The sequence below is a fragment of the Nonomuraea sp. NPDC049750 genome, assembly GCF_040659625.1.
GTDB lineage: Bacteria > Actinomycetota > Actinomycetes > Streptosporangiales > Streptosporangiaceae > Nonomuraea.
The window spans coordinates 1-57,671 of sequence record NZ_JBFANB010000052.1 but is presented as its reverse complement, the minus strand read 5'-3'; the positions used below and the strand labels follow the sequence as shown (position 1 = coordinate 57,671).

The following is a 57,671-nucleotide window of genomic DNA, read 5'->3' as shown; positions in this document are numbered from 1 at the left end:
GGGATGGCACGTCGGTGCTCCAGCATTGCCCGGCCCCGGATCGGCTCGGCGAGCGGGGCTGGAGGTGGGCCTACTGCCCGGCCTGCGGCCTGTCCTGTGATCGGGACTGGGCAGCGGCCGAGCGGATCGTCTCCCGCGGCCTGCTCGGCCAACACACCACCCGCACCCACCGTTCCGCCGGGGCGCGCACCATCCACGCCATCGTGGAAGGCAACGTCGCCCGCGCCCGATCAACACGCAGGCCCACCCGGGCGGCCCGCCGCGCCCGCCGCACCCGAACAGACCTGCACCCCCGCCCGGCAGCACGCGACAGAGCCAAAAACCGTCCCACCCCGAAACGGCCCACCCGCACCCAGGCCAGCCCACGCAACAACCCGATGACCTCCAGCCGTGTGCCCGACCGGCGCACGGTGCCCGCCCCACCGCCCACCGGCGGTGGACAGCGTCCGGCGGGCCATGCACCCCAGCCGGGACGGCACCAGCCGTACCGGACAGGGCATGCCAGGAATTCTCACCATCGGACCGGCTTCCACCACGCCAAAGCCACCCCCGTGCTCACGCTCATCGAGCACGGGAACAGCCCAGGCCAGGCCACGCCCGTCCGAGTTGCCTGATTCCTTCAGGGAACCACAGAGAATTCAAGACGCTCGATTAGTGCTGTACGAGGCGGGATCGGAGATATCGACCTTTGACCGATCGGGCAGCGCGTACGTCGCGATCAAGCCGATCACCGCACCGATGATCATGAACACGGAGATGGCCTGCCAGCCGTAGTCGTGCAGCAGCCAGGTGGCGATCAGCGGTGCCGGTCCACCCGCGATGACGGAGGCCAGCTGGTATCCCAGCCCGGCGCCCCCGTACCGCAGACTGGTCGGGAAGCTCTCCGCGATGAGCGCCGCCTGCGGACCGTACTCCATCGAGTGCTGGAGCTGCGTGACCATCATCGTGACCAGGATGACGACGGCGATGCCGGTGTTGAGCAGCGCGTAGTAGGGGAAGGCGATCACCGCCAGCAGCGCGGCCCCGATGAGGTAGAGCCTGCGGCGGCCTATTCGATCGCTGAGATGTCCGAAGTACGGGATCGCGAAGAGCTCGACGGCCGCCGCGGCGCTGACGGCGGCGAAGGCGAACGTTCGCGACATCCCGATGGTCGGGGACGTGATGTAGGTGATCACGAATGTCGTATAGAGGTAGAACGGCATCTGCTCCGGGATGCGCAGGAGCGCGCTGAGCACGACCTCCTTCGGGTGCCTCTTGAGCACCTCGACCACCGGCAGCTTGGCCACCTGCCTGGTCTCGAGGAGCTTGGCGAACAGCGGCGTCTCCATGACCCGCAACCGCACCCAGAGGCCGATGGCGACCAGCACCAGGCTCGCCAGGAACGGAATCCGCCAGCCCCAGTCCTTGAACGAGTCGCCGGCCGCGAGAGCCACCAGCGACATCGCGCCGGTGCCGAGTATGAGGCCGATGGGCACGCCGACCTGCGGCCAGCTGGCCATCAGGCCGCGCCTGCGCTGATTGCCCCACTCCATCGACAGCAGCACCGAGCCACTCCACTCGCCGCCGACCGCGATCCCTTGCAGGATGCGCAGGGTGACGAGCAGGATCGGCGCGATCACGCCGATCGTGGCGGTGCCGGGCAGCACGCCGATGAGCGCGCTGGAGACGCCCATCATGACAAGGGTGATGATGAGCGTGGCCTTACGCCCGATGCGGTCGCCCCAGTGCCCGAAGATCGCCGCGCCGACCGGCCGGGCGGCGAACCCGACCGCGTACGTGGCGAAGGACGCCAGAACACCCGCATAGGGGGTGGACTTGGGGAAGAAGACGTCGGCGAACACGGTCGCCGCGGCCGTGCCATAGAGAAAGAAGTCATACCACTCGATGGCCGTACCGACGACGCTCGCCGTCGCCGCTCTTCTCACCTGGGATTGGTGCTCCGCCGCTGGTAACCCGTGATCGTGCGTCACCCGCGCCTCCTCAGCCCGGACCGGGACTCCCAGTGTGATCCGGCTCACACGTCACCCGGTTTGCGCCATGCGTACCCGGCTTGCGGGGGGCGAACACTGGATTTGTCAGATCGTTAGCGACAAATGGTGTCTTTCTGAAGTCGGACGCCGTCTGTTACGGTCTCGTCGCCGCCGCTCCAGACCCTCATGGCGGCGACGACCGAGTGCCACGCGTACCTGGAATGGACTGGTCCCGCTCGATCCCCGGCATGGGGTGGACCGTGGCGCACATGGCCGACACGCTCCTGTGGTACGCCACGGACCTGGCCGCCGGAGCGCGGGAACTGAGCACCATGGACCTCGCGGTACGCCCGTGGGCTCCGGGAGCGAGCCGGGGCCTGGGAGACCCTGCTGTGGGCCAACGGCCGAGCCTCAGGCGATCCCCGAGTTCCAAGCCCAGGCCGCGATCCCGACCCGGTTGGCCGCTCCCACCTTGCGCTGGATGTTGGCCACATGCGTCTTCGCCGTGCCGGCGCTGATGGACAACTCGGCGGCGATCTCACCATTCGTACGCCCATGCGCGACCAGGCGCGCGACCTCCACCTCGCGCTCCGTGAGCGGCTCCCCCGGCGGCTCCGGCCGGGCGGCGCGGAGGTGGCGCAACAGCCGCACGGTGACCTGGGGGCTGATGAGCGTGTCCCCGGCCATGGCGGCACGTATCGCCTCGACGAGCAGCGTCGGTCCCGACCGTTTCAGCAGAAACCCGCAAGCGCCGTTGCGTAGTGCGGTGTGCACGTAGTCATCGAGGTCGAACGTGGTCGCCACGATCACCCGCGTCTCCCGCGCGAGCACCCTGGTGACCTCAAGCCCGTCGAGCTTGGGCATGCGGATGTCGGCCAGCACGACGTCGGGCTTGAGATGCCGGGCGAGCCCCACCGCCGCCTGCCCGTCAGCCGCCTCCCCCACGACCGTCATATCGGGCTGGGAGTCGAGAATGAGCCGGAACCCGATCCGTACGTCATCTTGATCGTCCGCGACGAGAACCCGAGTCGTCACGCCACCGCCCCCACCAGCCGAGCGCCCTCAGACCGCCCACCCATCACGCGCATGTCCCCCCACCTTCCAGCCGGACGCACGTCACCCCAGCTACCGGCTGGCCGTACGTCATCCCAAGCTTCCACCCTCGTCATGTGTCATCTCACCCTTCCACCCGTGGCACGCTCACGTGTACCGCACCTCTGCGCGGGATCGGGTCGTCCACCAGCGCGTTCTCGGCGATCTCGACTGACCCGGTGCCGGTGTGCCCTGGGAAGTGTCGCCTCAGGGAGTGATCCGGCACATGACCGGCGTCAGGTTTCTAACACGTCAGGGCCTGCTGGCCGCCCTCCTCGATGCGCCGCAGGGCGTCCTCGATCCGCGGCGGCAGCTCTGGAGCGAGCCGGGCGGCCTGGGCCTGTACGAGCATGCCGCTGACATCGTGCGCCACGAAATCGTGCAGGTCACGCGCCAGAGCGAGCCGCTGATCCCGTACGGCCTGCGCCACCGCCCGACGCCGGTTGCCGTCGAGCGAACGCAGGTAGAGCCCGGCCGTGGCGACCCCGACCGCCCCCAGCGACCAGCCCGCGCAACCGGCCAGGATCAGCGAGGGCGGGCCGGGCCAGACCATTCTCAGCAAGATGGTCGAAACCGCGAGACCGGGTACGAGGGCTGCGAGAGGCGCGCGGCGGGCCGCGAGCATCGTCAGCACGAGCAGTGCCGGCACCTCGATCAGCAGCCAGAACGTGCCGTCTCCACGGGTACCGGTCAGCGGATGGTAGGCGGTGATCGCCAGGGAGACCGCTCCCCCGCCCACGGCCGAGTACGCGGGAGGGACGCGCGGCCTGAACGCCACCACCAGCGCACACAACTGGACCACCGCACCGATGAGGTTCACGTTCTCGACCCTAGAGCGCCTCGGCCGTACGGACAGCAGGAGCTACCTCACGGCCTGATGCTTTCGGGGAACCCGGTCCAGCGCAGGCCGGTCGGGAGGTGACTCATGTCGTTGAACATCACGAGCGTGGGCGGCAGGCGGTCGCGGTACTCGATGACCGTCAGCGCGGTGTTGGCGCTGTTCAGTCCGAGCCACCGGGATGGCGGCGCGTCCAGCGCGTGTCGCACCAGCCACGCGATCGGATAGGCGTGCGTCACCAGGACCTCGTGTGTGTCGCGCTGGGTCCCTTCGGGGGTCGTCTCAGTGCCTTTGGCGGTCGTCTCAGTGGCTTTGGCGGTCGTCTCAGTGGCCCTCTCGGGGACCTTCGCGAACCGGGCGACCAGGGCCTCGGCCAGCCTCTGGCCCGAGGCTGCCTCTGCTTCGTCGTAGCCGTCGAAGAAGCCGACCCAGGACGGAGGCGTTTCGGCCGGACTGGGGACGTAGGGCACGTGGTCGATGAGTTCGGCGGCCTCGGCCACGGGCACGTTCGGTAGATGCCGGGCGAGTTCGTGGGCGCTCGCCACGGCGCGTGGCAGCGGAGAGTGCCACACGGCGTCGACCGGTACGCCGGCGAGCCGCTCGCCCAGCAGGCCCGCCTGCTGGTTCCCGATGCCGGTGAGCTCCCCGAACGCGTTGGCCGCGCCGTGGCGCGCCAGGTAGAGGTGTCGCGTTGCCATCAGTAGTCAGGGGCGCGGTGCCCGTGCGGGCCCGCTTCCCATCTCCTTCGATTTCGATCCGTAGGTGTGGGTTCGGTGACGGGATGCCTGGGTGGGGTCGGCTCTTGGTCTGACAGAGACCGGCGTGATCAGTCACGCGGGTGCCGCCGTGACGGTGCCGTTGGTGCCATCGAGGGTGATGACGGTGTCGTCGTGGAGCGTGCTCGTCGCGTTCGGGATGCCGAGGACGGCGGGGATGGCGTGCTCACGAGCGACGATCGCGGCGTGGGAGAGCACGCCTCCGGTCTCGGTGATGACACCGGCGGCGACGCGCAGCAGCGGTGTCCAAGCGGGGTCGGTGAAGGGGCAGACGAGGATGTCGCCCGGGCGCACGCGGGCGAAGTCGCCGGGGCCGCGAACGATTCTCGCGGCGCCGGTTACGATCCCGTGGCTGCCCGGTGTTCCGGTGAGCGTGCCAGATACGGTCCCGTGGCCGCCGGGGGCTCCGGGGGGCGTGGCGGCTGGGGCTCCGGTGAGTGCGGTCGTTGGGGTTCCGGTGAGTGCGGTGGCTGGGGTGTGCGAGGCGCTGGAAGGCGAGGTCGGCGGTGGGGGTGCGGCCGTGACCGGGCGTGCTTGCAGGATCCAGACGCGGCCGTCGACGATCGCCCACTCGATGTCCTGTGGCCCACCCCGTACGGCGGCGATGTCTTCGCCCAGCTTGGCCAGTTGCGTGGCGGTCGCGTCGTCGATCGTCGGCTGGTTCCGGGTACCAGCAGGCACGTCGCTCATGACGAGCCGTGTGCCGTACCGGTCAAGGCGGGTCCGTTTGTCCGCGACGGTACGGGTGACCGACGCGTCCTCGGCGACGCGGTAGGCGTCAGGGGTGACCGTGCCTCCGACGACGCTGGGGCCGAGCCCCCAGGACGCCTCGATCTGGGTCGCGTCGTCCGGGCCCGCGGGCGTGAACATGACCCCGGAGACCTCGGCATCCACATGGCGTTGGACGAGGACGGCCATCACAAGATCGTCGGACGGCTGGTCGTCGCGCCGGTAGTCGATGGCCCGGGGAGAGAACAACGAGGCCCAGCAGGCGCGTACGGCATCGGCGACCTCACCGGCTCCACGCACGGCGAGAAAGCTCTCGTACTGACCGGCCGCCGATGCCTGGCCGGTGTCCTCATTCGCCGCCGACGATCTGACCGCCACGGGCGGGTCGCCGAGCTCGTCGAGCGCGCGGCGCAGCGCATCGACCACGGTGGCGTGGACCGGGCGGGACTCAAGCATCTGCCGCGCCACGTCCGGCTCGCCGGCGAGCCGCCCGAGGTCCAGGTCGCGGATGGCGGCGTGGTACGCGGCGTAGGAGACGACGAAGCCGTCAGGAACCGGCAGACCCGCGCGGAGCAACGTGCCGAGTGCGCCGGCCTTACCTCCGCAGGTATCGGCGGCAGCCTCCATGAGGGGTACGATCATCCATCCTTACCCTTCAACAAATGATTGACAACGTTTTGTTGATTGTGCAGGATAAGTGCATGCCACGCAAGCAGGACATCGCTCACAACACGCAGACCGATCACGTACAGGCCCGCCGCGAGGCGGACGCGCGTGAGCGTCTCCTGGACCTGGGCGCGGATGAGCTCGACGCCCGTCCATGGCGACCCTCGCCCGCCCCGCTGTCGGCGGTCGACCTCGTGCAGTTCGCCGTCTGGCGCAACGCCGATTTGGGCCCGGAGGACATCCTGAGCGCGCTCGCCCTCCTGCCCGCCGCACGCGCCGAGGTGGAAGGACTCGAAGCCGGGCTGCTGTTCACGGCCCGGAGCGCGGGACTGACCTGGGCACAGATGGCGCAGGCGATGGGGTTCAACTCGCCGCAGGCGTGCCAGCAGCATTACACCCGCCTGGCAGGACGATCGGACGCCGACTCATGACACGGGACTCCGCGACCGACCTCCTGGTCCTGCACTCCGTACGCATCACCGGGTTCGCGGACACCCCGGTGATCGCTTATCGGTACGGGCTCGACGCGGCCGAGACGAAAGAGGTGCTGCACGACGCCGAGGCACGTGGGTGGGTCGAGCACACCGCCTTCGCCGGAAGCGGGGGTTGGTCGTTGACCGAAACGGGCCGAGCCGAGAACGAGCGCCTGCTCGCGGCCGAGCTCGCCCGCGTCGGCGGTGCCGACGAGGTCCGTGGCGCCTACCGCGAGTTCCTCCCACTGAACGCCCTCCTGCTACGAGCCTGTACCGACTGGCAGCTCCGGCCCACCGCCGGCGATCGGCTCGCCGTCAACGACCACTCCGATCCCGTCTGGGACGCCCGGATCCTCGACGAGCTCACCGGCATCGACCGCGCGCTCCTGCCACTCGCGGACCGGCTCCGGGGCGTACTCACCCGGTTCCGCGGATACGACACGCGATTCGGCGCGGCCCTGGCGCGCGCCCGAGCCGGGCAGGGCGCCTGGGTCGACCGCACCGATGTCGACTCCTGCCATCGTGTCTGGTTCGAGCTCCATGAAGACCTCATCGCCACGCTCGGCATCGACCGCCACGCGGAAGCCTGAAGCGCCCCGAGTTGGAGAAGGAGACCGCGGCGTGCGGGTGTACCACTGCGACGGTAGTGTGAGCGCCGCTCCTTTTGGCCCGTGCCCACGGAGATCACCCAGGACGGACGCGCACAGGAGGCATGGTGGGTCTGCGACTGGCAGCTGTCACCCTGGCGATGGTGGCATTGGCCGGATGTTCGGTCGTTTCGGCTAACGGCCGCGACCCCGGCCCGACGGATCGCGTTGCCTCCAAACCCAGCCCGAGTGATCGCGTCACATCCAGCCCCGGCTCCAGCGGCAGTACCCCGGTTGCGACGCGCCCCGAGGGTCGCTGGCGGGTGGTCTACCGGCAGAAGGGGCTGGACTACGGTGCCGACTTCCTGGACATCGCGGCCACGGGCGCGGCCGACGCGTGGGCGGTCGGTGAGCGGACGTTCGGCACCGACGGCCACGAGGCGTTGCTGGTCCGCTGGGATGGCGAGCGCTGGCGACGGCTGACGAAGGAACTGCCGAAGGCAGCCCGATACGTCACGCTCACCAAGGTAGACGCCTCAGACCCCGGCAACGTGTGGGTGATCGCCGAGGACAAGGAGGGCGGTGAGTCCGGGCTGCTGCACTTCGACGGGCGGCGCTGGTCGTTCATCCCCGATCCGGTGATCACCTCTGAGGGGGATACCGCGAGCCCGTCCGAGGTGGTCGCGCTGGGTGGGGGGCAGGTGTGGGCGCTCGGTGACGGGTGGGCGCGGCACTTCGACGGGCAGCGCTGGACCAGCCAGGCGATCCCCATCACGACGTACGCGGCCGTCGCCGTGTCGCCGCAGGACATCTGGGCGGTCGGCGAGGTGGACCCGCTGCCGGACGACGGCTACGTGCAGTCGGAGCCGGCCGTCGCGCGCTTCGACGGGCGCGCCTGGCGACGCGTACCACTGCCCTCACCGTCGGAGCCCTCGCCGTCGCCGTCCGGCTCGGTCGACTCGCGGGTCTCGGCGGTGCTGGCCGTGGCCGCCGATGACGTGTGGGCCGTGGGCGGCTACGAGACGTCGGACGGCGCGTTCCGGCCTCTGTCCTACCGGTGGAACGGCACGGCCTGGCGGGCGGTCGCCATCGACGGCGGGCAGTTGACCGGGATCGCCCGCGACAGCGGTGGCGTGGTGTGGGTCGCCTCCCGGAGGTCCGTCGCCGAGGATGCGAAGGACGCGTACCGACTGCTGGCCGAAGCGGGCGGACGGTGGTCGCGGGTCACGCCTCCCGCCCCGGTGACCGCGATGACCGCGCTCCCCGGCGGGAAGCCGCTGTGGGCGATCGGCCAGGACGCGATCACGGAGTATCGCTAGGGCTCGGCTCCTTCGCGCGGCTCGGTGGAGTGGGCTCGGTGACCCCGTCCTGGCTGATCACCCGGCTCAGCAGGGTGGGCTCGGTGATCGGGGACTCGTGGGTGCCGAGGACGGTGCAGGCGTGGGCTCCGGCGGTGGCGCCGAGCCGTACGCGCTGCTCCAGGGGTAGTCCGCGCAGAGTGCCGTACAGGAAGCCAGAGACGAACGCGTCGCCCGCGCCGTTGCTGTCGGCGACCGGACCGGGCAGAGGCGCGGCCGGGAAGGCGCGCAGCGGCGCGTCGCGGGTGAGGACCAGGCAGCCGTCGGCGCCGCGCGTGCAGACGACCGTGTGGGCACGGCCGCGTTCGATGATGGCGGCCATGGTGGCGGCCGGGTCGGCGAGCGCGGCCGCCGAGAGGAAGACGAGGTCGGAGCGGTAGGCGAAGTCCTCGTGGTAGTCGTCGACGCCGTTCCAGTCGTGCAGGTCCGTGGAGACGGGCATGTCCAGGTCCGGGAACACATGGCGGCAGAAGTCGGTGATCGACACGTGCGCGTGCCGCGCGCGGACGCCCTTGTAGAGGTGGCTCGGGAGCCGCTCGCCGGGCGTGGCCCTGGGGTCGAACAGCGAGGTGCGGCGGCCGTCCGGATCGACCAGCAGGACGCTGCGCCGGGTGCCCGCCCGCGCCGGCGCCCAGATGAAGTCGAGGCCGCGCAGCGCGTGGCGGATCAGCGCGCCCTGCGGGTCGTCGCCGATCAGGTCGGCGAACGTGACGTCGAGCCCGAGCGCCGCGCAGCCGAGCGCGACACCGGCGCCGGTGTTGCCGATCCGGTCGAGGACGGGCGGTACGGAGTAGGTGTCCTCGTACGGGAGGGGCAGCGCGGGCACGTACACGGTGGTGTCGACCCCGGCGCCGCCGAAAACCAGGACATCGCGTATGGGCACGGACGGTGTCATCGGTTCACCAGCGGGCCGGAGCCCGTGGAGCCGCGGACCACCAGCTCGGGCTGGAAGACGAGCTCCACGTGCTTGGCGGGCGCCCCGTTGACCTCTTCGAGCAAAGTCTGTACCGCGGCCGTGGCCATCGCGCCGATCGGCTTGCGTACGGTGGTCAGTGGCGGATCCGTGAACGCGATCAGCGGCGAGTCGTCGAAGCCGACCACCGACACCTCGCCCGGCACGGCCAGCCCCTTCTCGCGGCAGGCGCGGATCGCGCCCAGCGCCATCAGGTCGCTGGCGCACACGATGCCGGTGCAGCCGCGCGACAGGAGCTGCATGGCCGCCGCCTGCCCGCCCTCGACGGAGAACAGCGAGTGCGCGATCAGCTCGTCGACGGCGCTGGTGCCGAGGAGCTGGGCCATGGCCTGCCGGTAGCCCTCGATCTTCCTGATCACGGGTACGAACCTGCGCGGCCCCAGCGCCAGCCCGATCCGCTCGTGTCCGAGGTCCACGAGATGCTGTACGGCCAGCCGCGCGGCGAGCCGGTCGTCGGGCGAGATGAACGGCGCGTCGATGTGCTCGCTGTAGCCGTCGACCAGCACGATCGGCAGCCCGCGGTCGGTGAGCCTGGTGTAACGGTCCATCCGCGCGGTGGTGTCGGCGTGCAGACCCGACACGAACACGATGCCGCTCACCCCACGGTCGACCAGCAGTTCGGTGAACTCGTCCTCGGGCGCGCCGCCCGGCAGTTGCGTGCAGAGCACGGGCGTGTAGCCGTGCTGGGTCAGCGCCTTCTCGATGGACTGGGCGAACGCCGGGAAGATCGGATTGTCCAGCTCGGGGGTGACCAGGCCGACGAGCCCGTTGCTGCGCTGCCGCAGCCGGGGCGGCCGTTCGTAGCCCATGAGGTCGAGCGCGGTCATCACGGCCTGGCGGGTGGCGGCGGAGACGCCGGGCTTGCCGTTGAGCACCCGGCTGACCGTGGCCTCGCTCACCCCGGCCTGGGCGGCGATGTCGGCGAGGCGCGCGTGACCGGTCATGCGCGCCACTGTACTTTCCCCCGGGCCGCCGGATGTGACGCGCGCGGGGCGTAGGAGGCGGCGAAGCCGCGCCTGTACACGGAGTACGTCACAGCCTCGCGCCACCCCTGATCATGCTCCGCAGCCCCTAAGACGGTCCCGACAATGAAAGCTCTTGCCGCAATTTCCCGCAAGCCCTTCCAAGTCACGATTTTTCCGGATGATTCCGCCATCGGATGCCCAAAACCCCTAGCCGAAACCCGATTGGGCAGAGATCTTTTATGACAAGGGTGGACATGTAGCGTTAAGGCGCGATGTACTACCCCTTCAATCAGCCCCGTCACAGGTGACACGTGCGCAAGGTGTTGGGCCCATGAGCTCGGTCGTTCTCGACAAAGTGACCAAGGTGTACCCGGGTGGCTACCTGGCGGTAGACCGACTGAGCCTGAAGGCCGAAAATGGCGAGTTCCTCGTTCTGCTCGGCCCCTCCGGCTGTGGCAAGTCCACGCTGCTGCGGATGATCGCGGGCCTCGAGGAGATCACCGAGGGGGACCTCTGGCTGGACGGCCAGCTGGCCAACCACCTGGCGCCACGTGATCGCGATGTCGCCATGGTGTTCCAGAACGGCGCCCTCTACCCGCACAGGACCGTACGCGGCAACATCGCCTTCCCCCTGGAGATCGCCAAGTCGGACCCGGCACAGGTACGCGAGCGCGTCACCGAGCTGAGCAAGGCGCTGCACATCGACGACACGCTGGAGCGCCGCCCTGGCACCCTATCCGGCGGCCAGCGCCAGCGCGTCGCGATGGGACGGGCGATCGTCCGCCAGCCCAAGCTGTTCCTCATGGACGAGCCGCTGTCCAACCTCGACGCCGGCATGCGCACCGAGCTGCGCATGGAGATCTCCGCCCTGGTCAGATCGCTGAACGTCACCACCATCTACGTGACGCACGACCAGGTCGAGGCGCTCACGCTGGCCGACCGGATCGCCATACTCAACCGTGGCGTCCTGCAGGATGTCGGCACTCCGGCGCAGATCTACAACGACCCGGCGACGGCGTTCGTGGCGGCCTTCCTCAACTCCCAGCAGCTGAACCTCCTGGCCGCGACCGTGCGCACGCCGCAGAACCAGTACGTCATGCTCGACTTCGGCCCGCACCGGCTGACGCTCCCGTGGAGCGATCCCCGCGCCTACGCCATCTCCCAGCACACCGGCGGCCAGGTGCTGGTCGGCCTGCGCCCCGACGGGCTGGCGCCGGTGCCCGAGTCGTACGAGGGGCCGTCGTTCTTCGGCCGGGTGCGGGCGCTGGAGTACCACGGCCACGAGTGGCTGGCCTACATCGAGTGCGGCGTCCCTGCCGTACCGGTGCCCGAGCCGCCGGACCGGCGTGTCCAGGTCAACGGTCGCAAGGACCGCTCCGCCGGACTCGGCGGGCTGGTCCGCCGGATGTTCTCCCAACCCGAGGAGCGGGAGGAACAGGAAAAAGTCGGACAGAACGCCGGCAGCGGCATCCACCGCCGCTCCGACATCATCGTCCGGCTGGGCGGCCGCCCGGTCTGGCGCGCCGGCGAGCCCGCCAAGGTGGCCATCGACCAGAACCGCCTCATGATCTTCACCCCGGACGGCGCCCGCATCGACCCACCCCGCCGTTGACCGCGGCGGCGCGATCTTCGGCGGCTACTGCGCCATCTGGGCCGCCTTCATCGTGATCACCGCTTTCGGGTTCCAGCACCGCACCAGACCGTCGGGGGATCGAACACGACGCCCAAGCCTGGCTTACCCAACTTGGTGACCCCGAGGAGGGGCGGCGCCCTCCTCCGTGCGGTGGAGATCGTCCACGGTCGGCAGGATCCCGGCCACCAGCACGCGGAGCGCGGCCGGCGCCTGCTCGGGCGCCGGCAGCCCCTGCTATCGAATCTCGTCTCCCCCTCCCCTGACACCTCGGCGAGGCTGTCGCGGACCATCGCCACCGAACGTTCGAGCACGGCCGGCGGCAGGCGACGCGGTGATCTCGATCGTGCAGTGGGAGTCGGACGAGGCGTTCGCCGCGTCGCTGGCCGCGATACAGGAGGTGGCACTCGATCTGGCCTATGACCAGCGTGAGACACGGCCTCGCGAGATCGTCCAGGTCGTGGCCGCCTGATCGGGAGGAGCAAACAGCGGAGGGCCGACCCATGGGCCGGCCCTCCGTGTTCGAGCCCTTGGCTTCCTAGCAGGCGCCCTTCACGTCAGGCAACAGGCACCCGGTGTCGAACGTGCCCGGGATCGACGCCGTGACGCCATTCGTGTCATCGGTGATCTTAACGCTCGTGTAGGTCACCTGCGCGATCTCCAGGCTCTGTCCAGGCGGACAGGAGAAGGTCCCCGCCGACGGCGGGAGGATCGCGAGCGAGGCCGTCACCTGACCGTTCCTGCCAGAGCTGAACGTGCCGGTCGCGGTCACCTCGCCGGAATTGACTTGCTTGTTCTGGGCGCTGGGATTCTTCCCGCCCCGGTTGACGCAGACGTACGTGGCCGTCGAGGTCGCACTCGCGACGTAGTCGATGCTCTGGTTGGTGCCGAGTCCGGCTTCCTTGAACGAGACGATCAAGTTCGTACCGCCCAGCTGGGCGCTGGCTGAAACGAAGTGCGGGCTTACAGCCTGCGCGGGCAGTGCCGCCGCGACAAGCAGGGCCAGCGGCGTAGAAACGAGGATCGAGAGTCGCTTCATGAGAACTCCTCAGGCGTTGCTCTACACTGAATTCGGGATTTTGGCATTTGCTGACATGAGGTGCAGGGAAGAGTCGCTGTTCGGCAGAAGCGCGAATTGCGTGCCGATCAGACCGAAACGCCAACAATGTCGTTCGACCTGAGCAAGTTCAGTTTCCTTTCGGGGGTATCAATTCCGACGTGTTGGAAATTGTCCACTTCGATCAGAAACGCTCGTTCCGGTCACCCATTGCGGACGTTCGACATCGCCTTGATTTCCTCGCCACCAGGACTGCAAACGGAGATGATGCACACTTGCCACTCCGCTTGTCATTTAATTGAAATGCTCACCCAGCCGCCCTACTTCGGCCACTAATATACTCTCTGCGCCGCTAAATATAATAATGTAAGCCATATTGTCCTATATAACCGGCGCGTCCACTGCGCCGCCCTCTATCCCGGCTGGTACGCCTAGGCCTGAACCCGCTCGACGTGAGCGACTACGCAAGGGTCGCGGGGCTCGACACCTATCTCGGATAGTTGTCCGCTATCAAGCAGCGGAGGACCGGCCCACAGGCCGGTCCTCCGCGTTCGAACCCTTGGCTCCCTAGCAGGCACCCTTCACTTCAGGCAACAGGCACCCAGCGCCGAACGTGCCTGGGATCGACGCCGTGACACCATTCGTGTCATCGGCGATCTCCACCTCCTTATAGGTCACCCGCGCGATCTCCAGGCTCTGTCCAGGCGGACAGGAGAAGCCCTCCGGCGACGGCGGGAGGATCGCGAGCGAGGCCGTCACCTGGCCGTTCCTGCCAGAGCTGAATGTGCCGGTCGCGGTCACCTCGCCGGAATTGACTTGCTTGTTCTGGGCGCTGGGATTCCTCGCGCCCCGGTTGACGCAGACGTACGTGGCCGCCGCGCTCGCCCTCGCGGCATAGTCGATGCTCTCGTTGGTGCCGAGTCCGGCTTCCTTGAACGAGACGATCAAGTTCGTACCGCCCAGCTGGGCGACGGCTGAAACGAAGTGCGGGCTTACAGCCTGCGCGGGCAGTGCCGCCGCGACAAGCAGGGCCAGCGGCGTAGAAACGAGGATCGAGAGTCGCTTCATGAGAACTCCTCAGGCGGGCCGGTAGGGCTATGGACGCTGCAGAGGGCGCGCTGCGTACGCGCCGATCAGGAAATGCCACGAAGGGGCGGCAAGAGAGGAGTGCGGGTTCCGAAAGTGCGGCGGATCAGGCGCGAATGAGCACCGCTGTGTACGCGCTCGGGACATGTGCAACCCCCGCCGTTGTCGCGTTCATTGGTACTCAGCATCGCGCTGGTTTCCGGATTGTCCACTTCGATCGGAAACGCCCACTCCGGCCACCCATTGCCAATGCGCGGCATCGCCTTGATTTCCTCGCCATCAGAACTGCAAACGGAGATGATCCACTCTTGCCATTCCACTTATCACTTAATTGAAATGCCCAGCGCGCCGGGCTCATTCCGCCACGCGATGGCCGGGAAAGCCGACGGTGGTTGCCGAATCGTTTCCGAGCCGACCCCATGGGGGCCCCTCCAAGATCTACGGTTCCAGGGAGGCCGCCCTAGCCCACACGGACCGAGCGCCCGCAGTTGACCAACCGGACCGTGGTCCGTATTGTCTTCCCATAAGCGGACCACAGTCCGGAAGGGGACAACCATGAGCCGTTTGCTGCACATTTCCGCCTCCCCCAGAGGAGCGGAGTCGATCTCGCTCGCCATCGCCTCGACCTTCGCCGAGGAGTACCTCGCCACACATCCCGGAGGGCGGGTCGACCACTTCGATCTGTGGGACGGGAGTTTGCCGGAGTTCGGGCCCCCTGCGGCGAAGGCCAAGATGACCGTGTTCGGAGGGGGTGTGCCGGTAGGAGAGGAGGCGGTGGCCTGGGAGGCGGCTGTGCGGACGTTCGAGCGGTTCGATGCCTATGATCGGTATCTGTTCAGCGTGCCCATGTGGAACATGGGCGTGCCGTACAAGCTCAAACAGTTCATCGACGTGGTCAGCCAGCCGGGCATGGTGTTCGGGGTGGATCCGGAGACCGGCTACCAGCACCTGCTGAGCAGGAAGCGGGCCGCTGTCGTCTACACCAGCTCGGTCTGGGGACCGGGGATCGGGGCCGAGTTCGGGAGTGACTTCCAGTCGACGTTCTTCGACGGGTGGTTGCGCTGGGCCGGGATCGACGACGTCCAGGAGATCCGCCACCATCCGACGTTGACCGGGTCTTATGAGGATGAGCGGAAGCAGGCCGACGAGCGGGCCCGCGAGGTCGCCAGGCGCTTCTAGCGAATCCGCTGTTGTTACGGCCTAAGGGCGGCAGGAACCCGTGGAGTAGGCCGCGTCGGCGAAGACCTCCACGGGGTTGTCATCACCTGCCAGCAGGGCACTGGCAACGACACCCTCATGATGGACGGCAGCGGAGCTGGGCCGCAGGCTCACCGTGGCTAACAGCGTGGCGGGCCTTCCCCGACTCCAGCTGCCGCGCGCCTTCCGCCGCGAAACCGGCGTCACTCCGCGCGGCATCTGGCCAGGAGCCTTGAAGCCGTCTGGCGATAAGTGCGGGTCTCGTGCACATGCTGCGACTCGGGCGGCCACAGCCGTATCTCGCCAGTACAGTTGACCAACAATGTCCGCATTTTCTCGATATTGGCGCCGGCCAAGGATCACCATCGCTCTAGCCCTGGCTACCGTCCTCGGTCTAGGCGCCGCCGTCTACCTGTCGATGCGCACCGAAGGCTCGCCCCAGCAGACGGTGACCGCGTTCCTGACGGCCTGGCAACGCGGCGACCTGCGCGCCATGAAAGCCCAGGTACTGGAACCGCCTCGCGACTTCGACGGCATCTATGACGCCTTCACCAGGGGCTCCCAGGCCAAGAAGATCACCATCCGGCAGACCCGCGTCCGTCCCGAGTCCAACCGGAATTTCGGACAGGCCGCCGCCTATGACGCCACGTTCTCCGTCACTCTCGACGGGCCGGTCCCCTACTCCTACGACGGGCACCTCGAAGTCATCGATTTCGACCGCGCGTGGAAAATTCACTGGACCCCAACGGCGATCCACCCCGACCTGCAGGAGGTCGGTTCCAGCGAGATACGGCAGGTCCGCGTCGTCCCCCAGCCCGATGGTTCCTCCCACCTGGTCCTGCTAGAGACGCGAGCCGAGGGAGCACAGGGAGGATCCCTCTTCGCCGACGAAGGCCTCATACTGGTCGCAACCCTGGCCGACTCGGCCCAACCAGGGGTCACCGGCTAGAAGACCACTGAGATCAGGCGGTTCGGCTCCGCTGCTTGCGCGGTGGGGGTCGGTGGCGCGCTTGGGTCTGGGACTAGCGGTTGGAGTCGGTGCTGGTCTCGATGGTGTTGCCACTACGGGCAAGCCCACTCCAATCAGCCGACCCGGCGAAGCGTGTTCGGGAAGTCAGCCCGAGCGCAGCGAGGCCCTAGAGGGGGCGGGCGTCAGCCCGCCTGGGAGGACGTCCGGAGCGACGCGGAGGTCCTTGGGGCCGATCGCGGGCTTCCCGCCTGGCCGGGCGCCGGTAGGTTGACCGCCGGCCGGCGGGGGTCGCGGTTCGGGGGCAGGACGTCCGTGGTGGCGGCGAGCCAGGACAGGATGGCGGTGCGCATCCTGTCCTCCACGGCCGCGTGGCGCGGGGAGCCGCTGAGGTTCCGGGTCTCGTCCGGGTCGGCGCGGCGGTCGTACAGTTCAGGTCCTTCGTAGAGCCGCCACACGTAGGTCCAGTCGCGGTCACGGGCGGCGAACGCCTTGCCGGCCAGGCGCGGGTTCTCGTGCTGGAGCTCGCCCTTGAGGTCGTACGGGAAGGCCCCGCGCTCCATCCGCGGCTCCTCCTCGGCCAGGAACCCGCCCTCGGTGAAGGCGTACGCCCGGTGCTCGGCGTCCGGATCGTCGAACAGCGGCCGCAGGCTGCGCCCGTAGTGGCTGTGGGTGGCGCGGATCCCGGCGAGGTCGAGCAGGGTGGGGAAGACGTCGACGAGTTCGACGAGGGCGTCGCTGGTGCGGCCCGCGGGCACCGGGCCGCCGCTGAGGATCAGGGGGTCGCGGGTGACGCAGGCGTGCATGGCCGACGGCCACTTCTCGATGACGCCGAAGTCGCCCAGGTACTCCCCGTGGTCGGAGAAGAAGGCGAACACGGTGTCCTCGGCCGCGCCCGTCGCGGCGACGGCGGCGCGCACGCGCCCGACGTGATCGTCCAGCCGGGAGACCATGCCGTGGTAGACGGCGGCGACCTCCTGCCAGATCTCGGGAGTGGCGCGGGCGAGTCCGTGCTTGTCCCGGATCGCCGAGAGGTAAGCCGGCGCGTTCCCGGACGGAGGCGGGACCGGCGCGGGCTGTGCGGCGCGGTCGTACAGGGAGAACCACGGCTGCGGCACCTCGAAGGGGCAGTGCGGTGCCAGCAGGGGCACGAACAGCAGCCACGGTTGTTCGTGGGCGTCGCTCAGCCACGACTCCGCGGTCCGCACGGCCGCCTCGTCGAAGCCGACCGCGTCGTCCAGGACCTCGCCGCCGTAGAAGAGCCGGTCCCAGAGCGGGTCGTCGGCCCCGACCCCGGTGATCTCGGGGCGGCGGCGCCCGCGCTCGTACGGCTCGCCTCCCCAATGTGACCCGGCGGGCGGCCGCGTGAAGCCGTGCTCGTCCGCGCTGAGCTCGGTCGCGCCCGGCGCGAACGTGTCGCCCCGGTCGCCCGCCCAGACCACCCGGTAGCCCTGGTCGCGAAACGTGCGCAGGAAGTTCGGTTCCTCCGGCCGCAGGAGCGCGTCGAGGGTCCGGTGACCGGCCGTGTGCGGGTACCAGCTGGTGAGGAACGACGCCCGGCTCGGCGAGCACACCGGGTGCTGGACGAACGCGTTCGTGAACGTCATCCCGTCGGCGGCGAGCGCGTCGAGGTGCGGGGTACGGGCGCGCTCGGCGCCGAACGCGCCCACCGCGTCGGCCCTGAGCTGGTCGGCGACGATCACGACGACGTTGGGTGAGCGGGCCACGAGTCCTCCGGAGGGGTTGCCATGACGCCGGTGCGGCTGTTGTATGTCCGTGACGTTACCTACCTAATACTCGGTAGGTAAAGGACCTCGCCGGAAAGTGAGACCCCGTGAAGGCCATCGTCGTCATGTTCGACAGCCTCAACCGCCGTCATCTGCCGGCCTATGGGGCGCGGGATACGCACGCGCCGAACTTCGCCCGGCTCGCCGAGCGCACGGCCGTCTTCGACAACTGTTACGCGGGGAGCATGCCGTGCATGCCGGCGCGCCGGGAGATGCACACCGGGCGCCACAACTTCCTGCACCGGGGATGGGGGCCGCTGGAGCCGTTCGACGACTCGGTGCCGCAGTTGCTCACCGACGCGGGCGTGCACACGCACCTGGCCACCGACCACGCCCACTACTGGGAGGACGGAGGAGCGACCTACCACAACCGGTTCCGCACCTACGAGTTCTTCCGCGGCCAGGAGGGCGACTTCTGGAAGGGCCAGGTCGCCGACCCGGAGATGCCGCAGGATCTCAAGCGCGTCCGGCGGCCCGCCTACCGCCAGGACTGGGTGAACCGGCAATACCTCGCCGACGAGGCCGACCACCCGCAGACGCTGACCTTCGACGCGGGCCTGCACTTCCTGGACGTCAACCACGCCGAGGACGGCTGGTTCCTGCAGATCGAGACGTTCGACCCGCACGAGCCGTTCTTCAGCTACCAGCGCTATCACGACCTCTACCCCGAGGACTACGACGGTCCGCACCTGGACTGGCCCGACTACGCGCAGGTGCTGGAGACCCCCGAGCAGGTGGCGCACGTACGCAACCGCTACTCGGCGCTGCTGTCGATGTGCGACCGCTCGCTGGGCCGGGTGCTCGATCGCATGGACGAGCTGGACCTGTGGCGCGACACCCTGCTCATGGTCGTCACCGACCACGGCTTCCTGCTGGGCGAGCACGGCTGGTGGGGCAAGAACGTGCCGCCGTGGTACGACGAGACGATCCACACCCCGCTGTTCGTCTGGGATCCCCGCGCCGCGCAGGCGGCGGGCGAACGCCGCTCCGCCCTGGTGCAGACGATCGACTTCGGGCCGACGCTGCTCGACTGGTTCGGTCTCCCGCGTCCCCCCGACATGCAGGGCAGGCCGCTGGCGGAGACGGTCGCCGCGGATCGCCAGGTGCGCGAGGCCGCGCTCTTCGGTGCCTTCGGCGGGCACGTGAGCGTGACCGACGGACGCCACGTCTACATGCGCGCCCCGGCGACCGCCGCGAACGCGCCGCTGGCCGAGTACACGCTGATGCCCACGCACATGATGGCCCGCTTCCGTCCCGAGGAACTGCGCGACGCCGAACTGGCCGCGCCGTTCGCCTTCTCCAAGGGCGTGCCGGTGCTGCGGACCACGGGCCAGGCGATGTCCAACCCGTACGCCTTCGGCACCCTGCTGTTCGACCTCCAGGAGGACCCGGAGCAGCGCCACCCGCTCGTCGACGACGCGCTGGAGGCCCGGATGATCCGGCTCCTGGTCGGCCTGCTGCGGGACACCGACGCGCCGCCCGAGCAGTACGAGCGCCTCGGCCTGCCCCAGGACGGCGAGCCCGGCGAGCGGCATCTGCAGGTGCGCCGCCAGTGGGCCCAGGTCGTGGCGGCACGCGAGCCGGTGCGGCGCGAGGACTACCCGGACGGGCCGCTGAGCGCGCACACCCCCTTGCGGGAATTGCTGGCCGATCCGGCCGCGCGGGTGCTTCTGGACGAGCATGTCCCGGGTCTGCTTTCGGGCCCGCTCGCGGCCATGGCCGGCGGGCTCAGCCTCGTGGAGATCGCGGCCACCGCCCTCGGGCTGCTGCCCCGGGCCAGGCTGGCGCTGATCGCCGACGCATTGGCGCGGACCTGCGAAGATCGTGAGAATCCAGCGAAAGTTACCAGCGGGTAGGGTCTTCCTTACCTACCGAGTACTCGGTAGGTTACGGGTAATTAACACAGTAGTAACCCGGCCTTGAGCCGGGCCACACCGGCCGGGCGACGAGGGACGGGAGACCTTCCGCCGTCGTACGGTGGCCGGAGCGGAAAGGAGTCACGCATGGCGCAGGCAGAGGCAGGCCGGGTTCGCCGCCCGGCGGCCGCGCGGCGGGAGCAGATCCTCGCCGTCGCCGCGGACGCGTTCGCCATCGCGGGCTTCCGGGGCACGAGCCTGGCCGAGGTGGCCGCTAAGGTCGGGGTCTCTCAGCCCGGCCTGCTGCACCACTTCTCCGGCAAGGAGGCCCTCATCCTCGCGGTGCTCCAGCAGCGCGACCTTCAGGACGAGCAGTTCGTCGAGGCGCAGTTCCAGGGCGGCCGGCCCTCCACCAGGGAATGGCTCATGGCCTTCTGCCGCCGCAACGAGACACAACCCGGTCTCGTCCGGCTGTTCACCGTCCAGGCGGCCGAGAGCCTCGACCCGGCGCACCCGGCCCACGACTTCTTCTTCCAGCGCAACCAGCGCGTACGAAACCGGATCACCCAGCTCATCACCTCCGACCAGGAGAAGGGCGAACTGTCCGCCGCCCTCGACCCGGCCGCCACCGCCACCGAGTTGGTCGCGCTGATGAACGGCCTGCAACTGCAGTGGCTCCGCGACCCGGCGATCGACATGTGCGGGCTCTTCGAGACCGCTCTGCTGCGCCTCGGAACACCCCCGAGCGCCGCCCCACCATCGGCACCGCCTTCTTAGGCGAAGGCCCGACCTCCCTTTTCGCAGGCTTCACAGAGTTCACAGGCGAAGCCTGACCTCTCAGTAACACCCCCCTTGTACCGGTCCCGCGCGGACCGGCGCACCAGCCGGCGTGACGACGTGGGCCGCAGCATGCGCGCGGGCGGCGCCGTCCCCGGCTTAACGAGGAGCACCAAATGCGCAGAGGCCTACAAAACCCTCGAAACTCCCGTTCACCTCTTCGAATCGCCCTGGCGCTGACCCTGTCGTCCGCGCTGGCGACGGCCTGCCAGTCGGCGGTCAAGCTGGAGCAGCAGCAGGCCGCCGGCGTGTCCGCCGCGAGTTGCCGGCAGGGCGGCGCGCTGGTCGTCGCGAGCGCGCAACCGCCGCTTCCCGGCCGCGTCCTGGCCCAGAGCGCCGCGAACATGCTCTGGGCGCGCGGGGTCTTCGAACCGCTGATCAGCGTCAAGGGCGGTGACGTCGCCAAGCCCGTGCCGTTGCTGGCGACCGCGTGGAAGATCGGCGCCGACGACCGCAGCGCCGTGCTCACCCTGCGCCAGGGTGTCACGTTCCATTCCGGCCGCCCGTTCACCTCGGCCGACGTGCTGTTCTCTTTCAAGCAGGCGCTCGATCCGGCGAGCCCGTCGAACGACAAGCAGATCATCGGCGGCTGGCAGATCAAGGCGACGGGCGAGCACGAGGTAACGATCGAGTCCAAGACGCCTCTGACGCCCGTGCTCGCCAGCGTCCTCGACGACACACCCATCGTGGACTCGCAGACCTATCGCGACCTCACCGACGGCTCCAAGATCATCGGAACCGGGCCGTTCCGCGTGGAGCGCTACCAGCCGGGCGCCCAGATCGTGCTGGTCCGCAACGACCGCTACTGGGAGAAGGGGCTGCCCCACCTCGACCGGGTCGAGAACGTGGTCATCTCCGACTCGACCGCGCAGCTGGCCGCGCTGCGGTCCGGGCGCACCCACCTCGCCTCCGGCCTGACGACTCAGGACGCCGCCACGGTAGCCCAGAAGGGCGGCCAGTTCCAGCTCAGCCGGAACCTGCCGGCGGTGTACTCCCTCGTCCTGGACACCGCGAACGGGGTGTTCGCCGACAAGACGGCCCGCCAGGCCATCGGGTACGCCATCGACCGCGACCGGATCAAGCAGCAGGTCTTCGGCGGCCTCGGCGACACCGGCGGCCTGGTGTGGCCGGCCGGCGCCGAATACCCCAAGGACCTGGCGAACACCTACCGCTACGACCCCGCCAAGGCCAAGCAGCTGGTCAAGGAGGCCGGCGCGACCGGGGTGGAGGTGCCGATCACCATCATCAACAACCCCCAGTTGCAGGCCGAGTACCAGATCATCGCCAACAACCTCACCGACGCCGGGCTCCGGCCGAAACTCGTCGCCCTCGCCGCGCCCGACTACCAGGCCCGGCTGGCCGCCGGTAAGGCCGGCAGCTATCTGTCCTTCCGCGGGCAGGCCGGCACTCCGTCGCTGCTCGCGCAGACGAACCCGGACGTACGGCTGCAGGGTGCCCACCGCCAGTTCACCAGCAAGGAGTACACCACCCTTGTCGGCGCGGTGATCAAGGCGGGCAGCGCCCCGGCCGCGGCCGGGGCGGTGCGCGAGCTCACCACGTACATGCTCGACCAGGCCGTCCAGCACGTCCTGGTGACGACGCCGTCCATCATGGTCAAGTCCACGGCCGTGCAGGGGGTCGCCATGACCTCCGGCGGGCTCCTGTCGCGCGAAACGTGCCTGGTCCGATGATCCGCTACCTGGTCGGGCGCATCCCCTCGATCATGCTGGTACTGCTGGCCACCAGTGTGATCGCCTTCCTCCTCCCCCGGCTGACGCCGGGCGACCCGGCCGCCGTGATCGCCGGCCCCGACGCCACACCGGAGACCATCGCCGCGATCCGCACCCAGCTCGGCCTCGACCGGCCGCTGCTGTCGCAGTACGCGAGCTGGATGGGCGGCCTGTTCACCGGCGACCTCGGGCGCTCCTTCCAGTACGGCCGCCCGGTGGCCGAGCTGATCGCCAACCGGCTGGGCAGCACCGTGCAGCTGGCGGTGCTGGCCGGGCTGTTCCTGGCGCTGGCCGGGATCGGACTGGGCGTACTCGCCGGCTCCGCCCGCTCCCGGTGGGCGCGGGTACTGGTCGACACGGCGAACACCGGCCTGCTGGCCGCGCCCCCGTTCCTGGTCGGGCTGCTGCTGATCCTGGTGTTCGGGGTCGCGATCCGCGTCCTGCCCATCAGCGGCGAGATGTCGATCATGGAGAACCCGGAGATCGGGATCCAGTATCTGCTGCTGCCCGCCCTGGCGCTGGCCCTGCCGATGTCGGCCGGTGTGGCACGGCTGGTGCAGACCTCGATGGTGGCGGTGCGCGAGGAGGACTTCGTCGACCTGGCGGTGGCCAAGGGCGTGCCGTCCCGGCGGATCAGCGTACGGCACGTGCTGCGCAACAGCCTCGGCCCGGGGGTGGTGGCGATCGGGATCCGCTTCGGCGACCTGCTGGCCGGCGCCGTGGTCATCGAGGCCATCTTCGCCAGGAACGGGCTGGGACAGCTCGCCGTGACGGCCGCGCAGACCGCCGACTACGCGGTCGTGCAGGTCCTCATCGTCGGCACGGTGTTCGTCGCGGTCATCGCGCAACTGCTGACCGAGATCAGCCTGGCCGCCCTCGACCCCCGCATCCGATTGGGGAAGTGAAGATGACCATCCCGAAGACGATCGCGGCTCCGGCACTCGCCGGGCCGGTCCGGCGACGGCCCGACCGCGCAGGTGCGTGGGCCCGGTACGCGCGGGCCTTCCGTACCCCGAAGGGCATCGCGGCCGCCGTCCTGCTGACGCTGCTGGTCGCGCTGGCCCTGCTGGCACCGGTCCTCGCGCCCGGCGGCTACGACCAGCAGACCAGGGACGCGCTCACCGGGCCGTCGGCGGCGCACGTGCTGGGCACCGACGAGTTCGGCCGCGACATCCTGGTGCGCACGCTGTACGCGCTGCGTACCGACCTAAGCCTGATCCTCACCGCGGTCCCGGTGAGCATGGTGATCGGCACGCTGCTCGGCCTGTCCGGCTACCTGTCGCGGATGCTCGGCTCGCTGGCCCAGCGCGTGCTGGACATCATCCTCGGCTTCCCGGGCCTGATCCTCGGCATCATGATCGTCATGATGATCGGCGCGGGCTGGAAGGCCCTGTTCGCGGCGATCGTCATCGCCGGCCTGCCCGGCTTCGGGCGGCTGGCCCGCGCGGGCCTGCTCGCCCAGCAGCAGCGGGAGTACGTGCTGGCCGCCCGGGTGCTCGGCGTGCCGCGCTCGACCGTCATGGTCCGCCACATCCTGCCCAACGTGATCGACCCGATCCTCGTGCAGACCACGGTGTTCATGGTGGTGGCGATCTTCATCGAGGCCGGGCTGAGCATCGTCGGGCTCGGCATCGACCCGCCGAACCCCTCGCTGGGCGCGATGCTCAACATCGGCGCCCGCTACATCGACGGCCTGCCCTCCTACGTGATCGGCCCCGGCCTCGTGCTGCTGCTGCTCGCGCTGGCCTTCACCTTCCTGTCCGACGCTCTCAACCAGGCGGCGACCCGACGATGAACCAAGCACTTGAGGACATGGCGCTGCTGGAGGTGCGGGGCCTGCGCACCCGGTTCGACACGGCGGACGGCGTGGTGCACGCGGTCAACGACGTGACCTTCTCGATCCGGCCCGGCCAGATCGTCGGCATCGTCGGCGAGTCGGGATCCGGCAAGTCCGTGGCCGCCCGCTCGATCCTGCGCATGGTACGCCCGCCCGGCCGGATCACCGCCGGTGAGGTGCGCTACCGGGGCACCGACCTGCTGACCCTGCCGGACAAGCGGATGCGGGAGCTGCGCGGCCGTGAGATCGCGATGGTGTTCCAGGACCCGCAGTCCGCGCTCAACCCCGCGATGACCGTCGGCGACCAGATCGCCGAAGCGCTGATCGTGCACGGAACCACCAAGCGCGAAGCGCGTAAGCGGGCCGGGGAGCTGCTCAACCAGGTCGGCATCCCCGACGCCGGCCGCCGGATCGACGACTATCCGCACCAGTTCTCCGGCGGCATGCGGCAGCGGGTGGTGATCGCGGTGGCGCTGGCCGGCTCGCCGTCCCTGCTGATCGCCGACGAGCCGACCACCGCGCTGGACGTGACCGTGCAGGCGCAGATCCTGCGGCTGCTCGGCAGGCTCCGCGACGAGCTGGGCATCGCCGTACTGATGATCACCCATGACATGGGGGTGGTCGCCGAGATGTGCGACGAGGTCGTCGTGATGTACGGCGGCCGCGTCATGGAGCGCGGGCCCGTGGACGTCATCTTCGCCCGCCCCGAACTCCCCTACACCGCCGACCTGCTCGCCGCCATGCCCCGCATCGACGAGCACTCCGCCGGGCGGCGCCTGCCCTCCATCCCCGGCGCCCCGCCCGACCCCGCGAACCTGCCGCCGGGCTGCCCCTTCCACCCGCGCTGCCGGCTGAGCGAGGACGTCTGCGCCCAGGAGGTGCCCGCGCTGTCACCACGGGCGGGCGACGGGCATCTGGCCGCCTGCCACGTCACGCAGGGCGGCGCGGCGATCCCGCCGATGCGCACCGCCGCCGCCACGTCCGCGCGCCGCGAGCAGGACCCGGCGCCGCTGCTGGAGATCGACGGCCTCAGGGTGGACGTCAACGCCGGCCGAGCCGGCCTGATCCGCAGGCACCGCCCGGTGTACGCCGTCGACGGGGTCGGCCTCACCGTCTCCGGCGGCGAGACCCTCGGGCTGGTGGGCGAGTCGGGCTGCGGCAAGTCCACCCTGGCCAGGGCCATCGTCGGCATCAACGTGGCCGCCGCGGGATCGATCCGCGTCGGCGCGCACACCGTCGGCGGCAAGGACCCGGCCGGCGCCCGGGAGCTGCGCGAGACGGTCCAGTACGTGTTCCAGGACCCCTACGCGTCGTTGAACCCGCGCCGCACCGTCCGCCAGTCCCTCGACGAGGCGCTCGCCGTGCGCGGCCTGCCGGTGGCCGAGCGGGCCGCCGAGGTGACGACGCTGGCCGAGCGCGTCGGGCTCAACGAGGGCCAGATCGACCGCTACCCGCACGCCTTCTCCGGAGGGCAGCGCCAGCGCATCGGGATCGCCCGCGCCCTCGCGGCCCGGCCGAAGCTGCTGGTGCTCGACGAGCCGGTCTCCGCGCTGGACGTGTCGATCCAGGCGCAGATCATCAACCTGCTGGAGTCGCTGCGCGACGAACTCGGCCTCGGTTACCTGTTCATCGCCCACGACCTGGCGGTGGTGCGGCATCTCAGCGATCGGGTCGCCGTGATGTACCTGGGCCAGTTCGTCGAGATCGGTGACGCCGAGTCTGTCTACACCGCGCCGCAGCACCCATACACGGCGGCGTTGCTCGCCTCGTCCCCGATCCCGGACACCACCGGGCGCGATCGCGAGCGGATCGTGCTTGGCGGCGACCTGCCCAGCCCCATGAACCCGCCGACCGGATGCCGCTTCCGCACCCGCTGCCCGATCGGGCCGCTGCACCGCCCGGACCGTACGGTCTGCGCCGAACAGGCGCCCACGCTCACCCCCACCGGTGCGGGCCAGCTCGCCGCGTGCCATTTCGCCGGCGAACTGACCGGGACCGGGGTGCCCGCATGAGCGGCTGCTGCGCCCCCGGCCGCCCCTCCCCCGGCAGCCTGTCCCCCGACGGCCCGTCCACCGGCGGCCCGTCCACCGGCGGCCTGTCCCTCGACCGCCCGTCCTCCCGTACGCCGGTAGCCGCTCGGCGCGGGCGAGAGGGGCACGGATCCGACGAAGGGATGGTACGGCTCGCGGGCGGACCCTTCCGGATGGGCACCGACGACGCCGAAGGTTTCCCTTCCGACGGCGAGGGCCCCGTCCGCACGGTGGAGCTGTCGCCGTTCCTCATCGACCGCTACGCGGTGACGAACGAGGAATTCGCGGCGTTCGTCGCGGATACGGGGTACGTCACGGAAGCGGAGCGGATCGGCTGGTCCTATGTCTTCGTCCGGTTCCTGAACCGAGAGTTGCGCCGGATCTCGCCGCGCCCCGAGATCACCCCGTGGTGGGCGGCCGTCCGCGGGTCGGACTGGCGCCATCCCGAAGGCCCTGGCAGCCTCCTGGAGGACCGCGGCGACCACCCGGTCGTCCATGTGTCCTGGCACGACGCCGACGCCTACGCCCGCTGGGCCGGCGGACGCCTGCCGACCGAGGCGGAATGGGAGTACGCCGCACGCGGCGGCCACGACCAGCGCCGCTACCCCTGGGGCGACGAGCTCACCCCCGGCGGCCGGCACCTGGCCAACATCTGGCAGGGCCGCTTCCCGGTCACGAACACCGCCGAGGACGGGTACGCGGGGACCGCGCCGGTGCACGCGTTCCCGCCCAACGACTACGGCCTGCACAACATGGCCGGCAACGTCTGGGAGTGGTGCGCCGACTGGTGGGCCACCGACCACGCCCCGAACACCAAGGACCCGTCGGGCCCGCGCTCGGGCACCGACCGGGTGATGCGCGGCGGCTCGTACCTCTGCCACGCCTCCTACTGCAACCGCTACCGGGCCGCCGCCCGCTCGCACAACACGCCGGACAGCTCCGGCGGCAACACGGGCTTCCGCTGCGTCCGCGACTCCAACTGATCGACCACGTCCGGGAGTCCAGCTGACCGAGCGCGTCCGCGACTTCAACTGATCGACAACATGAAGGGTTTCCATGCGCGTCATCTACATTGATGTCGACACACTCCGGGCCGACCACACGCAGCCCTACGGCTACCAGCGCCCCACCACCCCCAACCTGCAGGCGCTCGCCGACAAGGGCGTCACCTTCGAGCGCTACTACTGCTCCGACTCCCCCTGCCTGCCCTCGCGCACCGCGCTGACCAGCGGCCAGTTCGGCATCACGAACGGGGTCGTCGGGCACTTCGGCGAGGCCGCCCGCTACCGGCTCGACTCCGGCCACAGCCCGCATCCGGAGCGCCCGCTGCTCGGCCAGCGGCTGGGCCAGCACGGCTACTACACGGCCGCCGTGTCGATGTTCGCCGAGCGGCACCGGGCCTACTTCTTCCTCGGCAACTTCCGCGAGTCCATCCGGGCCAGCAACGAGATCAACGACGAGGACGGGCGCGACATCAACCGGGTCGGCCTCGACTGGATCCGCCGCCACGCCCACGAGGACGACTGGTATCTGCACCTGACCTACTGGGAGCCGCACACCCCGTACCTGACCGAGCCGGGCTGGACCGAGAAGGCGGCCGAATCCGGCCCGCCACCGGCCTGGCCGGACCAGGAGGCCATCGACGGGCACGCCGAGGTCTACGGGCCCCGCAGCGCGCTGGACCTGCACTACTCGGTCGTGCCGCGCCCCTCGCCGGTCCCGCACAACATGCCGGACGCCATCCGCACCCGCGCCGACTACGAGCACCTCATCAACGGCTTCGACGGCACGATCATGTACTGGGACAGCCTGTTCGGCGAGCTGCTCGCCACGCTGGACGAGCTCGGCATCGCCGAAGAGACCGCGATCATCGTGAGCGCCGACCACGGCGAGTCCTTCGGCGAGAACGGCTCCTACGCCGAGCACGGCCACGCCAACGAGCCGGTCCACCGCGTGCCGATGATCGTCTACTGGCCCGGGGTGACCGACGACCTGCCCGAGGACGCGCGCCGCTGCGACGCCCTGCTGTACAACATCGACCTCGCCCCCACGCTGTGCGACCTGCTCGACATCCCGATCCCGGGCGGCTGGCAGGGCGCCTCGTTCGCCGAGGCGGTACGCGGCTCCGCCATCGCGTCGCGGCCGTACCTGGTGCTCGGCCACGGCGCCCACACCTACCAGCGGGCGGTGCGCACCCGCGAGCACCTCTACATGCGCACCTATCACCCGGGCAGCTGCCGCGCCGAGTGGGAGCAGCTCTTCCACGTCGAGTCCGACCCGCACCTCACCACCGACCTCATCGACAAGGAGCCGGAGCTCGCGGCGCAAATGCGGACGCACCTGTCGGAGTGGTGGCACACCTACGCCGGCCGGCCCGGCGCGCTGCCCGACCCCATGCAGACGACGCTGCAGGTCGGGCCCACCTACTACAACGACCCGGCCCGCTACATGGAGCACCTGCGCGCCACCGGCCGCGCCCACCTCGCCGACGACCTGGCGGAGCGGCTGTCCACCGCGACCGGCGCCACGCCGGTCTCGTGGCACGCCCCGGAGATCCCGTGGACGCCCGAGCGGCACGCCGAGCTGGAACGCCGGATGGCCGCGGCCAAGCCCGCCTGACCGGAAAGTGACCGCGATGACCACCTCACACCCCGCTTCCCTGGACCTTCCCGGGAAGGTGGCCCTGCTCACCGGCGCGAGCATGTTCACGCTTCGGCCCGAGCCGTCCATCGGGCTCGGTGAGCTGCGCATGTCCGACGGGCCGACCGGCGTGCGCGGCATGACGTTCACCGGCGGCCGCACGGTCGCCCTGTTCCCCAACGCGACCCTGCTGGCCTCGTCCTGGAACACCGGCAGCGCCTACGAGGTGGGCAGGATGCTCGCCGAAGAGGCCGCGGCGCAGGGCGTGCACGTCGTGCTCGGGCCGACGATCAACCTGCACCGCAGCCCCCTCGGCGGACGGCTGTTCGAGGCCTACTCCGAGGACCCGCTGCTGTCGGGCGTGCTCGCCGCCGCGTACGTGCGCGGGCTGCAGGACCACGGCGTCGGCGCCTGTCTGAAGCACCTGGTGGCCAACGAGTCGGAGACCGCCCGGCACACCGTGGACAGCGTGGTGGACGAGGCCACGCTGCGTGAGGTGTACCTGCTGCCGTTCGAGATCGCCGTCGCCGACGCGGACGTCTGGTCGATCATGGCCGCGTACAACCGGGTCAACGGCGTCCCCGCCACCGAGCAGCACCACGTGATCAACGAGATCGTCAAAGGCGAGTGGGGCTACCGCGGGCTGATCGTCTCCGACTGGTGGGCCACGACGAGCGCCGCCCCCGCCGCCAACGGCGGGCTCGACCTGGTGATGCCGGGCCCCGCCGGACCGTGGGGCCGGCACCTCGTGGACGCCGTCGAGGCGGGCGAGGTCGACGAGGCGGTGATCGACGACCACGTACGCCGCCTGCTGCTCCTCGCGGAACGGGTCGGCGCGCTCGGCGAGCGGCCCGGGGAGTCGCCCGGCGAGCAGCCCGGGAAGTCGCCCGGGGAGTCGCCCGCCCCGGACAGCCCGGTCCGCCGGGCCCAGCTCACCCGGCTGGCCGCCGAGGGCATGACCGTGCTCAAGAACGAGCACGCGACCCTGCCCCTGGCGCGTGGCGCCACCGTCGCGCTCATCGGCCGCCACGCGGTCGACACCATCGACATGGGTGGCGGATCGGCCCAGGTCAATCCCCCGTATCAGGTCAGCGTGGCCGAAGGGCTCACCGCGCTGCTCGGCGACGCCGTGACGGTCGTGGACGGGGTGGAGGTCCGGGACCGGCCCGTACCGGCCGCGCCGGGCTTCGCCGTGCACCCGGTCACCGGCGACCCGGGTGTGCAGGTGATGGTGTACGCCGAGAACGGAACACTGATCGACGAGCGGCACGCCGTCTCGGGCGCCACGATGATCGGGATCGACGACGACCTGCCGGAGCCGCCGCATGTCGTACGCCTGCGGGCCCGCCTGCCCGAGGGTGGGCGGGTGCGGGTCGGCGGGATCGGCGTGGGCTCCTGGCAGGTGCGTGCCGGTGATCACGTGGAGCGGTTCGAATTGGCGCTCTCCAGCGGAGACGTCGGTGAGGCGGTCCTGCGGCCACCGGGCGCCACGACGCTCGCCGAGGTCGCGCCGGGTGACGTCGTCGAGGCCGAGGTCCTGCCGACGAGCACAGGTCCCCGCGGCAAGAGGGGGCTCTACGGGCTGGCCGCGCACCCGGCACCGGACGACGTGGAGACCGTGACGGCCCGCGCGGTCAGCGCCGCCCGCGCCGCGGATGTCGCCGTGGTCGTCGTCGGGCTCACCGAGGAGCAGGAGACCGAGTCGGTCGACAAGACCACGCTGCGGCTCCCGGGCGCCCAGGACGACCTGGTCACCGCGGTCGCCGCCGCGGCCCGCCGCACGGTGGTCGTGGTCAACGCGGCGACCCCGATCCTCATGCCGTGGCTCGACCAGGTGGACGCCGTACTCTGGGCGGGCCTGCCCGGACAGGAGGGCGGTCACGCCGTGGCGGCCGCGCTGCTCGGCGACATCGAACCGGCCGGCCGCCTGGTCACCACCTTCCCGGCCGCGGACGGGGCCGTCCCCGCCTGGTCGGTCACCCCTGTGGAGGGCAGGCTCGGCTACACCGAAGGCGCGTTCGTCGGCTACCGCGGCCACGAGGCCGGCCGCGCGCCCGAGCCCGCGTTCTGGTTCGGGCACGGCCTCGGCTACACGACGTGGGCGTACTCCGACGCCGAACTCCTCGACGAGCAGGGCCGGCACGTCGCCGTGACCGTCACCAACACCGGCGGCAGAACCGGGCGCGAGGTCGTCCAGGCGTACTTCCGTCCTGACGACCCCCGCCAGCCGGTGCGGCTGATCGGCTGGCGGGCCGCGACCGTCCCCTCCGGCCAGAGCGCACGGGTCGAGGTGAGCGCCGACCCCCGCGTGTGGCGCCGCTGGGACGACGAGCGCGGGACCTGGGAGTCGCTGCCCGCGCGGGGCCGGATCCTGCTCGCCCGCGGCCTGGGCGACATCCGCGCCACCCTCGAACTGACCGGCCACTGAGGAGCGTCATGCCATGTCCGCGCCACCCTCCAACTGACCGGCCGCTGAGGAGCGTCATGCCATCGAACATCCTGCTGATCACCGCCGACGACATGGGCGGCGACACCCCGGGCTGCTTCGGCGGGCCGGCGGAGGTGACCCCCGCTCTCGACCGGCTCGCCGCCGAGGGGATGACGTTCGGGCGCGCGCACGTGGCCATCGCCGTGTGCCAGCCCAGTCGGTCCGCGATCATGACCGGTCGGTGGCCGCACCGCAACGGCGCGCAGGGGTTCGAGCCCATCGCCGACGGGGTGCCCGTGCTCACCCGGCTCCTGCGCGAGGCCGGGTACATGTCCGGCATTCTCGGCAAGGTGCAGCACCTGCAGCCGGTGGAGGCGTTCGGCTGGGACTTCACCCGCGGCATGCGCGAGCTGGGCATGGGGCGCGATCCGCGGGCCTACGGCGAGGCGGCCCGGCGGTTCATGACGGAGGCGGCCGAGCAAGGCCGCCCCTGGTTCCTCATGGCCAACGCGCACGACCCGCACCGCCCCTTTTCCGGCGGCCAGGACGAGCTGGAGCGGTTCCCGGCCGAGGAGCGGGCCACCTACCCGGCCCCGTCGAAGGTGTTCGGGCCGGCGGACGACGTCGGCGCCGTGCCGGGCTTCCTGCCCGAACTGCCGGAGGTGGCGCGGGAGTACCGCGAATACCTCAGCTCGTCGCGCCGTTGCGACGACGTGGCCGCCGAGGTGCTGCGCGCGCTGGAGGAGAGCGGGGCGGCCGGCGACACGCTGGTGGTGTTCCTGTCCGACAACGGGATCGCCGTGCCCTTCGCCAAGGCCAACTGCTACCTGCAGAGCAGCCGGACGCCGCTGATCGTCCGCTGGCCCGGCGTGACCCGCCCCGGGACGCGCGAGGACACCGCGTTCGTGTCGATGCTCGACCTGTTCCCGACGTTCTGCGCGGCCGCCGGCCTGCCGGAACCGGCGGGTCTGGACGGGCAGGGCATGCTGCCGCTTTTGCGCGGTGAGCCGCAGGACGGCCGGGACGCGGTGTTCACGGTCTTCCACGAGACCGCGGCCAAGGGCCGGTACGAGATGCGCTCCCGCCAGGACGCGCGGTTCGGCTACATCTGGAATGAGTGGTCCGACGGCGCTCGCGCGTACCGGGCGGAGAACATGTTCGGCAGAACCTGGCCGGCGATGCTCGCCGACGCGCGGCTCGCCCCGCGCACCCGCTTCTACCTGCACCGCGCGCCCGAGGAGCTCTACGACCTCCACGCCGACCCGCACTCCCTGACCGACCTGTCCGGCGACCCCGAACACGGTAAGGACCTGGCGGCCGCCCGGCGCGACCTGCTCGCGTGGATGACCGAGACCGGCGACCCGTTGCTCGGCACCTACCGCGCGTTCCTCAAGGAGCGCGTCCCGGGCTGAGGACGGTCAGTGGTGGCCCAGGTGGGCGGACAGGCGGTCGGTGGTCTGGAGGAGGGCGGCGGCGCAGGCGTCGGCTTCGGCCATGAAGCGGTCGGCCGGGCCGCACACGCTGATGACCGCCGCCGGTCGGCCGTGGTGGTCGAGGATGGGGGCCGCCACGGAGGCCGCGCCGCTCTGCCGTTCGGCGATCGACATCGCGTAGCCGCGGCGGCGGATGAGCGTCAGGTCGGTGCGCAGGCGGCCGGGGTCCGTGACGGTGGCGGGCGTCAGGCTCTCCAGGGAACGGGCGAGATAGCGGTCGATATCCGCTTCTGGGAGGAACGCCAGGAACGCCTTGGACGAACCGCCCGCGTGCAGCGGATACGGCACGCCCAGTGAGACCGACATGATCACCTCCCGCTCGGGTGTCGCCTGGTCGATGTAGACGCGGGTGTCGCCGGTCCTGATCGACAAGGTGGCGGTCTCGCCGGTCAGCCTCGACAGGGCGGGCAGTTCGGGCGCGGCCAGCCGCCGTACGTCGATGCGGTCGAGGTAGGCCAGGCCGAGCCGCATCGCCGTCAGCCCGAGCGAGTAGCGCCTGCTCTCCTCGTCGAGCACGACCAGCCCCCGACTCCTGAACGAGGCCAGCACCCGGTGCACCGCCGCCTTCGACATGCCCAGGCTCTCGGCGAGCTCGGTGACGCCGAGCGTGTCCGTGCCCGCCTCGGCGAACCGGACGAGGACGTCGGCGGCCCGTTCGACGGTGACGGCGGTCTGGCTGGGCATGGTGGGCCTTCCCCGGTGAATCATGTGTACTGTCGGGAACAGCATTCCTACTATTGGAACACAAGGAGCCACCGGATATGTCGTCGTTGTGGAAGGCCCTGGAGGGCTCGCGCGTGCTGGACCTGGCGCAGCCGATGCGCAAGGGCATGCCGCAGTCCCCCAACCACCCGCCGTTCCGGATGGCCCTGGAACGCCGCCACGGCGACATGGTCAGGGCCGACGGCGGCTCGGCCGCCAACGAGATCATCGTCACGGGCGGCCACGTCGGCACGCACGTCGACGCTCTGGCGCACGTCTCCCAGGAGGGCCTCCTGTACGGCGGGCAGCCCGCGGGCGAGGTGATGTCGCACGAGGGGTTCAGCGTCATGGGCATCGACGGGTTCGAGCCGTACGTGGGCCGGTGCCTGCTGCTCGACGTGGCCGCCGTGCACGGGGTGGCCACGCTGCCCGCCGGCTATGAGGTCACCGCCGACGATCTGGAGCGGGCCGCCGGAGACCTGGAGATCCGCGCGGGCGACGCCGTACTGGTCGGGACCGGCTGGTCGCGGCTGTGGGAGTCGGGAGACGACTTCGTCGGTCAGCGGAACGGCGTTCCGGGTCCGGGCGCCGATGCCGGCCGCTGGCTGGCCGCGCGGCGGCCACGTGTCGTGGGCGGCGAGACCATCGCCTTCGAGCACATCGCGGCGGGCCGCGGGCATGCCACGCTCCCCGTGCACCGGATCATGCTGGTGGAGTCGGGCATCAACATCGTGGAGACGATGCGGCTGGCCGAACTGCTCGACTCGGGAGTCCGCGAGTTCCTGCTGGTGCTGAACCCGCTGCCGATCGTCGGTGCCACGGGCGCCCCGGTCCGCCCGCTCGCCGTCATCGCCTGATCGGGAGCGGAAATGACCACTCATGTTCAGCGGCTCGCGGAATTCGCCGTGGATTGCCGTGATCGCGGCGTCCCGGCCGAGGTACGCGACGACGTGACGGGCCGGGTGCTCGACGTGCTCGGCAACTGCCTGGCCGCCTACGCGGAGCCGGCGGGTGACGCGGCCCCGGCCGTGCTGCGGGCCGTACGACGGTGGCAGGGGGCCGGGGAGGCGATCGCGATCGGAAGCGGCGACCGGCTGCCCGCGCCCTCGGCGGCGCTGGTCAACGGCACGCTGGCGCACGCGCTCGACTATGACGACACGCATCTGCCGTCCGTACTGCATCCGAGCGCTCCCGTGGTGCCCGCCGCGCTGGCCGCCGCCGAGGCCACGGGCGCCTCCGGCGAGCGGCTGATCGCGGCCGTCGCGGCCGGCGTCGAGGTGTGCAACCGGCTCGGCATGGCCTCCTACCTGCCGGAGGCCGGCAACTCGCTGTTCTTCGAGAAGGGCCAGCACGCCACCTCGATCTGCGGCACGCTCGGCGCGGCGGTCGCGGCCGGGCTGCTGTACGGCCTGGACGCCGCCGGCATCGCCCACGCCGTCGGGGTGGCGGCCAGCATGGGCGCCGGCGTCCTCGAGGCCAACCGCACGGGCGGCACGATCAAGCGGGTGCACTGCGGCTGGGCGGCCCACTCGGGCGTCACGGCGGCCGTGCTCGCGCTGGAGGGGCTGACGGGGCCGCCCACGGTGCTGGAGGGCCGGTTCGGCTTCTTCCAGGCGTGGCTGGACGGCCGGTTCGACGCCGAGGCGCTGCTGTCGGGTCTGGGCGAGCGGTGGGAACTCCTGCGCACGGTCTACAAGCCGTATCCGACGAACCACTTCACCCATCCGGCCATCGACTGCGCCCTCGCCCTGCGCGCCGGCGGCCTGTCCCCCGCCGACATCGAGGAGGTCGAGCTGGGGGTCGCGGCTCCGGTGCTGCGTACCATCGCCGAGCCCCGGGCCGACAAGGTCAGGCCGCAGTCGCCGTACCACGCGAAGTTCTCGGGACCGTACACGGTCGCGGCGGCGCTGCACGGCGGCGGCGGGCTGGGGCTGGCACTGGACGACTTCGCCGCCCTCGATCCCGAACGGCTGGCGCTGGCCGAGCGGGTGCGCTGCGTGGCGGACGAGCGGGCGACGGAGATCTTCCCGCACGCGTTCGCGGCCGTGCTGCGGGTACGGCGCCGCGACGGCTCGGTGCTGGAGCACCGGGTGGACTCCTCACGCGGCGGCCCGGAACATCCGCTGACGGCGGAGGAGCTCGCGGTGAAGTTCCGCACGAACGCCGGGCGGGCGCTCGACCCCGACCGCGTAGCGGCCCTCGTCACAGCGGGCCGCGGCCTGCCCGAGGCCCCAACCGTGGCACCGCTCCTCCGGCTGACGATCGCCTGAGCCACCTGGGTGGGGATCGGCATATGGTGGTGTCTCTGCTGCGCCGACAGTAGGCCGGTTACCGAGAGGTGGTCCACCGCGGCCCGTCAGGTGTGTCCTCGACGAGCACGCCGCCGCTGAGCATCGCCGCCCGCAGCGCGTCGGCGGTCTCGTAGCGGCCCTGCCTGCGCAGGTCGTTGCGGAGCGCCAGCAGAGCCTCGACGAGGGCGCGCAGGTCGGCGGTGGTGGCCACCTCGGCCAGCCGGGCGATCAGCAACCGCATGAGCTCCCGGGCCTCGTCGACGCCGCCCGCGTCCTCCTCGGTGTCAGCCGCCCACTTGACCAGCTCGGCCTCCAGGTCGAGGACGGCGCGGGCCGCGGCGCCCAGGTCGGGCGCCGCCGCCGCGAGCTGGAAGCGCCGCTCGCAGGAGCGGATGGTCTCCTCCAGCGTGATCTGGGCCGGCGCGGTGACGGCGGCGGGCCGGGGCGACGGCGCGGCGGTGACGCAACCGCCTTCGGCCAGGCGGCGGACCTCCCCCAGACCGATGTGGGTGCCGGCGGGCAGGACCGCCTGCGAGCCGGGACGACGTACGGTCAGCCCGCCGCGGCCCGCCACTTCGACGGTCTCGGCGTCGAGGTCGATGACGACCGCGGTGTGCTCGTCGATGCCGAGAACGGCCGTGCCCGGCGGCAGCTCCCGCTCCATCCGGGACAGCCGCCGCTCCCCCAGGTAGCAGTAGCGGGTGTCGTGGGTGCCGCCTTCGGCGTTGTCGAAGTGCGGGATCAGCACCGCCCGCAGGTCGAGCGCCGCCAGCAGGTCGAGGCCCTCGCGCCAGTGCGGCTCGGCGCCCACCTTGTAGATCTCATAGACCGGCACCGTCGCGAGGCCGGCCGTGCAGGCGGCGGCCGAGGCCAGCACGGTCACGCCCTGACGGGCGCGGACACGGGCCCGCAGGTCGCCCGCCGTGGGCGCGGCCGTCCACTGATCGAGGGCGTACGTCGGGCTGCCGGGACCGGAGAACACCCAGTCGGCTCCGGCCGCTCCCGTCGCCACCTCGATCTCAAGGCCGACACTCCGGGCGAAGTAGCGACGGGCACGGGCGGAGATGTCGGCCGCGTTCTCCTGGAAGGCGTAGGGGGTGTCGAGCAGCACGGCCCGCGCGCCCGGCCGCAGCCGCCGCGCGGCGGAGCGGTGGACCTCCACCATGGTCGGGCTCGTCTCGCCCGACCCCATGAGCACCAGCAACCCGGGCATGGCTGTCCGCCTCTCTCTTCGCGTCTCCCTACCTACGGCCTTCTGCGAATAGATCGCTTCTGCATATCACTGGCAGTAGATTGTCGGAGGTGACGGGAAGACACGTCGTCTCGGTCGAGACGCTCATGCTACGGGCGGGCAGTGACAGTAAGTGGGCGTACCGGCACGCCACCGCCGTGCCCGCCCCCGGGGAGACCCCCGACCAGGCCGCGCGGCGGGTCAGCGGGATCCCGGCCGACGCGCCGTCCACCGTCGTGCACTCCACGAGCTGGCGCTGCCGCCCCGAGGGCGAGATCGTGCTCACGTACGCCGTCTGCCCGGACCCTGAGCCCTGGCTGCCCGCGATCGACCTGCCCGTGCTGGAGATCGTCGCCGGTGACGCACCCGCGACGCCCGCGCCCGGCCGCGTCGAGGTGGCCAATGTGGTGGCCCACGCCATCCGGCACCTGGCGTTCCTGACAACCGAGGATCCCGTCGTACGGCAGGCACTGGCCCATCACCCGGAGATCGTCACAGCCCTGGACCAGCCACGGCGGTGCGTCACGACTCCCTGAGCGCCAGCCGGTCGTCGTCCGTCCGCCCTCGACGAGGTTGCCTCTCCACGAAACCCCAGCCACACGGACCGTCTCCTTCCGCTCCCCCGAAGGGGGTATCCCGCCAAAAGGACCCCAGCCACGACGGACCGTCACACGGATCGAGGCGGTCGCGTGACGAACCGCCCTAGGCGGCGCGACGGGACACCCGACGGCCTAACGACTGCATCGGCTTCTCGACGAAGCGGTAAGCCAGGGCGCTGGCCAGCAGGACCAGCACCATGGCCAAGGTAGCCATGCCGATCTGCAGCGGCAGCGGCGACCGCCGCAGATCCCCGCTCACCTCCACGAAGAACTTCAGCAGCGGATGATGCACCAAATACAGCGAGTAGCTGATCAGCCCGAGCCAGGTCAGCACCCGCGGCACCCGCCGCCCCCGCAGCGTCATCCCGCCCGCGAAGGTGGCCGCCGCCAGCGCGATCGTGGTGATCCACACGTCCGGCTCGACCCACCACCATCCCGCCTCGATCGCCCAGATCGGGGCCAGCGCGACCAGCCCGGCGGTCACCGCAACCGGCCACAGCCCGCCCGTGCCGCGTTCCCAGCGGTGGATCGCGGTCCCGGCGAACATGACGCCCAGCACGGCCACCCCCATCCACGGCACCCGGCTGCCGAGGACCAGCAGCGCCACCGCCATCAGGCCCAGGGCGCACGCCGCCGCCGTACGGAATCTGCCCGAGATCACGCACGCCAGCCCGGCGAAGAAGGCGGCCCCGGAGGCGTACGCGACCCAACCGCCCTTCAGCAGCGCCCCGCCGACCAGCAGCCCGACCACCACCGAACCGGCCGCGAACAGCACCGCGAACAACCCGCTCCGCTCATGCAGCCGGGTCACGAACAGCGCGGTGACGAGCAGGTAGAACACCATCTCGTACGAGAGCGTCCACATGGTGTCGGCCACACCCCCGACGCCCACCACGTCGAGCAGCATCGTCGCGTGCGCCGCCACAGCCGTGCCGTCGCGGGGCACCTCCGCGCGTACCGGCACCCACCAGGCCGCCGCCAGCACCAGGGCGGCCACGGCGAGGTAGAGCGGGTAGAGGCGGAAGGCGCGGCTGACCCAGAACGTCCGCACATCGCCGTGCCGCTCCAGCGACGTCGGGATGATGTAGCCGCTGACCAGGAAGAACACCAGGATGCCGTAGACACCGAGATTGAACCAAAAGGGCCGGAGCGCCGGCAGGAACCAGGGCAGCAGGTGCTCGGCGACCACGGCGAGCGCCCCGATGCCGCGCAGGGCGTCGAGCCAGGCGAGGCGCGCGGGGGCGGGGGCCGTGGTGGGTGTGGTCGTGGCGGGGGCGATCGACACCCGCATCAACCTACCCTGACCCGGACGAGTGATGCCCCATCGTCAGCGATGGCTGGTCAGCGGGGCGTGATGGTCGGCGCCCGCCGGGCCGTGCGGGTCGGTGTGTACGGTGGCGGCGCGCAGTCTGGGCAGGCCGTGGATGAGGCGGTGTTCGGCGGCCACGGCCACGGCGTGCGCGTCCACGAGGGAGAGTTCGTGGCCCACCAGGATCTCCACCTCGGCGTGCAGCGCGTGGCCGATCCAGCGCAGCCGTACGGAGCCGACGCGTTCCACTCCCTCGACGCCGCCCAGGATGGCTTCGGCCTCCTCGACGATGGCCGGGTCGACCGCGTCCATGAGCCGGTGATAGATCTCACGGGCGGCGTCGCGCAGCACGAAGCAGATGGCGACGGTGATGAGCAGGCCGACGATCGGGTCGGCGAGGGGGAAGCCCAGTGCGGCGCCGCCCGCGCCGATGAGCACGGCGAGGGAGGTGAAGCCGTCGGTCCTGGCGTGCAGCCCGTCGGCGACCAGCGCGGCGGAGCCGATCTCCCTGCCGACCCCGATCCGATAGCGGGCCACCCACTCGTTGCCGAGGAACCCGACCACGGCCGCCGCGGCCACCCACCCGACGGCCCGCATGTCCTGGGGGTGGAACAGCCGCGTGACCGCCTCGTACCCGGCCAGGACGGCCGAGGCGGCGATGATCAGCACGATGGCGATGCCGGCGAGGTCCTCGGCTCGGCCGTACCCGTAGGTGAAGCGGCGGGTGGCCGCCCGGCGGCCGAGCGAGAAGGCGATCGCGAGCGGTACGGCCGTGAGCGCGTCGGCGACGTTGTGCAGCGTGTCGCCGAGCAGCGCGACAGAGCCGGACATGACGACGATCACGGCCTGGACGGCGGCGGTGACCAGCAGCACACCGAACGAGACGGCCAGCACGCGCAGCCCGCGACTGCTGCCTTCCAGGGCGGCGTCGGTCTTGTCGGCGCTGTCGTGACTGTGCGGCGCGAGGGCATGCCCGGCCTTCGCTAGCAGCCCTCTGATCCCGCCGCGCCCACGCTTGCCCTCATGCCCGTGACCATGCACATGCTCATGACCGTGCCCGTGCCCGTGTTCGCCCGAAGAGCCCGAAGCGCCCGAAGCGCCCGACGAAGCTGGCGACCCTGAAGAGCTGGAATCGTGCTTACCGGTCATAGCACCTCACTTGCCCAACAAGTCGCGTGCTCTACCGCGCCCGCCGAGCCATCACCACCCGACGTGGTTCTTGCCGGAGACGAGCGATCGGGCGATCACCAGCCGCTGGACGTCATTGGTGCCCTCGCCGATGGCCATCAGCGGCGCGTCCCGGTAGAGCCGCTCGACCACGAACTCCTGCGAATAGCCATATCCACCGTGAATGCGCATCGACTCCAGCGACGCCTTCAACGCCACCTCGGAGGCGAAGTACTTGGCCATCCCCGCCTCCATGTCGACCCGCTTCCCGCTGTCGGCCTGAGAGGCCGCCCAGTAGGTCAGCAGCCGGGCCGCCTGGATCTCGGTCGCCATGTCGGCCAGCTTGAGCTGTACGGCCTGGAAGTCGGCGATGGGCTGGCCGAAGGCGTTGCGCTCGCGGGCGTAGCCGAGCGCGGCGTCGTAGGCGGCCTGGGCGACGCCGACCGCGCGGGCGGCGATATTGATCCGCCCGATCTCCAGCCCGCCGAGCACCTGCTGCATGCCGCGCCCCTCGACCCCGCCGAGCAGCGCGTCCACGGGCACGCGCACGCCGTCGAGCACGACTTCGCACGTCTCGGTCCCCTTGTAGCCGAGCTTGGGCAGGTCCCGGCTGACTCCGAACCCCTCGGCCGCCGGATCGACGAGCAGCACCGACATCCCCTTGTGCGCGGGCTCGGTGACGGACGTCTTCACCAGCACGGGCAGCGGATCGGCGTGGCGGGCGTTGGTGATCCACGTCTTGGTGCCGGTCACGACATAGTGGTCACCGTCGCGTACCGCCCTGGTCTGAATGCCCTGCAGATCCGTCCCGGCCCCGGGCTCGGTGAGCGCGATCCCGGTACGGCGGGCTCCGGTGGCCAGATCCGGGAGATGGCGCGACCTCTGCTCCTCGGTGCCGTGCCGGGCGATCATCCAGCAGGCCAGCGAGTGAGATCCGATGGTGCCGGCGACCCCCATCCAGCCCCGGGCGATCTCCTCGAAGACCAGGGCGAACGACACCATGTCCGCCCCGAGCCCGCCGTACTCCTCGGGCACGCTGAGGCCGAAGAGCCCCATCGCCTTCATCTTGTCGACGATCTCCGTGGGGTATCGCCCGGAGTGCTCCCACTCGATGGCGACGGGCATGATCTCTTTGTCGACGAAGGCCCGCAGGGTCTCCCGGAAGGCCCTCTGCTCGTCGCTCAGCTCGAAATCCACCGGTTCCTCCTCAAGCGTTACCACGGCCGGGGCCAACGATACGCGCGTCGGAGGATCATCCCCTCGGACAGACCGTCACCGGTAGACGGTCGGCTCCTTCCCCTTGCCGGGGAACACCATGATCAGCAGCTCGACCGCGCCGTCCGGAGGGTAGGGGACCTGGTAGACGCGCTCACGGCCGCGCAGGTGGACCCGGACCCGGTAGGACCCGGGGCCGCTGGTCGTCAGCTTGGGCGACGTGGCCCCCATGCCGTCGCCTAGGCTCAGCGAGCCGGTCGGGCTCTCGTAGGCGACCTCGACCACCTCCTTCCACCCCTTGGTCTCCAGCGGCGGCCGCCGGGTGTAGGACTCGGTGGTCACGCAGGCGTACCCGGACTCGTCGGCGGCCCAGACGCTCAGCGCGCCCCGTTCGCTGCCGACCAGCTCCTTGACCAGGTCGGGAGCGGCGCCTTCGTATCCGTCCTCCCAGCCGTTGATGGTCCAGAACTCGGTCCACACGGTGGCGCGGTGTCGCCGGACCGGTTTGATCTTCGGGCGGTGCGCGGGATGCACGGCGCAGGCCTTCTCCATCTTGGCGGTGTACGCGTCCTCTTCCTCCTGTTGCCGCCGACCGGCCAGTTCCTGGGCCCGGGCCACCGCGGGGCACATCGACCCCAGCGCGCCGGCCAGCGCCACGTGCGGTGCTTCGCGCACGGCAGGGGCGTTGAGCTCGCCGCCGTACTGCTCGGCTAGACGGCACAGGTCGCGGCCCTGAGTCAGGACCACCCGATCAGGAGCTTCGGCCCAGCCCTCGATGCCGTCGTTGATGAAGGGGGCATAGCCGCGGACCTGGCACAGGAAGTCCTTTTCCGCCTTGGTCAGGTCGTGGACGGTGCCGCCCCCGAAACCGGCGCAGTCGAGCTCGCCTTCGCTGCTCACTTTGCCGGGAGGGGCCGCCTGGTCCACGACCAGGAGGGTCGTCATCAGCGTCAGGATCGCGACCGTCGTACGGGAGAAGCGGCCTCTGCGGACGAACCCGCGGCGAGCTGGACGCCCCGCGAGCAGAACCAGGATCGGCGGCGCCAGGAAGTAGAGGTTCATGCCCGCGTTCCAGCTCAGCATCTCGGATGGACCCCACGCCTCCAGGCATCGCGGGCCCAGCGCCCCGTCGAGCGTGAACAGCAGCAGCTCCGGGACGCGGAAGAAGAGCAAGGTAACGGCGCCTGAGCGGGCGATGATCCGGCCGAGCCGGTCACGCCCGGTCCGCACGCTCAGGTACCAGCAGGCGAAGGCCACGACGATCATCGGCGCCCCGCCGAACCAGAAAAGGGGGAGGTCTCTGATCACGCGTTCCGGATACCCGATCAGGTCGTTGATCTGGTTACCCAGGCACGAACCCACCGACATCCACATGTAGCTCTGGCTGCCGTCATCTCCGCCCAGAAACGATCGAATCCAGAAGAAGACATCGGGAATCAGCGTGACCGCTAACGCCGCACTCCACAGAATCCATGATCGTCGAGGCACGGCACCGACATTAGGGCACCGCGAAGGAAAGTCAGTTGGGGGCGGGCAGCACCGAGGACAGTTTGGAGACCACGGCCACGATGCGCGCGGCCCGGTCGAGTTCGGCGCGGTGGAAGTGCGGTCCCGCCGCGCGAGCGACGACCACGTGCAGCCCGTGCGTGGCGACCGGCAGCAGCATCAGCCGCAGGTCGTCGGCCGCGCGCGTGGCGGCCCTGAGCGGCGGCTCCAGCAGTTCGAACACCTCCGGCGCGCCCAGACTGGCGTGCCGTACGACGTCGCCCGCCAGCGCTATCGACCATTCGGCGCCGCACAGCCCCGGCAGCGCGTCCACCAGCGTCGCGATCCCCCGCGACGGCTCCGACGCGACGTGCATGAGCAGGTCGTAGTCGGGCGCCGAGCCCGGGAGGTCCTTGGTCGGCCAGACCCCCTCGACGCGTACGCCCGGGACGGCCGAGAGCCGGTCGCGCACCTCGTCCGGGGTCACCTTCCCCGGCCAGGACACCGTGAAGTCGTCCACCGCCCGGCCCGTCTCCCGTTCCAGCACGGTGACCTGCAAAATGTCGGCACCCAACGCACCGAGTGACCGCGCGACCTGGCCCAGCCCCCCGGGCCGGTCCGGCAACGACACCCTCAGTCTGAGCAGCATGACCCGCCCCCTTTCCAGAGGCTCTCACAGTGCCCGTGGAAGGTTTCCAGCATGTTCCACGGATATGTCACGCATGCTGCACTTATATCCAAGGATGGTCCGCTAATCCGGGTTTCGGGATAAAGGTTCGCCCAGCGCCACCTGCGGAAAGCCGCAGGTGGCGCCCAAGAACGCGGAGATCAGGCGAAGACGTCCTGCTGGTAACGACCCTGCTCTTCGAGCGCGGCCAGCCACGCCTCTCCATCCGTCCCGGTCTTGTCCCGGTGGATGGCGAGCAACGCCCGCCGTACGGCGGGCGCCATGCGCAGCCCGTCGCCGCAAACGTACACGTACGCCCCAGCCTCCAGCAGTTCCCACACCGCCTCGCCCCGCGCGGCGATCGCGTCCTGCACGAACCGGTACGGATGCCCGGCCACCGCCGAGTAGGCCACGGTGACGTGCACCCCGTCAGCCGACGCCCAGCCCTCCACCTCGTCCCGGTAGAGCCAGTCATGCGAAGGATGGCGGCACCCGGCGAACACCTCGGCCCGTCCGGTGGCCCCGGTCAGCGCCCGCTCCTCCAGGAACCCCCGCAACGGCGCGAACCCGGTGCCGGGACCGACGAGGATCACCGGCGTGGCGGGGTCCTCGGGCAGCCGGAACGGCGGCGCGGGCACCCGGATGTAGCCGTAGAAGCTCTCCCCGGGAGCCAGCCCGGCCAGGTAGGCCGAGCACATCCCGCGGTATTCGCCGCTGCCCGACCAGGCGGGGCCCTCCACCAGCCCGACCGTGATCCTGACCAGGGCGGGGTCGGCCAGCGGCGAGGAGGAGACGGAGTAATAGCGCGGCCGGATCGGCCCGGCCATCTCCAGGAAGACCGGCAGCGGCAGCTCGATCGCCGGGAAGCGGTCGAGCAGCGCCAGCGGGGAGACCCGCTTGGCCAGGATCTCGTCGGCGTAGTCGGCGGTCAGCGCGTCGAGCTGGCTGCGCGTCCACGGGCACGAGGTGTGCGCGGCCAGGGCCGCCAGGTCCGACCTGGTGGCCACCTCCTGCAGCTCGGCGAACTCGGTCAGCAGCAGCCCGGCCGTCACCGGCGTGTCCACGGGCAGGTGGGTGGCCCCGCCGGTGCGCAGGCGTACGACCTGCTCGCGCGGGACGCGCAGGCAGCGCAGCGCCCACTCCACCAGCTCCGGGTCGTTCTTGGCGAAGGCGGCCACGTGGTCGCCCGCCGAGTAGGTCACGCCCTCGGGCAGCCGCGCCACGATCGAGCGCACACCGGGCCGCGGCGCCTCCAGCGAGAAGTCCCACAGCCCGGCCGGGTCGCCGGTCAGCTCCTCGTTGGAGACCACGGTCAGCGGGAACGCCCGCGCGGACACCACCGCGGGCCGTACCTCCGCCTCGCTGAGCACCTCCATCTGGTAGCGGGGGCCCGCGTCGGCGGCCGAGGCGCTGTACTCCTCGGCCGTCGCCGCCCACAGCTTGGCGGTCCACGCCGACACGTCGCCGTCGAAGTCGCCGTCGGCGTCGGCCTCGCCCCGCTCGATCAGGGGTACGGCACCGGCCGCCGTCAGCTTGGCGAAGGCGCGGCGGGGGAAGTCCTGGTACGTGGGCCACTGGGTGTTGCCGCAGCCCAGCAGCGCCAGCCGTACTCCCGACAGGTCGGGCAGCTCCTCCAGCGCGTCGAAGCGCTGGGCGTTGTCGGGCGCCTTGCCGTTGTAGGAGGAGGCGACCACCAGGAGCAGCCCCTCGCTCGGCGGGACCAGCTCGTCGAGGGTGGTCAGCGTGGTGGCGAAACCGGCCCGCCCGGCGCGCTCGGCCAGCCGCTCGGCGATGTCGGCGCAGGTGCCCAGGTTGGAGCCGTAGGCGACGGTCAGCGCGACGCCGGTGACGGCGATGTCCTGCTGCTCCTCCACCTCGATCGGCTGCCCGAGCACGGTGACGCGCTCGTGGGGACGGCGCTCGCGCACCCGGACGGTGAACCCGTCGGGCTTCAGGGTGAGCGTCTGCTTGATCTTCATCTTGTAAACGGTGGGGTCGGAGACGGCGAAGCGCCGCAGGATCATCGCCAGCGCCAGCCTGGCCTCGGTGAGCGCGAACTGGCGGCCGATGCAGGCCCGCTCGCCGTTGCCGAACGGCTTGTAGGCGCCGGGGTGATGGTCACGCTTGTTCTCGGGCAGCCAGCGGTCGATGTCGAACTCGTCGGGCCGCTCCCACGCCCTCGGGTTGCGGTGCAGCGACGGCAGCAGGACGATGACCGGCGCCCCCGCCGCCACCTCGTACTCACCGCCGAGCGTGGTGTCCGCGATGGCGTTCACGGAGAAGGCCGGGATCGGGGACCACACCCGCAGCGTCTCCTCCAGGATCCGGGAGATCACGTCCAGCTTCATGACCGTCTCGTAGGCCGGCGGCTCGTCGCCCGGCAGTAGCCGGTCGACCTCGTCGTAGGCCCTGGCCAGGGTGTGGGGGTCGCGCAGCAGGTTGTACAGCGCGAAGGAGAGCAGGCCGCTGGTGGTCTCGTGTCCGGCGATCAGGAAGGTGAGGACCTGGTCGCGGATGTTCGCGTCGGAGAGCCGGGCGCCGGTCTTGGGGTCGGATGCCTCCAGCATCAGGCCGAGCAGGTCCTTGGCGGCGGCGCCGTCCTCCGCGCGGCGCCGCCTGATCACGTCGTCGACCAGCTCGCGCATCAGCTCGATGTCGGCCCGGTAGGCGACCTCCTGCTTGCGCCTGAGCTTGGTGACGAACGGGAGCTGCTGGTTGCGCAGCATCGCCTCGGTCAGCGCGCCGCCCATCGCCGTCAGGAACGGGTGCAGCTCAGGCGAGTCGAAGGAGTCGAACCGGTAGCCGAACCCGGTCAGCGAGATCGTGTCGAGGGTGAGCCTGGTCATGTCGTCGGCCACCGGCAGATCCTGCCCCGGACGCCCCGCCCAGGACTCCACGAGCCGGTCGGCGACCTCCAGCATCTGCGGGTAGTACGCCTTCATCGACCGCTGGCTGAAGGCCGGCATGAGGATCCGGTGCGCGTGGCCCCAGACGGGCTCGTCCGGCCTGGCCGTGAACAGCCCGTCACCGGCGAAGTCACGGACGATCGACAAGGGCGGGTTGATCTCCTTGCGGAACCGCGTCTCGTCGCACGCCTCGGCCACCAGGTCCGGATCGTGGATCACCACGACCTGACGACCGAGCAGGTCGAGCTGATAGATGCCCTCCGGGTGCGCCCGCGCGACCTCCTCGAAGTAGGTCATGGGCGAGTGCGCGGGCACCTGGAACGCGTTTCCGACGATCGGCAGCCCCCGAGGGGCGGGGATCTCTTTCATCAGCACTCCTTTCGGGTAGCCATACACCGTATGGCTCACGCTACCATACGGTGTATGGCAGTGAGCGCGCGCAGGGGAACCCCGCTGACCCTCGAGGAGATCTACACCACGGCGTTGCGCATGGTGGACGAGGTGGGCGTGGAAGGGCTGTCGATGCGCAAGCTGGCCGCCGAGCTCGACGTCAATCCGATGTCGCTCTATCACCACGTGGACAACAAGATGGCGCTGCTCACGCAGATCTGCGACACCAACGTCCAGCGCCTCGATCTCCCGCCGGACGAGTCGCTGCCCTGGCAGAAGCGGCTGCGCATCCTCGCGCGCGCCTATCGCCGGCTCACCACCGACCACCCGGAGATGTGGCGCTATGTGTACGCCCACCCGGAGATCACCGCCGACCGGAGGAGCGGCCTGTGGGGCGTGCTGTTCCCGATCCTGGAGGCGGCGGGCGTGCCGCAGGGGGAGCTGCGGCGGACGGCGGACGTGCTGTACGGGTTCGTGGCGGGCCTGGTGTTCGCCGAGACGGCCGGGCACATCGGCCAGGGCCAGGACACCGAGGAGGCCGACCGCACCTTCGAGGCGGCGGTCGACCTCATCGTCCGCGGCCTGGGCGGCTGACCCACCGCTGGGGGCCTGGCCGACCAACCGCTGGGGGGCTGGTTGACCAGCCACCGGAGGGCCGTCCCACCACCGGAGGGCCGTCCCACCACCGCGAGCCGGGGCCATACCACCGTGATAGGGGTCGTTTGCCATCTATGCCAATCCCTACCAACCGCTAGCTTGACAGGCACCCCCACAAAGGAGTGCACATGCGGAGTAAGCGCTGGCCTCTCTTAGGCGCCACCATCGTGGCGGCCTGCCTGGCCACCACCCCCCTAACCCCCGCCGTGGCGGCCTCCCCGTCTCCCGTCCCTTCGGAGTCGACCCCGCCGTCCGTGATCGACTCCCTCGAGCGCGACCTCGGCCTGTCCGAGCAGCAGGTCATCACCCGGCTGGCCAACGAGCAGCGCGCGGCGGCCACGGAGGCCGCACTGACGTCCTCGCTCGGCGCCTCCTACGGCGGATCCTGGCTGACCGCCGACGCCGCCAAGCTCATGGTCGCGACGACGGACCCGGCCACCACCGGCTCCATCGAGGCGAAGGGCGCGCAACCCGTGCTCGTCTCGCGGACGCTGGCCCAGCTCACCGCGGTCAAGGACCAGATCGACCGGGCGTCGGACCAGGCTAAGGCCGGCGCGTCCCTGTGGTACATCGACGTGACCACCAACAGCGTCGTCATCGTCGCCGGGCAGCAGGCGGCCGGTGACGCCCTCGCCACGGCCGCCGGCGTCGACAAGAACGCGATCCGCGTAACCGTCTCCGGCGAGCAGCCGCGGACCCTGATCAACATCGTCGGCGGCGCCCCCTACTACATCGGCGGCGCCCGGTGCAGCATCGGCTTCGCCGTCACCAAGGGCAGCACCCCCGGCTTCGTCTCCGCCGGGCACTGCCGGGTAGCCAACAACACCACCAACCCGACAGGCACCTTCCAGGGCGCCTCGTTCCCGGGCAACGACTACTCCTGGGTCGCCGCCCCCGGTAACACCGCTACGCCGTACGTACGCGGCGCGGGCGGCGCGAACGTCACCGTCCGCGGCTCCACCGCGGCCGGCGTCGGCTCCTCCATCTGCCGCTCCGGTTCGACCACCGGCTGGCACTGCGGGACCGTCCAGCAGCTCAACGCCACCGTGCGGTACGCGGAGGGCACCGTCACCGGCCTCACCCGCACCAACGTGTGCGCCGAGCCCGGCGACTCCGGCGGCTCGTTCATCTCCGGCAGCCAGGCCCAGGGCGTCACCTCCGGCGGCTCCGGAAACTGCAGCAGCGGCGGGACGACCTACTTCCAGCCGGTCAACGAGATCCTCAGCGTGTACGGGCTGACGCTCCGTACCGGCTGAGAACAGCCCTTCCACGCACCCTCGCGTGCCCGGTGCCCTCGGCGCCGGGCACGCTTCACGTGTGCCGCAGACGGCGCCGGGCCGCTTCACGGACGGCACGGCCGGCCCCGCCCCGACCCCGGCCCGCCGCTCTGGCCAGCAGCAATCGGGGTTACCAGCGGTCGTGGACCTGGGGTCGGATCAGCTCGTCGTAGACGGCGGTGATCGCCGCCTGTGTCTCCTCCGTGAGCGCGGGGAGCCCGGCCGCGGCGGCGTTGGCGCCGGCCTGCCGTGCGTCGCGGGCCCCGGGGATGACCACGCTGACGCCGGGCTGGTCGATGATCCACCGCAGCGCGAACTGGGCGGTCGTCATCCCCTCCGGCACCAACGGCTTGAGCCTCGCCACGGCCCGCAGCCCGGTGTCGTAGTCGACGCCCGAGAACGTCTCACCGACGTCGAACGCCTCCCCGTGCCGGTTGAAGGCGCGGTGGTCGTCGTCGGAGAAGCGGGTGTGCTCGTCGTACCGGCCCGACAGCAGCCCGCTGGCCAGCGGGACCCGGGCGATGATCCCGACCCCGGCCGCGGCCGCCGCCGGCAGCACCTCCTCCAGCGGCTTCAGCCGGAAGGCGTTGAGGATGATCTGCACGGTGGCGACGTTCGGCCGCGCGATCGCGGTCAGCGCCTCCGCGCAGGTCTCGACGCTCACGCCGTACGCCGCGATCCTGCCCTCCTCGACCATGGTGTCGAGCGCGTCGTAGACCGCCTGGTCCGAATAGACCGGAGTCGGCGGGCAGTGGAGCTGCACCAGGTCGAGGATGTCCACGCCGAGGTTCTTCCGGGACCGGTCGTTCCAGGCCCGGAAGTTGTCCAGGGTGTAGGCCGACACCTCCTGCGGCACCCGGCGCCCCATCTTGGTGGCCACCGTCAGGCCGGGGCGTTCCTTGATCAACTGCCCGACGATCCGCTCGCTGCGCCCGTCGCCGTACACGTCGGCGGTGTCGATGAACGTCACCCCGGCGTCGACGGCGCCGTGCAGCGTCGCCAGCGCGTCATCCTCTCCGACCGCGCCCCAGTCGGCGCCCAGCTGCCATGCCCCGAGGCCGACCACGCCGACCTGCCTGCCCGTCCTGCCCAGCTCACGCTTCTCCACAATCCCGATCGTACGGGCACACAACTTCCCAATAGACAAGACGCAACGGCGCGTCTAATCTATGCGTCATGACAAACACCCTGCACTCTCCGCTGGTCCGTACCGTGCTCGACCGGCTGTTCGCCGCCGCGGCACTCGACGACGACGCGCCCCGCGGACCGCTCCCCGGCGGTTCCCTGGAGACCGCCACCGCGCAGGAGCGCGCCGACGCCCTGGCCGCCCTGTACCTGCCGATCTCCGCTCGGGGCGGCGACCTCCTCTACACGCTGGTACGGGCCGCCCGCCCGGAGACCGTCGTCGAGTTCGGCACCTCGTTCGGGATCTCCACGGTGTACCTGGCCGCCGCGGTCACCGACAACGGCACTGGCCGGGTGTACGGCACCGAGATGAGCGCGACCAAGGTCGCCACCGCCCGCGCGAACCTGGACGAGGCCGGTCTCGGCGGCGTGGTGACGATCCTGCCCGGCAACGCCCTGGACACCCTCGCCGACGTACCGGGACCGATCGGCCTGGTGCTGCTGGACGGGTGGAAGGAGCTGAGCGTGCCGGTGCTCCGGCTACTGGAGCCCCGGCTGGCGCCAGGCGCGCTGGTGGTGGCCGACGACGTCACCTTCGCCTCTATGGCCGACTATCTGGACTACGTACGCGATCCGGCCAACGGATACGTCAGCGTCGCCTTCCCCGTGGAGGACGGCATGGAGATCAGCTGCCACACCGGCGGCGCCACGACGTACAACTGACACGACGTACAGCCGAACGGATCGGCCGACGCTCAGGCCGGAGTGTCGGCGCCTCCCGAGGCCGGGCGGAGAAGGGCCCCTTCGATACCGGCGGTCAGCATGACCACCACCGACTCGAACAGCACGTCCGGCGGCTCCACGATGGCCTCCTCGCCGATCCGCCCCAGATGCGGCCGACCCTGGGCGGGCGGCGCCGACGGCATCGCGACGGAGAGCAGCCCAGCGGGCGGGCGGTCGTGCCAGGTGTCCCAGATCTCGGCGAAACCGGCCACCTGGAGCACGGTGATCGTCCAGGCCCGGTAGGCGTTCTGCGGGCTCAGCCCGAGCGCGAGGAAGAAGTCCACCAACGCGTCGTCGGCGTCGAGCAGGCCGGGGGTGGCCAGGTGGGTGAGGTTCTCGGCGTGGGCGAGCGCCAGCAGGCCGGGGTGAGCCCGGTACCAGGACCGCAGGTCGAGGCAGTAGTCGCGCAGGCTCTCACGCCACCGCCCCGGATCCAGGCGCGGTTCGGGACGGTCGGCGTGGCAGATCGCCAGCACCTCGCGCAGCAGGTCATCGCGGTCGCTCACGTAGTTGTACAGGGCGCGCGGCGAGACCTGGAGCTCGGCGGCGACGTTGCGCATGGTCAGCTCCGTCGGACCGGCCCGGCCGAGCACGCGCAGGGCCGCGCGGGCGATCCGTTCCCTGGTCAGAGTGGGCCTGCCCATACGGACTTCGGGGCGTCGGCGGCGGGCGGGCACCGAGCCATGCTAGCCGGATCCGTTGAACTTCACACACCGTTGACTTTAAGCCGTATCCCCCTCCACACTTAGGCGACCCTTACCAAGGAGGAAACGGCATGCGGTGGTCTCTGGTCGTCGAATACGGAGTGGGATTCGGGCTGGTGATGAGCGCGCTCTTCACCGTGGCGATCTTCGCCGGGGCGTTCGTCAGCCGCGATTTCCTGCTGAACGACTACCCGCCGGCCATCCAGGAGCGTTACGCCAAACCCAAGAGCGCGCGCGGCCGCCGGGTGGCGGCCTGGGTGGGGGTGCTCTTCTGGGGACTGTGCTGCGTGCCCCTGACGGTCGCGGCGATGCTCCGCCTGCGCGCGGACCTCGGCACCGACCTGGGCTTCGGCCCGGCCGCCGTGGCGGGGGCGCTCATGTTCCTCACCCTGTCGGTGTACGACCTGGTGGTGCTCGACTGGATCGTCTTCGCCGGACTGCGCCCCCGCCTGATGGTGCTACCGGGCACCGAGGGCATGCGGGAGTACCGGGACCTGCGCTTCCACGCCGTGGCCGCCCTCAAGGGCAGCCCGCTGATCCTGGTCGTCGGCTTGCTGAGCGGAGGTGTTGTCGCGGGGCTGGAGGCGATCGCCTGACCGTCGTCAGATGGGCCGCGGCGTGGATGCGCGTGTGAAACGTGACCAGGACGCGGCGACGGAGTCCCCTCCCCGGCTGCGGCTATCATCGCTTGAAAGGGTTTTCTCGGCGGCATTCCCGAGCCACCTCCAGCGAGTCACACGAAGGACGGCGCATGGCCAGGGGCGCGAGCGGCAGGCCGGCGACCATCACCGCGGTCGCGAAGCAGGCCGAGGTCTCCATCTCCACGGTCTCCCGGGTGATGAACGGCAACGCCCACGTGGACCCGGCGATCGCCGAGCGGGTCCGCGCCGTGGCGAGCGAGCTGCACTACTCGGCCAGCCCGCTGGCCCGATCGCTCGTGCTGGGCCGCTCGCAGCGCGTGGCCATCCTGGTGCCGGACCTGGAGAATCCGACGTTCCAGAGCGTGCTGCGCGGCCTGACCCGCGCCGCCGCCAGGGACAACTACCACGTACTGGTGGCGGACTCCCTCGAAACGGCCGACGAGGAGGGCACCCTGGCGCTGGAGGCGCGCCGCTGCTGCGACGCGATCGTGCTCTGCGCGCCCAGGATGCCGGAGGACAGGCTCAGGGTCCTGCTGCCCGAGCTGGCGCCGGTCGTCCTGATCAACCGCGAGAGTCCGTACGTCCCGGCGCCGACCCTCACCGCCGACTACGAGGCGGGCATCCAGCCGCTCGCCCGGCACCTCTATCAGCTCGGGCACCGCCGGATCGCCTACCTGGAGGGCGATCCCGACAGCGTCTCCAACACCCGGCGGCGGACCGGACTCGCCCGGTTCCGCGCCGAGCATCCCGACGCCGATGTGCTCGGCATTCCGTGCGGGGTCACGTTCGAGCGCGGGCACGCCGTGGCGGACGCGGTGCTCGCGTCGGGGGCGACCGGGGTGCTCGGGTTCAACGACCTGGTGGCGATGGGGCTGCTCAGCGCGCTGAACGAGCGGGGCGTACGCGTGCCGGAGCAGTTGTCGCTGACCGGGTTCGACGACATCCCGTTCGCGAAGTACACGACGCCGCCGCTGACCACGGCGTCGGTGCCGGTCGTCGAGCTGGGCGAGGAGGCGTGGAAGCGGCTGCACGCGCTGCTCAACGGGGACAAGCCGGACCACGACCTCAGCTTCCGTCCCCGGATCGAGGTCCGTGGCAGCACAGGCCCCGTCCCCGGCTCTTGACGCGCGTGTCCGGCGGACATGCGGCGAGGTCAAGCGGATTGCTCAGCGGAGCCGTTCAGCTCGTTGAGGTAGTTGTAGATGGTGAAGCGGCTGACTCCGAGTGCGGCGGCCGCCGTTTCGGGTGCCTGCTTGACCAGGAAGAACCCGCGGCGTTCCAACTCGGCGATCACCTGGAGCTTGTGTTCCTTCCGCATCTCCTCGACCGGGACCCCGACCGCCGTGATGGCTGCCTCCAGCAGCAGGGCGGACAGTTCCTCGACGCTGTGAGGGAAGGACTCCCCTTGATGGTCGGCTGCCGGCTTGGCGGGATCCGCGTCGGCCGAAGGCATGGACGGCGCTGGAGGCATGGACGTCAGGTCGTGCCCGAGCACGAACCGGTCCATGGCGGACCTGAGTGAGACCCAAGCAGACACATCGGTGTTCAGGCAGAGCGCTGCCGCGGGGCGGCCCTCGTCGTCGGTGTACACGATCGTCGTGCTCTGCAGGTTGCGTCCGTCCGGCAGCTGGGATCGGTAGCCGATCTCGTGACGCAGGTCGCCCGCGGCGACACGTTCGAGCAGCTTGTCGGTGGGAGGGTGTCCGACCTGCCGGCCGGTGACCGTCCCGGCGATCGCGCGAACGGTGTTCGGAATGCGGCGGAGGTCATGCAGCACCACTTCGGTCGGCTGGGTCATCGCCGCCTGGAGAGGAGCGACAAGGAGTTCGAGAACGCGGTTGATGCACTCCGCGTCCATCCCCTCCAGGGCCGCAGGTGCCGGAAGCATCGAGCTGTCTGACGCCCGTTCCATACGTGACACCGTCCTCTGTTCAGCGCCGGGAAACCGGCCGAGCTCTCCAGACCCGGTTCGCTGCACCATCGTGAGAATATCGAGGCGCAGACCTCGATGGACCAACAATTTCCGCGAAGTTCCTGGGCGACCTCCACAACCAGTTGATGTCCGCGACGCGTCGGGGCGGGGTTCGTTCGGCTAGCGCGCGTGGAGAGCCGCGCTGCGTCCCATTCGGGTGATCGCCTCGGTGAGGACGGCCTGGGAAGTGGCGAAGTTCAGGCGGACGTGCCCGGCTCCTCCCGTTCCGAAGATGTGGCCGGAGGACAGGGCCACCCTGCCGTGCTCCAAGAACAGCCGTGCGGGACCGGCCAGGTCAGTGACCACCGCGAGCCCCGTGGCGTCTTCTTCCGGGGCGATGCCGAGGGACCGGCAGTCAAGCCAGGCCAGGTAGGTTCCCTCGGGTCTGGCGTATCCGACCCCGGGCAGGTGTTCGGCGACGAGCCGACCCAGCAGGTCTCGGTTCGCGTCGAGCCCCGCCAGCAGCGCGTCGAGCCACCCGTCCCCGTGCCGGAAGGCCGCTGTGTGGGCGATGACGCCCAGATAGCTGGCACCGTGGTGGACCTCCTCGGGCATCCGGCGCAGATCAGCGGCCGCCTCAGCCCCCGCGATGGCGAGCGCCGCTTTGATGCCGGCGAGGTTCCAGCCCTTGGTCGCCGACATGAGCGAGAAGGCGTCTTCGGTCCCGGGCACGCTCAGATAGGGCGTGAACTCAGCGCCTGGCAGGACGAGCGGGGCGTGAATCTCGTCGGCGACGACACGGACTCCGTACCGACGAGCCAACGTCGCCACGGCGGCGAGCTCCTCGTAGGTGTGAACCGTGCCGGTCGGGTTGTGTGGATTACTGAGGAGGTAGGCGATCTTGCCCTTGCCGCTCTGTTCCCTGGTACGCCGGAACGTCTCCTCCAGCGTTTCCAGGCTGATCCGGAGGTCCTGCCCGAGCGGCGCTTCGATGACCCGGCGGTCGTCATGGGCGATGAAGGCGTAGAAAGGCGCGTACACGGGAGAGTTGACGACGACTGGGTCGCCAGGGTCGGTGATCAGCCGCAGCACCTGGACCGCGCCCATCATCACGTCCGGGATCAAGGCGACGCGGTCGACCACCATCCCATCCCATTTCCAGCGGCGCGCGGCGAAGCCGGCCAGCGACTCGGCGAACTCGGTTCCGGTGGGGTACCCAGTGTCACCGATCTCGATGGCTTCGCGCAGCGCGTCGGCGACCGCCGGTGCGAGCGGGACATCCATCTCCGCCACCCACAAGGGCAGGACATCCGGCGGATATACCCGCCACTTCATGCTCCTGCGCTGACGGAGCTGCTCGAGCGAGAACTCCTCGAGAGGGTTCGCACACTCTCCGGCCTCGGCGCCAACCTCTGCGGAGCGGCGCTCGAACAAGGGCGAGGCTGGCTGATTCATGACAGACCTCCGTGGTCGAGCGGCAAGGAAATGGCAGTTCGCGGATCGTGAACACGCCGCCGAGCTCTCAACACAGAGTTGCAAACGGGCGACTAACTTGGCAAGAGTTGCACAGATTTTTGACACACCAAAGCGGTCTATCCACTGTCAATGCAGGTCAGATTGATGATGCCAGATCCACCTTCGCGCACAACAACATGTTGACAACCTGACGCAGCCCGCCCTGCCTTCAACCAGAATTTGAAGTCAGTGCACGCATTGGTTCTAGCGGGGGTGGATGGTCACTGGGCCGAAGACGGCCATGCCCTCGCCGGGCGATCCGGGCGGGGCGGCCGCGAACAGGCCGAGTTCCGCCGAGATCCAGCGCCCCTGCTCCGCCTGAAACCCCTCGAATCCGGTGACCCAGCCGTCACCAGCGCCACGGTTGCCAGCACCGACCTCATCAGCGCCGCTGTTCCCAGCGCCGTCGCCAGCACCCGCGCCCAGGCCCGTATCAGTGCCGTCGCCGGCGCGGTGGCGGAACCGCAGCGCGCAGACCCCCGCGTCGTCGGAGTCGATCCGCAGCCCGACGGTCGCGGCCTCGTCCGGCAGCCGTGTGCTGAACCGTGTCACCTCGCCCTCATCACCGTCCTGATACGTCCGGACCTCGACGCTGACCCCGTCACGGTCGCGCGCCAATCCCACGTACGCGTAAGAGGCGCCGAGCACGACCACTCCGGCCCTGGTCCCCGGCTCATCCGCTGCCAGCCGGAGTGTGGTGGTGAACCGCGCGGCCACACCGGGCACCTGCTGGCCGAGCACCTGTGGCAGATTCCGCAGGTTGCCCCGGTCGTTGGGCAGCGCGCGCACTCTGGCGTGACCGTCGCCGTCCAGACGCAGCAGGCCGGGAGCCGGATTCGCCTGCCAGTACCACTGCGGCCCCAGCTCCCCCGCCCGGAAGTCGTCGTCCCGCCCCGGCTCCGCCTGCCCGGAACCGGCCGGGTGCGGTCCCAGCGCCGAAGCACGGGCCGGAGCCGGGTGCGGTCCCTGCGCCGGTGCCGAGTGAAGGACCGCCGCCGAGGCGCGCGCCGGGGCCGGGTGTTCCAGGACGGGCTGTCCGTCCACTCCCATCACCGGCCACCCGTCGTCCCCCCAGCGCATCGGCTGCAGGTGGACCACCCGGCCGAACACGCCACGGTCCTGGAAGTGCAGGAACCAGTCCTCACCCTCCGGCGTGGTGACCCAGGCCCCCTGGTGCGGCCCGTTGACCGGCGTGTCGCCCTGCTCCAGGACGACGCGGTCCTCGTACGGACCCGCCAGCGACCGTGACCGGAACACCGACTGCCAGCCGGTCGCGACACCCCCGGCCGGGGCGAAGATCCAGTACCAGCCGTCGCGCTTGTAGACCTTGGGCCCCTCCAGCGTCGAGTAGCCGGGCAGGGCATCCCCGTCGATGACGGTGACGGGCGTGCCGATGATCTCGCGGGCGTCCGGCGTCATCTCCACCAGCGACAGCCGGTTGCTGATGCCACTGCGGCTCTTCGCCCACCCGAACACCAGCCAGGCGCGCCCGTCGTCGTCCCAAAGCGGGCAGGGGTCGATCACGCCAGGCCCGGGGAGCAGGAGGTGGGGCGCCGACCACGGCCCCGCCGGATCCGTCGCCGTCAGCACATGAACCCCATGGTCGGGGTCGGGGTAGAAGATCCAGAACAGGCCGTCGTGATGCCTGATGGAGGGCGCCCACGCCCCGCCGCCGTGCCGGGGCACCGTGAAGTGCTGCGCCGGTGGCACAGCGGGCAGCGCGCGGCCGATCAGCTCCCAGCGCAACAGGTCGGGCGAGCGCAAAACGGGCAGCCCAGGGGCGCGGTTGAAGCTCGACGTGACCAGGTAGTAGGTCTCACCGACGCGGATGACGTCCGGATCGGGCCAGTCGGCGTTGAGCACCGGGTTGCGGTACGTGAGCCGTCCGGCCGATTCGTCTGCCATGTGTCCAAGCTCCCGAAACTGGCCGAGAAAACGTTTCCCAGCCATTCTGGCACGCCGTCCGTATCAGCTGGAGCCCGCCTGACGCCCATCCGAGATGTGCGGGCCCATCCCTGGGTGGTGGGGGTGGTGGGGGTGGTGGGGGTGGTGGGGGTGGTGGGGGTGGAGTGGGTAGTGGGGGTGGTGGGGTT

Annotated in this window: 50 protein-coding genes (1 of these 50 running past the window's edge); 26 read left to right on the top strand and 24 right to left on the bottom strand. The window is 70.5% G+C overall.

The genetic code is table 11. From position 1 onward, the window contains the following. On the top strand, positions 1-614 hold the 3' end of the coding sequence (locus tag AB0J16_RS56915; protein ID WP_358556957.1) for a zinc ribbon domain-containing protein. Its footprint begins 1,375 nt before the window's first position; the window shows 614 of its 1,989 coding nt (coding positions 1,376-1,989); its start codon lies off the left edge, out of view; it ends in the stop codon at positions 612-614. A gap of 24 nt (positions 615-638) precedes the next feature. Here the strand turns inward: AB0J16_RS56915 and AB0J16_RS56910 are convergent, their stop codons facing one another. From AB0J16_RS56910 to AB0J16_RS56890, 5 genes are all read right to left on the bottom strand, one after another. Continuing rightward, positions 639-1,925 (bottom strand): MFS transporter, encoded by a 1,287-nt coding sequence (locus AB0J16_RS56910; protein WP_358556954.1) that lies wholly within the window; start codon positions 1,923-1,925, stop codon positions 639-641. 456 nt (positions 1,926-2,381) lie between these two features. Further along, positions 2,382-3,005 carry a response regulator transcription factor gene (locus tag AB0J16_RS56905; protein WP_358556951.1) on the bottom strand — a complete coding sequence of 208 codons (624 nt, stop codon included), beginning with the start codon at positions 3,003-3,005 and terminating at the stop codon, positions 2,382-2,384. 301 nt (positions 3,006-3,306) lie between these two features. Then, positions 3,307-3,882 carry a histidine kinase dimerization/phosphoacceptor domain-containing protein gene (locus tag AB0J16_RS56900; protein WP_358556948.1) on the bottom strand — a complete coding sequence of 192 codons (576 nt, stop codon included), beginning with the start codon at positions 3,880-3,882 and terminating at the stop codon, positions 3,307-3,309. Positions 3,883-3,929: 47 nt separating this feature from the next. Then, positions 3,930-4,598, bottom strand: a complete 669-nt coding sequence (locus AB0J16_RS56895) for a histidine phosphatase family protein (RefSeq protein ID WP_358556945.1) — start codon at positions 4,596-4,598, stop codon at positions 3,930-3,932. A gap of 132 nt (positions 4,599-4,730) precedes the next feature. After that, positions 4,731-6,047 carry a PEP/pyruvate-binding domain-containing protein gene (locus tag AB0J16_RS56890; protein WP_358556942.1) on the bottom strand — a complete coding sequence of 439 codons (1,317 nt, stop codon included), beginning with the start codon at positions 6,045-6,047 and terminating at the stop codon, positions 4,731-4,733. A gap of 59 nt (positions 6,048-6,106) precedes the next feature. Between AB0J16_RS56890 and AB0J16_RS56885 the strand changes: the two genes are divergently transcribed. The 3 genes from AB0J16_RS56885 (at position 6,107) to AB0J16_RS56875 (ending at position 8,450) form a co-directional block, all read left to right on the top strand. Next, positions 6,107-6,502: a DNA-binding protein gene (locus AB0J16_RS56885; RefSeq protein ID WP_358556939.1), complete on the top strand. Its 396-nt coding sequence runs from the start codon at positions 6,107-6,109 to the stop codon at positions 6,500-6,502. Then, complete coding sequence (locus AB0J16_RS56880) at positions 6,499-7,134, top strand: transcriptional regulator (protein ID WP_358556937.1); 636 nt, start codon at positions 6,499-6,501, stop codon at positions 7,132-7,134. Before AB0J16_RS56885 ends, AB0J16_RS56880 begins: the two co-directional genes overlap by 4 nt. A 320-nt stretch (positions 7,135-7,454) precedes the next feature. After that, positions 7,455-8,450 (top strand): hypothetical protein, encoded by a 996-nt coding sequence (locus tag AB0J16_RS56875; protein WP_358556934.1) that lies wholly within the window; start codon positions 7,455-7,457, stop codon positions 8,448-8,450. On the opposite strand, the gene AB0J16_RS56870 is transcribed toward AB0J16_RS56875, so the two are convergent. Together AB0J16_RS56870 and AB0J16_RS56865 are read right to left on the bottom strand one after the other, a co-directional pair. Continuing rightward, positions 8,434-9,384, bottom strand: a complete 951-nt coding sequence (locus tag AB0J16_RS56870; RefSeq protein WP_358556931.1) for a PfkB family carbohydrate kinase — start codon at positions 9,382-9,384, stop codon at positions 8,434-8,436. The genes AB0J16_RS56875 and AB0J16_RS56870 overlap by 17 nt on opposite strands. Continuing rightward, positions 9,381-10,406 carry a LacI family DNA-binding transcriptional regulator gene (locus tag AB0J16_RS56865; protein ID WP_358556928.1) on the bottom strand — a complete coding sequence of 342 codons (1,026 nt, stop codon included), beginning with the start codon at positions 10,404-10,406 and terminating at the stop codon, positions 9,381-9,383. Before AB0J16_RS56865 ends, AB0J16_RS56870 begins: the two co-directional genes overlap by 4 nt. A gap of 352 nt (positions 10,407-10,758) precedes the next feature. Between AB0J16_RS56865 and AB0J16_RS56860 the strand changes: the two genes are divergently transcribed. Both AB0J16_RS56860 and AB0J16_RS56855 read left to right on the top strand, forming a co-directional pair. After that, entirely contained in the window at positions 10,759-12,039 is a 1,281-nt protein-coding gene (locus tag AB0J16_RS56860) for an ATP-binding cassette domain-containing protein (protein WP_358556925.1), read from the top strand. 352 nt (positions 12,040-12,391) lie between these two features. Further along, positions 12,392-12,529, top strand: a complete 138-nt coding sequence (locus tag AB0J16_RS56855) for a hypothetical protein (protein ID WP_358556922.1) — start codon at positions 12,392-12,394, stop codon at positions 12,527-12,529. A 66-nt stretch (positions 12,530-12,595) separates the two neighbouring features. On the opposite strand, the gene AB0J16_RS56850 is transcribed toward AB0J16_RS56855, so the two are convergent. The 3 genes from AB0J16_RS56850 to AB0J16_RS56840 all read right to left on the bottom strand — a co-directional run bounded on the left by AB0J16_RS56850 (position 12,596) and on the right by AB0J16_RS56840 (position 14,520). Continuing rightward, positions 12,596-13,096, bottom strand: a complete 501-nt coding sequence (locus AB0J16_RS56850) for a hypothetical protein (RefSeq protein WP_358556920.1) — start codon at positions 13,094-13,096, stop codon at positions 12,596-12,598. A 585-nt stretch (positions 13,097-13,681) separates the two neighbouring features. Beyond that, on the bottom strand, positions 13,682-14,182 hold the full coding sequence (locus AB0J16_RS56845) for a hypothetical protein (RefSeq protein ID WP_358556917.1): 501 nt from the start codon (positions 14,180-14,182) through the stop codon (positions 13,682-13,684). 65 nt (positions 14,183-14,247) lie between these two features. Further along, positions 14,248-14,520, bottom strand: a complete 273-nt coding sequence (locus tag AB0J16_RS56840; protein WP_358556914.1) for a hypothetical protein — start codon at positions 14,518-14,520, stop codon at positions 14,248-14,250. A 235-nt stretch (positions 14,521-14,755) separates the two neighbouring features. Between AB0J16_RS56840 and AB0J16_RS56835 the strand changes: the two genes are divergently transcribed. Further along, entirely contained in the window at positions 14,756-15,379 is a 624-nt protein-coding gene (locus AB0J16_RS56835) for an NAD(P)H-dependent oxidoreductase (protein WP_358556911.1), read from the top strand. Positions 15,380-15,719: 340 nt separating this feature from the next. Further along, positions 15,720-16,346 (top strand): NTF2-like N-terminal transpeptidase domain-containing protein, encoded by a 627-nt coding sequence (locus tag AB0J16_RS56830; RefSeq protein ID WP_358556908.1) that lies wholly within the window; start codon positions 15,720-15,722, stop codon positions 16,344-16,346. Positions 16,347-16,549: 203 nt separating this feature from the next. Here the strand turns inward: AB0J16_RS56830 and AB0J16_RS56825 are convergent, their stop codons facing one another. Then, complete coding sequence (locus AB0J16_RS56825) at positions 16,550-18,091, bottom strand: sulfatase-like hydrolase/transferase (protein WP_358556905.1); 1,542 nt, start codon at positions 18,089-18,091, stop codon at positions 16,550-16,552. 107 nt (positions 18,092-18,198) lie between these two features. Here AB0J16_RS56825 and AB0J16_RS56820 point away from each other — a divergent pair, with 107 nt between their 5' ends. The 10 genes from AB0J16_RS56820 (at position 18,199) to AB0J16_RS56775 (ending at position 32,921) form a co-directional block, all read left to right on the top strand. Further along, a complete protein-coding gene (locus AB0J16_RS56820) occupies positions 18,199-20,007 on the top strand; it encodes a sulfatase (RefSeq protein WP_358556902.1) in 1,809 nt (602 codons plus the stop codon). A 147-nt stretch (positions 20,008-20,154) separates the two neighbouring features. Continuing rightward, positions 20,155-20,784, top strand: a complete 630-nt coding sequence (locus AB0J16_RS56815) for a TetR/AcrR family transcriptional regulator (protein ID WP_358556899.1) — start codon at positions 20,155-20,157, stop codon at positions 20,782-20,784. A gap of 176 nt (positions 20,785-20,960) precedes the next feature. Beyond that, the gene (locus AB0J16_RS56810; protein WP_358556896.1) at positions 20,961-22,535 is read left to right on the top strand and encodes an ABC transporter substrate-binding protein; all 1,575 of its coding nucleotides are present in this window, start codon (positions 20,961-20,963) and stop codon (positions 22,533-22,535) included. Further along, positions 22,532-23,479, top strand: coding sequence for an ABC transporter permease (locus AB0J16_RS56805; RefSeq protein ID WP_358556893.1), 948 nt, complete (start codon positions 22,532-22,534; stop codon positions 23,477-23,479). The genes AB0J16_RS56810 and AB0J16_RS56805 overlap by 4 nt, the downstream gene beginning before the upstream one ends. Positions 23,480-23,481: 2 nt before the next feature. Next, positions 23,482-24,369, top strand: a complete 888-nt coding sequence (locus AB0J16_RS56800) for an ABC transporter permease (RefSeq protein ID WP_358556890.1) — start codon at positions 23,482-23,484, stop codon at positions 24,367-24,369. Beyond that, the gene (locus AB0J16_RS56795; protein WP_358556887.1) at positions 24,366-26,423 is read left to right on the top strand and encodes an ABC transporter ATP-binding protein; all 2,058 of its coding nucleotides are present in this window, start codon (positions 24,366-24,368) and stop codon (positions 26,421-26,423) included. Before AB0J16_RS56800 ends, AB0J16_RS56795 begins: the two co-directional genes overlap by 4 nt. Beyond that, positions 26,420-27,424, top strand: coding sequence for a formylglycine-generating enzyme family protein (locus AB0J16_RS56790; RefSeq protein ID WP_358556884.1), 1,005 nt, complete (start codon positions 26,420-26,422; stop codon positions 27,422-27,424). The genes AB0J16_RS56795 and AB0J16_RS56790 overlap by 4 nt, the downstream gene beginning before the upstream one ends. 73 nt (positions 27,425-27,497) lie before the next feature. Beyond that, positions 27,498-29,060: a sulfatase gene (locus AB0J16_RS56785; protein ID WP_358556882.1), complete on the top strand. Its 1,563-nt coding sequence runs from the start codon at positions 27,498-27,500 to the stop codon at positions 29,058-29,060. A 16-nt stretch (positions 29,061-29,076) separates the two neighbouring features. After that, positions 29,077-31,509, top strand: a complete 2,433-nt coding sequence (locus AB0J16_RS56780) for a glycoside hydrolase family 3 C-terminal domain-containing protein (protein WP_358556879.1) — start codon at positions 29,077-29,079, stop codon at positions 31,507-31,509. 56 nt (positions 31,510-31,565) lie between these two features. Beyond that, complete coding sequence (locus AB0J16_RS56775) at positions 31,566-32,921, top strand: sulfatase (protein WP_358556876.1); 1,356 nt, start codon at positions 31,566-31,568, stop codon at positions 32,919-32,921. Between the two features lie 6 nt (positions 32,922-32,927). Here AB0J16_RS56775 and AB0J16_RS56770 read toward each other — a convergent pair whose 3' ends face one another. Continuing rightward, positions 32,928-33,686: an IclR family transcriptional regulator gene (locus AB0J16_RS56770; RefSeq protein WP_358556873.1), complete on the bottom strand. Its 759-nt coding sequence runs from the start codon at positions 33,684-33,686 to the stop codon at positions 32,928-32,930. Between the two features lie 77 nt (positions 33,687-33,763). Between AB0J16_RS56770 and AB0J16_RS56765 the strand changes: the two genes are divergently transcribed. Then, positions 33,764-34,561, top strand: coding sequence for a cyclase family protein (locus AB0J16_RS56765; protein ID WP_358556870.1), 798 nt, complete (start codon positions 33,764-33,766; stop codon positions 34,559-34,561). Positions 34,562-34,573: 12 nt separating this feature from the next. Beyond that, positions 34,574-35,974, top strand: a complete 1,401-nt coding sequence (locus tag AB0J16_RS56760) for an MmgE/PrpD family protein (RefSeq protein WP_358556867.1) — start codon at positions 34,574-34,576, stop codon at positions 35,972-35,974. 58 nt (positions 35,975-36,032) lie between these two features. Here AB0J16_RS56760 and AB0J16_RS56755 read toward each other — a convergent pair whose 3' ends face one another. Then, positions 36,033-37,208: a hypothetical protein gene (locus AB0J16_RS56755; RefSeq protein ID WP_358556865.1), complete on the bottom strand. Its 1,176-nt coding sequence runs from the start codon at positions 37,206-37,208 to the stop codon at positions 36,033-36,035. A gap of 89 nt (positions 37,209-37,297) precedes the next feature. Here AB0J16_RS56755 and AB0J16_RS56750 point away from each other — a divergent pair, with 89 nt between their 5' ends. After that, positions 37,298-37,762 (top strand): hypothetical protein, encoded by a 465-nt coding sequence (locus tag AB0J16_RS56750; protein ID WP_358556859.1) that lies wholly within the window; start codon positions 37,298-37,300, stop codon positions 37,760-37,762. Positions 37,763-37,928: 166 nt separating this feature from the next. Here the strand turns inward: AB0J16_RS56750 and AB0J16_RS56745 are convergent, their stop codons facing one another. From AB0J16_RS56745 to AB0J16_RS56720, 6 genes are all read right to left on the bottom strand, one after another. Then, positions 37,929-39,110 (bottom strand): acyltransferase, encoded by a 1,182-nt coding sequence (locus AB0J16_RS56745; RefSeq protein WP_358556856.1) that lies wholly within the window; start codon positions 39,108-39,110, stop codon positions 37,929-37,931. Positions 39,111-39,152: 42 nt separating this feature from the next. Continuing rightward, entirely contained in the window at positions 39,153-40,175 is a 1,023-nt protein-coding gene (locus AB0J16_RS56740) for a cation diffusion facilitator family transporter (RefSeq protein ID WP_358556853.1), read from the bottom strand. Between the two features lie 159 nt (positions 40,176-40,334). Beyond that, the gene (locus tag AB0J16_RS56735) at positions 40,335-41,498 is read right to left on the bottom strand and encodes an acyl-CoA dehydrogenase family protein (RefSeq protein ID WP_358556850.1); all 1,164 of its coding nucleotides are present in this window, start codon (positions 41,496-41,498) and stop codon (positions 40,335-40,337) included. Between the two features lie 75 nt (positions 41,499-41,573). Further along, on the bottom strand, positions 41,574-42,890 hold the full coding sequence (locus tag AB0J16_RS56730; protein WP_358556847.1) for a hypothetical protein: 1,317 nt from the start codon (positions 42,888-42,890) through the stop codon (positions 41,574-41,576). A gap of 145 nt (positions 42,891-43,035) precedes the next feature. Then, complete coding sequence (locus tag AB0J16_RS56725) at positions 43,036-43,650, bottom strand: amino acid-binding protein (RefSeq protein ID WP_358556844.1); 615 nt, start codon at positions 43,648-43,650, stop codon at positions 43,036-43,038. Between the two features lie 179 nt (positions 43,651-43,829). Further along, the gene (locus AB0J16_RS56720) at positions 43,830-46,943 is read right to left on the bottom strand and encodes a cytochrome P450 (protein WP_358556841.1); all 3,114 of its coding nucleotides are present in this window, start codon (positions 46,941-46,943) and stop codon (positions 43,830-43,832) included. Between the two features lie 54 nt (positions 46,944-46,997). On the opposite strand from AB0J16_RS56720, the gene AB0J16_RS56715 reads away from it, so the two are divergent. Further along, a complete protein-coding gene (locus AB0J16_RS56715) occupies positions 46,998-47,558 on the top strand; it encodes a WHG domain-containing protein (RefSeq protein WP_358556838.1) in 561 nt (186 codons plus the stop codon). Positions 47,559-47,749: 191 nt separating this feature from the next. Continuing rightward, positions 47,750-48,877, top strand: coding sequence for a S1 family peptidase (locus AB0J16_RS56710; RefSeq protein WP_358556835.1), 1,128 nt, complete (start codon positions 47,750-47,752; stop codon positions 48,875-48,877). Between the two features lie 151 nt (positions 48,878-49,028). Here AB0J16_RS56710 and AB0J16_RS56705 read toward each other — a convergent pair whose 3' ends face one another. Continuing rightward, positions 49,029-50,006, bottom strand: a complete 978-nt coding sequence (locus AB0J16_RS56705; RefSeq protein WP_358556832.1) for an aldo/keto reductase — start codon at positions 50,004-50,006, stop codon at positions 49,029-49,031. A 68-nt stretch (positions 50,007-50,074) separates the two neighbouring features. Here AB0J16_RS56705 and AB0J16_RS56700 point away from each other — a divergent pair, with 68 nt between their 5' ends. Then, positions 50,075-50,746: a class I SAM-dependent methyltransferase gene (locus AB0J16_RS56700; protein ID WP_358556829.1), complete on the top strand. Its 672-nt coding sequence runs from the start codon at positions 50,075-50,077 to the stop codon at positions 50,744-50,746. Between the two features lie 32 nt (positions 50,747-50,778). On the opposite strand, the gene AB0J16_RS56695 is transcribed toward AB0J16_RS56700, so the two are convergent. Continuing rightward, positions 50,779-51,483 (bottom strand): TetR/AcrR family transcriptional regulator, encoded by a 705-nt coding sequence (locus AB0J16_RS56695; RefSeq protein ID WP_358556826.1) that lies wholly within the window; start codon positions 51,481-51,483, stop codon positions 50,779-50,781. A gap of 98 nt (positions 51,484-51,581) precedes the next feature. Between AB0J16_RS56695 and AB0J16_RS56690 the strand changes: the two genes are divergently transcribed. Together AB0J16_RS56690 and AB0J16_RS56685 are read left to right on the top strand one after the other, a co-directional pair. After that, positions 51,582-52,106 (top strand): hypothetical protein, encoded by a 525-nt coding sequence (locus AB0J16_RS56690; protein WP_358556824.1) that lies wholly within the window; start codon positions 51,582-51,584, stop codon positions 52,104-52,106. Positions 52,107-52,261: 155 nt separating this feature from the next. Then, entirely contained in the window at positions 52,262-53,275 is a 1,014-nt protein-coding gene (locus tag AB0J16_RS56685; protein ID WP_358556821.1) for a LacI family DNA-binding transcriptional regulator, read from the top strand. A 29-nt stretch (positions 53,276-53,304) separates the two neighbouring features. Here AB0J16_RS56685 and AB0J16_RS56680 read toward each other — a convergent pair whose 3' ends face one another. The 3 genes from AB0J16_RS56680 to AB0J16_RS56670 form a co-directional block, all read right to left on the bottom strand. Beyond that, positions 53,305-54,063, bottom strand: coding sequence for a PAS domain-containing protein (locus AB0J16_RS56680; RefSeq protein WP_358556818.1), 759 nt, complete (start codon positions 54,061-54,063; stop codon positions 53,305-53,307). Between the two features lie 180 nt (positions 54,064-54,243). Further along, positions 54,244-55,398, bottom strand: a complete 1,155-nt coding sequence (locus AB0J16_RS56675; RefSeq protein ID WP_358556815.1) for a MalY/PatB family protein — start codon at positions 55,396-55,398, stop codon at positions 54,244-54,246. Positions 55,399-55,782: 384 nt separating this feature from the next. Then, on the bottom strand, positions 55,783-57,483 hold the full coding sequence (locus tag AB0J16_RS56670; RefSeq protein ID WP_358556812.1) for a family 43 glycosylhydrolase: 1,701 nt from the start codon (positions 57,481-57,483) through the stop codon (positions 55,783-55,785). Positions 57,484-57,671 lie beyond the last annotated feature (188 nt).

Bases quoted from the DNA above. Each gene is read 5' to 3' on its own strand.
- AB0J16_RS56675 (WP_358556815.1), bottom strand. From the start codon at position 55,398: ATGAAGTGGCGGGTATATCCGCCGGATGTCCTGCCCTTGTGGGTGGCG.
- AB0J16_RS56670 (WP_358556812.1), bottom strand. From the start codon at position 57,483: ATGGCAGACGAATCGGCCGGACGGCTCACGTACCGCAACCCGGTGCTC.
- AB0J16_RS56700 (WP_358556829.1), top strand. From the start codon at position 50,075: ATGACAAACACCCTGCACTCTCCGCTGGTCCGTACCGTGCTCGACCGG.
- AB0J16_RS56710 (WP_358556835.1), top strand. From the start codon at position 47,750: ATGCGGAGTAAGCGCTGGCCTCTCTTAGGCGCCACCATCGTGGCGGCC.
- AB0J16_RS56690 (WP_358556824.1), top strand. From the start codon at position 51,582: ATGCGGTGGTCTCTGGTCGTCGAATACGGAGTGGGATTCGGGCTGGTG.
- AB0J16_RS56755 (WP_358556865.1), bottom strand. From the start codon at position 37,208: ATGCCCGGGTTGCTGGTGCTCATGGGGTCGGGCGAGACGAGCCCGACC.
- AB0J16_RS56880 (WP_358556937.1), top strand. From the start codon at position 6,499: ATGACACGGGACTCCGCGACCGACCTCCTGGTCCTGCACTCCGTACGC.
- AB0J16_RS56805 (WP_358556893.1), top strand. From the start codon at position 22,532: ATGATCCGCTACCTGGTCGGGCGCATCCCCTCGATCATGCTGGTACTG.
- AB0J16_RS56760 (WP_358556867.1), top strand. From the start codon at position 34,574: ATGACCACTCATGTTCAGCGGCTCGCGGAATTCGCCGTGGATTGCCGT.
- AB0J16_RS56785 (WP_358556882.1), top strand. From the start codon at position 27,498: ATGCGCGTCATCTACATTGATGTCGACACACTCCGGGCCGACCACACG.
- AB0J16_RS56800 (WP_358556890.1), top strand. From the start codon at position 23,482: ATGACCATCCCGAAGACGATCGCGGCTCCGGCACTCGCCGGGCCGGTC.
- AB0J16_RS56810 (WP_358556896.1), top strand. From the start codon at position 20,961: ATGCGCAGAGGCCTACAAAACCCTCGAAACTCCCGTTCACCTCTTCGA.
- AB0J16_RS56795 (WP_358556887.1), top strand. From the start codon at position 24,366: ATGAACCAAGCACTTGAGGACATGGCGCTGCTGGAGGTGCGGGGCCTG.
- AB0J16_RS56685 (WP_358556821.1), top strand. From the start codon at position 52,262: ATGGCCAGGGGCGCGAGCGGCAGGCCGGCGACCATCACCGCGGTCGCG.
- AB0J16_RS56895 (WP_358556945.1), bottom strand. From the start codon at position 4,598: ATGGCAACGCGACACCTCTACCTGGCGCGCCACGGCGCGGCCAACGCG.
- AB0J16_RS56790 (WP_358556884.1), top strand. From the start codon at position 26,420: ATGAGCGGCTGCTGCGCCCCCGGCCGCCCCTCCCCCGGCAGCCTGTCC.
- AB0J16_RS56720 (WP_358556841.1), bottom strand. From the start codon at position 46,943: ATGAAAGAGATCCCCGCCCCTCGGGGGCTGCCGATCGTCGGAAACGCG.
- AB0J16_RS56770 (WP_358556873.1), bottom strand. From the start codon at position 33,686: ATGCCCAGCCAGACCGCCGTCACCGTCGAACGGGCCGCCGACGTCCTC.
- AB0J16_RS56865 (WP_358556928.1), bottom strand. From the start codon at position 10,406: ATGACCGGTCACGCGCGCCTCGCCGACATCGCCGCCCAGGCCGGGGTG.
- AB0J16_RS56680 (WP_358556818.1), bottom strand. From the start codon at position 54,063: ATGGAACGGGCGTCAGACAGCTCGATGCTTCCGGCACCTGCGGCCCTG.
- AB0J16_RS56765 (WP_358556870.1), top strand. From the start codon at position 33,764: ATGTCGTCGTTGTGGAAGGCCCTGGAGGGCTCGCGCGTGCTGGACCTG.
- AB0J16_RS56830 (WP_358556908.1), top strand. From the start codon at position 15,720: ATGTCCGCATTTTCTCGATATTGGCGCCGGCCAAGGATCACCATCGCT.
- AB0J16_RS56715 (WP_358556838.1), top strand. From the start codon at position 46,998: ATGGCAGTGAGCGCGCGCAGGGGAACCCCGCTGACCCTCGAGGAGATC.
- AB0J16_RS56815 (WP_358556899.1), top strand. From the start codon at position 20,155: ATGGCGCAGGCAGAGGCAGGCCGGGTTCGCCGCCCGGCGGCCGCGCGG.
- AB0J16_RS56870 (WP_358556931.1), bottom strand. From the start codon at position 9,384: ATGACACCGTCCGTGCCCATACGCGATGTCCTGGTTTTCGGCGGCGCC.
- AB0J16_RS56725 (WP_358556844.1), bottom strand. From the start codon at position 43,650: ATGCTGCTCAGACTGAGGGTGTCGTTGCCGGACCGGCCCGGGGGGCTG.
- AB0J16_RS56730 (WP_358556847.1), bottom strand. From the start codon at position 42,890: ATGTGGATGTCGGTGGGTTCGTGCCTGGGTAACCAGATCAACGACCTG.
- AB0J16_RS56775 (WP_358556876.1), top strand. From the start codon at position 31,566: ATGCCATCGAACATCCTGCTGATCACCGCCGACGACATGGGCGGCGAC.
- AB0J16_RS56850 (WP_358556920.1), bottom strand. From the start codon at position 13,096: ATGAAGCGACTCTCGATCCTCGTTTCTACGCCGCTGGCCCTGCTTGTC.
- AB0J16_RS56845 (WP_358556917.1), bottom strand. From the start codon at position 14,182: ATGAAGCGACTCTCGATCCTCGTTTCTACGCCGCTGGCCCTGCTTGTC.
- AB0J16_RS56890 (WP_358556942.1), bottom strand. From the start codon at position 6,047: ATGATCGTACCCCTCATGGAGGCTGCCGCCGATACCTGCGGAGGTAAG.
- AB0J16_RS56835 (WP_358556911.1), top strand. From the start codon at position 14,756: ATGAGCCGTTTGCTGCACATTTCCGCCTCCCCCAGAGGAGCGGAGTCG.
- AB0J16_RS56885 (WP_358556939.1), top strand. From the start codon at position 6,107: ATGCCACGCAAGCAGGACATCGCTCACAACACGCAGACCGATCACGTA.
- AB0J16_RS56860 (WP_358556925.1), top strand. From the start codon at position 10,759: ATGAGCTCGGTCGTTCTCGACAAAGTGACCAAGGTGTACCCGGGTGGC.
- AB0J16_RS56780 (WP_358556879.1), top strand. From the start codon at position 29,077: ATGACCACCTCACACCCCGCTTCCCTGGACCTTCCCGGGAAGGTGGCC.